General features: G+C 38.6%; 47 protein-coding genes and 1 pseudogene (2 of these 48 cut by a window edge). 28 read left to right on the forward strand and 20 right to left on the reverse strand.

The features are described from left to right. Nucleotides 1–688 carry the beginning of an alkaline phosphatase gene (locus tag BFP75_RS11645; protein WP_099545559.1) on the reverse strand. 1,106 nt of this gene lie to the left of the window's left edge, so only the first 688 of its 1,794 coding nucleotides appear in the window; the start codon lies at nt 686–688; its stop codon lies beyond the left edge, outside the window. A 440-nt stretch (nt 689–1,128) separates the two neighbouring features. Here BFP75_RS11645 and BFP75_RS11650 point away from each other — a divergent pair, with 440 nt between their 5' ends. From BFP75_RS11650 to BFP75_RS11710, 13 genes are all read left to right on the forward strand, one after another. Beyond that, nucleotides 1,129–4,092, forward strand: a complete 2,964-nt coding sequence (locus BFP75_RS11650) for a SusC/RagA family TonB-linked outer membrane protein (RefSeq protein ID WP_240531767.1) — start codon at nt 1,129–1,131, stop codon at nt 4,090–4,092. 195 nt (nt 4,093–4,287) lie between these two features. Next, the gene (locus BFP75_RS11655; protein WP_099545614.1) at nt 4,288–6,042 is read left to right on the forward strand and encodes a RagB/SusD family nutrient uptake outer membrane protein; all 1,755 of its coding nucleotides are present in this window, start codon (nt 4,288–4,290) and stop codon (nt 6,040–6,042) included. A 137-nt stretch (nt 6,043–6,179) separates the two neighbouring features. After that, nucleotides 6,180–8,492, forward strand: a complete 2,313-nt coding sequence (locus tag BFP75_RS11660; RefSeq protein ID WP_240531768.1) for a GH92 family glycosyl hydrolase — start codon at nt 6,180–6,182, stop codon at nt 8,490–8,492. Nucleotides 8,493–8,776: 284 nt separating this feature from the next. Then, nucleotides 8,777–9,796 (forward strand): LacI family DNA-binding transcriptional regulator, encoded by a 1,020-nt coding sequence (locus BFP75_RS11665; RefSeq protein ID WP_099545561.1) that lies wholly within the window; start codon nt 8,777–8,779, stop codon nt 9,794–9,796. Between the two features lie 145 nt (nt 9,797–9,941). Further along, complete coding sequence (locus tag BFP75_RS11670; protein ID WP_099545562.1) at nt 9,942–10,883, forward strand: ketose-bisphosphate aldolase; 942 nt, start codon at nt 9,942–9,944, stop codon at nt 10,881–10,883. Nucleotides 10,884–10,890: 7 nt separating this feature from the next. After that, complete coding sequence (gene iolB / locus BFP75_RS11675; protein ID WP_099545563.1) at nt 10,891–11,766, forward strand: 5-deoxy-glucuronate isomerase; 876 nt, start codon at nt 10,891–10,893, stop codon at nt 11,764–11,766. A 13-nt stretch (nt 11,767–11,779) separates the two neighbouring features. Further along, the gene (gene iolC / locus BFP75_RS11680; RefSeq protein ID WP_099545564.1) at nt 11,780–12,790 is read left to right on the forward strand and encodes a 5-dehydro-2-deoxygluconokinase; all 1,011 of its coding nucleotides are present in this window, start codon (nt 11,780–11,782) and stop codon (nt 12,788–12,790) included. A gap of 11 nt (nt 12,791–12,801) precedes the next feature. Beyond that, entirely contained in the window at nt 12,802–14,661 is a 1,860-nt protein-coding gene (iolD, locus tag BFP75_RS11685) for a 3D-(3,5/4)-trihydroxycyclohexane-1,2-dione acylhydrolase (decyclizing) (protein WP_099545565.1), read from the forward strand. Nucleotides 14,662–14,673: 12 nt separating this feature from the next. After that, nucleotides 14,674–16,272 carry a solute:sodium symporter family transporter gene (locus tag BFP75_RS11690; protein WP_240531770.1) on the forward strand — a complete coding sequence of 533 codons (1,599 nt, stop codon included), beginning with the start codon at nt 14,674–14,676 and terminating at the stop codon, nt 16,270–16,272. A gap of 30 nt (nt 16,273–16,302) precedes the next feature. Next, a complete protein-coding gene (locus BFP75_RS11695; RefSeq protein ID WP_099545566.1) occupies nt 16,303–17,778 on the forward strand; it encodes a CoA-acylating methylmalonate-semialdehyde dehydrogenase in 1,476 nt (491 codons plus the stop codon). A gap of 10 nt (nt 17,779–17,788) precedes the next feature. After that, nucleotides 17,789–18,694, forward strand: a complete 906-nt coding sequence (locus BFP75_RS11700) for a sugar phosphate isomerase/epimerase family protein (protein ID WP_099545617.1) — start codon at nt 17,789–17,791, stop codon at nt 18,692–18,694. A 13-nt stretch (nt 18,695–18,707) separates the two neighbouring features. Next, nucleotides 18,708–19,730: an inositol 2-dehydrogenase gene (iolG, locus tag BFP75_RS11705; RefSeq protein WP_099545567.1), complete on the forward strand. Its 1,023-nt coding sequence runs from the start codon at nt 18,708–18,710 to the stop codon at nt 19,728–19,730. Nucleotides 19,731–19,762: 32 nt separating this feature from the next. After that, nucleotides 19,763–20,629, forward strand: a complete 867-nt coding sequence (locus BFP75_RS11710) for an endonuclease/exonuclease/phosphatase family protein (protein ID WP_206073546.1) — start codon at nt 19,763–19,765, stop codon at nt 20,627–20,629. Nucleotides 20,630–20,773: 144 nt separating this feature from the next. Here BFP75_RS11710 and BFP75_RS22135 read toward each other — a convergent pair whose 3' ends face one another. Both BFP75_RS22135 and BFP75_RS11715 read right to left on the reverse strand, forming a co-directional pair. After that, complete coding sequence (locus BFP75_RS22135) at nt 20,774–20,932, reverse strand: hypothetical protein (protein ID WP_206073547.1); 159 nt, start codon at nt 20,930–20,932, stop codon at nt 20,774–20,776. Next, the gene (locus tag BFP75_RS11715) at nt 20,913–22,844 is read right to left on the reverse strand and encodes a metallophosphoesterase family protein (RefSeq protein ID WP_099545569.1); all 1,932 of its coding nucleotides are present in this window, start codon (nt 22,842–22,844) and stop codon (nt 20,913–20,915) included. Before BFP75_RS11715 ends, BFP75_RS22135 begins: the two co-directional genes overlap by 20 nt. Nucleotides 22,845–23,176: 332 nt before the next feature. Here BFP75_RS11715 and BFP75_RS11720 point away from each other — a divergent pair, with 332 nt between their 5' ends. The 5 genes from BFP75_RS11720 to BFP75_RS11740 all read left to right on the forward strand — a co-directional run bounded on the left by BFP75_RS11720 (nt 23,177) and on the right by BFP75_RS11740 (nt 29,317). Further along, entirely contained in the window at nt 23,177–24,814 is a 1,638-nt protein-coding gene (locus BFP75_RS11720) for a glycoside hydrolase family 28 protein (RefSeq protein ID WP_240531771.1), read from the forward strand. Nucleotides 24,815–25,490: 676 nt separating this feature from the next. Next, nucleotides 25,491–25,739: a hypothetical protein gene (locus BFP75_RS11725; protein ID WP_099545570.1), complete on the forward strand. Its 249-nt coding sequence runs from the start codon at nt 25,491–25,493 to the stop codon at nt 25,737–25,739. 409 nt (nt 25,740–26,148) lie between these two features. Continuing rightward, the gene (locus BFP75_RS11730) at nt 26,149–27,399 is read left to right on the forward strand and encodes a site-specific integrase (protein ID WP_099545571.1); all 1,251 of its coding nucleotides are present in this window, start codon (nt 26,149–26,151) and stop codon (nt 27,397–27,399) included. Then, complete coding sequence (locus BFP75_RS11735) at nt 27,389–28,867, forward strand: hypothetical protein (protein WP_099545572.1); 1,479 nt, start codon at nt 27,389–27,391, stop codon at nt 28,865–28,867. The genes BFP75_RS11730 and BFP75_RS11735 overlap by 11 nt, the downstream gene beginning before the upstream one ends. A 153-nt stretch (nt 28,868–29,020) precedes the next feature. Then, a complete protein-coding gene (locus BFP75_RS11740; RefSeq protein ID WP_099545573.1) occupies nt 29,021–29,317 on the forward strand; it encodes a helix-turn-helix domain-containing protein in 297 nt (98 codons plus the stop codon). 61 nt (nt 29,318–29,378) lie between these two features. Here BFP75_RS11740 and BFP75_RS11745 read toward each other — a convergent pair whose 3' ends face one another. The 11 genes from BFP75_RS11745 to BFP75_RS11795 form a co-directional block, all read right to left on the reverse strand. Next, the gene (locus tag BFP75_RS11745) at nt 29,379–30,470 is read right to left on the reverse strand and encodes a serine hydrolase domain-containing protein (protein WP_099545619.1); all 1,092 of its coding nucleotides are present in this window, start codon (nt 30,468–30,470) and stop codon (nt 29,379–29,381) included. 16 nt (nt 30,471–30,486) lie between these two features. Further along, nucleotides 30,487–31,053 (reverse strand): GNAT family N-acetyltransferase, encoded by a 567-nt coding sequence (locus BFP75_RS11750; RefSeq protein WP_099545574.1) that lies wholly within the window; start codon nt 31,051–31,053, stop codon nt 30,487–30,489. 565 nt (nt 31,054–31,618) lie between these two features. Beyond that, a complete protein-coding gene (locus BFP75_RS11760; protein ID WP_099545576.1) occupies nt 31,619–31,987 on the reverse strand; it encodes a hypothetical protein in 369 nt (122 codons plus the stop codon). After that, nucleotides 31,965–33,467: a hypothetical protein gene (locus tag BFP75_RS11765; RefSeq protein WP_099545577.1), complete on the reverse strand. Its 1,503-nt coding sequence runs from the start codon at nt 33,465–33,467 to the stop codon at nt 31,965–31,967. Before BFP75_RS11765 ends, BFP75_RS11760 begins: the two co-directional genes overlap by 23 nt. Then, nucleotides 33,464–34,303, reverse strand: a complete 840-nt coding sequence (locus BFP75_RS11770; RefSeq protein WP_099545578.1) for an HNH endonuclease — start codon at nt 34,301–34,303, stop codon at nt 33,464–33,466. Before BFP75_RS11770 ends, BFP75_RS11765 begins: the two co-directional genes overlap by 4 nt. Beyond that, nucleotides 34,300–35,388 carry a hypothetical protein gene (locus BFP75_RS11775; protein WP_099545579.1) on the reverse strand — a complete coding sequence of 363 codons (1,089 nt, stop codon included), beginning with the start codon at nt 35,386–35,388 and terminating at the stop codon, nt 34,300–34,302. The genes BFP75_RS11770 and BFP75_RS11775 overlap by 4 nt, the downstream gene beginning before the upstream one ends. Then, nucleotides 35,381–35,929 (reverse strand): ATP-binding protein, encoded by a 549-nt coding sequence (locus BFP75_RS11780; RefSeq protein WP_099545580.1) that lies wholly within the window; start codon nt 35,927–35,929, stop codon nt 35,381–35,383. The genes BFP75_RS11775 and BFP75_RS11780 overlap by 8 nt, the downstream gene beginning before the upstream one ends. 13 nt (nt 35,930–35,942) lie before the next feature. Next, complete coding sequence (locus tag BFP75_RS21840) at nt 35,943–36,119, reverse strand: hypothetical protein (protein ID WP_165776590.1); 177 nt, start codon at nt 36,117–36,119, stop codon at nt 35,943–35,945. A gap of 492 nt (nt 36,120–36,611) precedes the next feature. Then, nucleotides 36,612–37,598, reverse strand: a complete 987-nt coding sequence (locus BFP75_RS11785; RefSeq protein WP_099545581.1) for a hypothetical protein — start codon at nt 37,596–37,598, stop codon at nt 36,612–36,614. Between the two features lie 434 nt (nt 37,599–38,032). Further along, nucleotides 38,033–39,043: a hypothetical protein gene (locus tag BFP75_RS11790; RefSeq protein WP_099545582.1), complete on the reverse strand. Its 1,011-nt coding sequence runs from the start codon at nt 39,041–39,043 to the stop codon at nt 38,033–38,035. Between the two features lie 191 nt (nt 39,044–39,234). Further along, nucleotides 39,235–39,720, reverse strand: coding sequence for a hypothetical protein (locus BFP75_RS11795; RefSeq protein ID WP_099545583.1), 486 nt, complete (start codon nt 39,718–39,720; stop codon nt 39,235–39,237). Nucleotides 39,721–40,103: 383 nt separating this feature from the next. On the opposite strand from BFP75_RS11795, the gene BFP75_RS11800 reads away from it, so the two are divergent. The 5 genes from BFP75_RS11800 (at nt 40,104) to BFP75_RS11820 (ending at nt 44,526) form a co-directional block, all read left to right on the forward strand. Next, a complete protein-coding gene (locus tag BFP75_RS11800; protein ID WP_240531772.1) occupies nt 40,104–40,262 on the forward strand; it encodes a helix-turn-helix domain-containing protein in 159 nt (52 codons plus the stop codon). A 177-nt stretch (nt 40,263–40,439) separates the two neighbouring features. Further along, entirely contained in the window at nt 40,440–40,874 is a 435-nt protein-coding gene (locus tag BFP75_RS11805) for a MarR family winged helix-turn-helix transcriptional regulator (RefSeq protein WP_123803428.1), read from the forward strand. Nucleotides 40,875–40,881: 7 nt separating this feature from the next. Further along, complete coding sequence (locus BFP75_RS11810) at nt 40,882–41,886, forward strand: serine hydrolase domain-containing protein (protein ID WP_099545585.1); 1,005 nt, start codon at nt 40,882–40,884, stop codon at nt 41,884–41,886. Between the two features lie 321 nt (nt 41,887–42,207). Further along, nucleotides 42,208–42,795 carry a helix-turn-helix domain-containing protein gene (locus tag BFP75_RS11815; RefSeq protein ID WP_099545586.1) on the forward strand — a complete coding sequence of 196 codons (588 nt, stop codon included), beginning with the start codon at nt 42,208–42,210 and terminating at the stop codon, nt 42,793–42,795. Between the two features lie 120 nt (nt 42,796–42,915). Then, entirely contained in the window at nt 42,916–44,526 is a 1,611-nt protein-coding gene (locus BFP75_RS11820) for a serine hydrolase (protein WP_099545587.1), read from the forward strand. Nucleotides 44,527–44,797: 271 nt separating this feature from the next. Here BFP75_RS11820 and BFP75_RS11825 read toward each other — a convergent pair whose 3' ends face one another. From BFP75_RS11825 to BFP75_RS11835, 3 genes are read right to left on the reverse strand one after another with little or no spacing between them, the layout of a single operon-like run. Continuing rightward, on the reverse strand, nt 44,798–47,200 hold the full coding sequence (locus BFP75_RS11825; protein ID WP_099545588.1) for an ABC transporter permease: 2,403 nt from the start codon (nt 47,198–47,200) through the stop codon (nt 44,798–44,800). Nucleotides 47,201–47,221: 21 nt separating this feature from the next. Next, entirely contained in the window at nt 47,222–49,675 is a 2,454-nt protein-coding gene (locus BFP75_RS11830) for an ABC transporter permease (protein WP_099545589.1), read from the reverse strand. Nucleotides 49,676–49,698: 23 nt separating this feature from the next. Next, on the reverse strand, nt 49,699–52,062 hold the full coding sequence (locus tag BFP75_RS11835; protein WP_099545590.1) for an ABC transporter permease: 2,364 nt from the start codon (nt 52,060–52,062) through the stop codon (nt 49,699–49,701). Nucleotides 52,063–52,308: 246 nt separating this feature from the next. Between BFP75_RS11835 and BFP75_RS11845 the strand changes: the two are divergent. Beyond that, nucleotides 52,309–52,734, forward strand: a pseudogene (locus tag BFP75_RS11845) (transposase); the annotation flags it as partial. Between the two features lie 13 nt (nt 52,735–52,747). Here BFP75_RS11845 and BFP75_RS11850 read toward each other — a convergent pair. Then, complete coding sequence (locus BFP75_RS11850) at nt 52,748–53,635, reverse strand: polysaccharide deacetylase family protein (RefSeq protein WP_099545592.1); 888 nt, start codon at nt 53,633–53,635, stop codon at nt 52,748–52,750. A gap of 181 nt (nt 53,636–53,816) precedes the next feature. On the opposite strand from BFP75_RS11850, the gene BFP75_RS21845 reads away from it, so the two are divergent. Continuing rightward, nucleotides 53,817–53,960 carry a hypothetical protein gene (locus BFP75_RS21845; RefSeq protein ID WP_165776591.1) on the forward strand — a complete coding sequence of 48 codons (144 nt, stop codon included), beginning with the start codon at nt 53,817–53,819 and terminating at the stop codon, nt 53,958–53,960. A gap of 324 nt (nt 53,961–54,284) precedes the next feature. Then, nucleotides 54,285–54,491, forward strand: a complete 207-nt coding sequence (locus BFP75_RS21500) for a hypothetical protein (protein WP_123803429.1) — start codon at nt 54,285–54,287, stop codon at nt 54,489–54,491. A gap of 193 nt (nt 54,492–54,684) precedes the next feature. Here BFP75_RS21500 and BFP75_RS11855 read toward each other — a convergent pair whose 3' ends face one another. After that, nucleotides 54,685–55,899 (reverse strand): serine hydrolase domain-containing protein, encoded by a 1,215-nt coding sequence (locus BFP75_RS11855; protein ID WP_099545593.1) that lies wholly within the window; start codon nt 55,897–55,899, stop codon nt 54,685–54,687. A gap of 194 nt (nt 55,900–56,093) precedes the next feature. Then, entirely contained in the window at nt 56,094–56,579 is a 486-nt protein-coding gene (locus BFP75_RS11860; RefSeq protein WP_099545594.1) for a hypothetical protein, read from the reverse strand. A gap of 515 nt (nt 56,580–57,094) precedes the next feature. On the opposite strand from BFP75_RS11860, the gene BFP75_RS11870 reads away from it, so the two are divergent. Both BFP75_RS11870 and BFP75_RS11875 read left to right on the forward strand, forming a co-directional pair. Then, nucleotides 57,095–57,451 carry a BfmA/BtgA family mobilization protein gene (locus BFP75_RS11870; protein ID WP_123803431.1) on the forward strand — a complete coding sequence of 119 codons (357 nt, stop codon included), beginning with the start codon at nt 57,095–57,097 and terminating at the stop codon, nt 57,449–57,451. Then, nucleotides 57,448–57,671 carry the 5' end (the start) of a DUF5712 family protein gene (locus tag BFP75_RS11875; RefSeq protein ID WP_099545597.1) on the forward strand. The gene runs 688 nt beyond the window's last position, so only the first 224 of its 912 coding nucleotides appear in the window; the start codon lies at nt 57,448–57,450; its stop codon lies off the right edge, out of view. The genes BFP75_RS11870 and BFP75_RS11875 overlap by 4 nt, the downstream gene beginning before the upstream one ends.

The following is a 57,671-nucleotide window of genomic DNA, read 5'->3' on the forward strand; positions in this document are numbered from 1 at the left end:
CCACTCCAAGATCTACAAATGCCTTCCAGGCGGTTTTGGAATCTGGCGTGGCCCAGAATCGGAAAGGCTTATTGTATGAATGTGCCTTTTGCACTACTTCCTTGATTTTTTCTAAATCATCCTTTGTCAGACGTCCTTTGCCATTCCAATTGGAGAAATTTTTAAAACTGAGACTGATCAGTGCAATTTTGTCCCATATTTTTTTGCTTTCTATATCTTCTAGACTTTGGTAATCAAACTGGATATACTTAGGATAGGTCGTATATTCTTTAATTGGGGGTCTATTGCCCGATATGACAATGGCAATTTTATCGAGGTCAGTAATCATGGGATATTGCTCTAAGACCAACACCAGTTGCCGTAGGGTATTTTTATATTCTGATTTTATATCGATGAGGAGTTGGAGTTTTTTCTGTTCCCCAAAATTAAGGGCCATTGCCTGCATTAATGGGTTTAGGTAAAGATTTTGAAGGGTGCGACCTGGAACAATGTCTTTTTCATCATGGGTTACATATAAGGTATCGTCTTTTAAAAAAACATCGACCTCTATCGAATTAAGCTGGTTGGCATAGGCATCCCAGAACGGAACAGGTTGCGCATAATCATTGTGCGAGTGTATTTTAAAGGATTGTGCAAGTATGTTATGAACGGAAAAAAAGAAAACTAATAAAAGAATAATGTTTTTCATGGTTATTGACCGATTTAGTCGCGTTAAGAAATTTATGCATCCAAATTTAGGAATGCAAAATGCGTTGCGCTACCTACAAATATAGGATTAGCCCGTTGGATTTTTCATTCTTGTAAAATGCAAAGGTTTGCATTCCAAGGCCTTTGTTTAAACCCCTCAAACTTTTGATAAATTTCCCTTGTATTTTCTAAACCAAGTGCCAATTAAAATTGAATAAACTTGATTAAAAACTGGAACAGGGACTGCAATAAAAGTAAATTAATTGCTGTCCGGAAAAGGTTTTAACAAATGGGTAAAAAGAAGGTTATTAAAGTCTTACGTGCAGGTAAAGCAATGCAAACCTTTGCATTCAATTTTGTATTCAAAATTTTCCGGACAATGCATTTTTATTGTTATTTGGTTGTCAAATTCATAAACCTAAATAGCCAAATATGATGAAAATGAAATATTTTTTATTAATGATGATGCTGGGTGTTACCATGATTTCGTGGTCGCAGCGTTCAGTTACAGGTAAAGTAACTGATGAGCAAAACATACCTCTTCCAGGTGCTAATGTCGTGGAAATGGGCACTTCCAATGGCACTACGACAGATTTTGATGGTAACTTTACCATTACGGTCGAGGACTTGGATGCAGTATTGGAAATTTCCTATATTGGGTATAGATCCACTGAGATATCCTTGAACGGACAAACTAATATATCTGTTCAGTTGGTAGAGGATGCCACCCAACTAGAGGACGTAGTGGTCGTTGGTTATGGAGTTCAAAAGAAATCTGATATTACCGGATCCATTGCTTCCGTTAAGAGCGAAAACTTTAATCAAGGGGTTGTCGCAAATCCGGGCCAATTGCTTCAAGGTAAATTGGCCGGTGTAAATGTGACCAATGTTAGTGGGGAGCCCGGAGCCAATCAAAATATTATTATTAGGGGTGTTGGAAGTTTGAGATCGGGCACAACACCACTGTTCGTGATAGATGGTTTTGTCATCAACAATTCGGATACAGGTGTGGCCAATAATCCCCTCAACTTTATAAATCCTCAAGACATTGAGTCCATCGATGTACTAAAGGATGCATCGGCCACGGCTATTTATGGGGCCAGGGCGGCCAATGGGGTAATAGTGATTACAACCAAAAAGGGAAAGGCTGGAAAAACGGAAATGAACCTGAACGTTTCTACAGCCTTTGCAACCATTGCCAATCCCATGGACGTGTTTTCCGCCAGTGAATTTAGGAATCAAGTACCCGCGGTAGGGGGCACGTTATTTGATGGAGGTGCCAATACTGACTGGCAAGATGAACTTACACGTACGGGCATTTCCAAGAATATAAACCTTTCCATGAGCGGTGGCACGGCAGATAAGTTTTCCTATTTCGTCTCTACAGGTTTGGATGATCAGCAGGGTACGCTTAATAACAGTTCCCTTAAACGTTACTCAGGTAGGGTAAACCTAACCCAAAAGGCCTTGGACGGAAAGTTTAACGTAGACTTCAATTTAACGGCCTCCCGTACCTTGAACGAAAGACCGGACACCCAAGGGAATATAGTGGATATGTTGCAGTTGAATCCCACGTTGCCACCGCTTACCAATGGGGAACCCACTTTCTTTATTGAAAGGTTGAATCCTTTGGAACGTAACCGTATCTATTTGGATGAGGCCAATAGCAACAGGATTTTGGCGAATATTATGCCTTCTTTTGAAATTGTTAAGGGTCTTACCTACAAGACGAACTTGGGCATAGATTATATCTCCACCAATAGGGACGTGCAATTTCTTCCTTACCAATTGTTGGAGGGTTTTGAAAATGGCACCTTGGATACAAGGACAACGGTCAATAGCAATACCTTGGTGGAAAACACCCTTACGTATGTATTGAATACCGGCAAGCATGGCCTTACCTTATTGGCAGGGCACTCCTACCAAGAATTTCTGTTCGAGCAAAAACGTTTTGAGATGGAAGGTTTTGCAAATAATGGCATTGAGCCAAGGTATCAGGACCAAATTAGCACAGAAATTTTCCCTACTAGCCAAACGGGCACTGCATATAAAGATGAAATTCAGTCTTTCTTTGGTAGGGTAAACTATACGTATGCGGATAAATACTTATTGACGGCCACCATGAGGGCAGACGGTTCCTCACGCTTTGGTGCGTACAATAAATACGGCTACTTCCCTTCCTTTGCCTTGGGCTGGAATATTGCCAATGAGAGCTTTATGGAGAACAGTACGGTGTTCAATACCTTAAAATTGCGGGCCAGTTGGGGACGTACCGGGAATCAAGATGGTATACCAAGTAAAGTTAGTTTGGCCAGTTTTATAGACTCAAAGGCAGACAATGACACCTATCCAATCAATGGTACGGAAACCACCCTGGATGACTACCCTTTTGGTACCGTGCCCGTAAGGACGGCGTTCCCCGGCTTAAAATGGGAGGTTACCACCCAGACCAATGTAGGTCTTGATTTTGCCCTTTTCCAAAATAGGATAACAGGATCTTTGGATTACTTTTCAAAAGTGGCTAGTGATGTGGTTCTTTTTGCCAATAGGGTGGACCCCATTCAGCCTACTGAAAAAATATGGACCAATATCGAGGAATTGGAAATACAGAACAATGGGTTGGAGCTGGCCTTGGATTATAGGGGCGACTTTAGCTCTGATTTCACCTATAACATTGGAGGAAACATTAGCTACACTGACAATAAGGTCGTAAACTCTCCTTTTGCCGTTTTGACTTCGGGTGCTGCCCAAGGTGCAGGCCAAACGGGTGCCACCATCAATGGTTATATCAACGATGAACCCATAGGTGCCTTTTATATGAAGGAATTTATCGGTATCGGTGATGATGGCCTCAACCAATTTAGGGATGTAGTACCAGATGGACAATCCCTGGATAACGACAGGATTGTGGCGGGCAGTGCGCTTCCAGACCTTATCTATGCCTTTTACCTTAAAATGAACTACAGGAACTTTGATTTAGGGTTTAATTTTAACGGGGTATCCGGCAATAAGATTTACAATCACACCGCCATGTCTTTGTTCAACAAAGGACAGCTTAGTAGAAATTTGAATACCACCCCTTTTGCGGCCGAGTTCCCTTCGGAGAGTCTTAGCAATTCCAATGAGGTCTCAACAAGGTATCTTGAAAATGGCAGTTTCCTCAGACTCAACAATGCTACTTTGGGCTATACCTTGCGTCCTTCGGAAATTGGTTTGGGCGATTTGGTGAACACACTAAGATTTACCGTTACAGGTCAGAATTTATTCGTGATCACGGATTATTCAGGGTTTGACCCTGAGATCAATACCGGAAATACCATAGATGGTATACAGACATTTGGTATCGATAGGTTTACCTATCCTGCGCCCAGAACACTTTTGATCGGATTAAATGTGTCGTTTTAAAAAATATGTGAGTATAGATTGCGCGTTATCCAACCCATTGGAACCAATGGATGTAAACGGCCGTAATTACAGCTTACCAATCATAAAACATTAAATATTAACAGATGAAACACCCGTTCGAATAACATTCAAACACAGAACAATAGTAATTTAGGGTGTTCCTTGTGACCATTGAAAAACAATAAATATAAACACATGAAAAATAGATTTCTAACAATTACAGTGCTTATGATGGCCTTATTGGTATGGAGCTGTACCGATTTGGTCGAGGAAAGGATTGACGAGGCCGAATTTGGCGAACAAGCCGATGTTATTAGCGGATCCATTGCACCTGCCTATGGCTATATGTCTTGGGTATGGCGGCATACCAATTTCTATGGGTTGCAGTTGATACCTTCAGATGAGGCTATTTTACCCTTCAGGGGCGGAACGGACTGGTTCGACGGAGGTAAATATTTAGCTGCCCATGCCCATAATTTTACCCCTAGCAATGATCTTATTCGCGACGGTTGGAACCAACTTACAACAGGAATATCCAGAACCTTGTCCGCCATTGAAGTTTTACGACCCTTGGCAGAGGAGGGCAATGCAGAGGCGGAGGGCGCTTTGCACGAAATGGTGGCATTACGCGCCTATTGGAATATGTTGATGTTGGATAGCTGGGGACTGGTCCTCAAAAAAGAATCCTCGGATGAACTTTCCGAGGTGTTGCGAGGACAGGACGCAGTAGACTATATACAAAGTGAGTTACTTTCGGTGGTAGATGTAATCAACACAAACAGGAGCCCCGGGCGTATAACCCAGTCCGCTGTATGGGGCTTTTTGGCAAGGTTGCACCTCAATGCCGCAGTATATAGGGATCCGTATGGTACGCCCAATTTTACCCAAGAGGATATGAATGCTGTGATACAGTACACGGACAATATCATTAACTCTGGAAGTTTTAGTATCTCCCCAGAATATTTTGACCTCTTCAATGACGACAATAACACGAATCCAGAAGCTATTTTTAACATTGATCAAAGAGGGGTGCTTCGGTTGGAGCACAACAGGTGGGCCTATTGGTCCATTGCAGGCTCAATGTTTGGAAGACCGGAGTTTCCTAGTGCAGATGGTACGGATGGTCCGGCCTTTACCTCTGATTTTATCCAAACGTGGATAGATGCTTACGATGCAGATCCAGCAGAGGTAGATGCACGGTTCTATCAAATGAATACGATTATTCCGGAAGCTCAGTTATTGGATTTTGAAGGGCGGGAAAAAGTGCTTGCTACAGAAACCGAAAATAGTTATTTCTGTATTGAACCTTTGGAATTCGAGATGGACAGGGGCGTTATCCGCGGCATACCGTGGGGACCTAGAAAGGGAGACGACGGGCAATTTTTGACCTGTGAAACCGGAGGCGTACGGATTTATCCTGTGCAACAACGCAAGGGCAATGGACCTGATAGGGATGTGGCCTATGTAGACCATACCCTGGAGATTGACTTCACCAACGAAGGATCTTTTCACAATACAGGTTACCGCTGCGCCAAGTACCAATTTAGCCGTACTTCACCCAATGCCAATAATTTCAGCAGTGTTGATATGGTCTTGATGCGCTTGGCCGAAATTTACCTTATGCGGGCCGAGGCTAAATTGCGCAATGGCGATAACGCTGGTGCCCTGGCCGATGTTAACTTTGTAAGGGCAGGAAGAACGGCAAGACCGGATCAAACACCACCACCACTAGCGGCCATAGATTTGGATATTATGTTCAGGGAACGGGGGTTTGAACTCTATTGGGAAGGTTTTAGAAGAACCGATCAAATTCGTTTTGGTAAGTATGAGGATTCTTGGACAGAGAAGACCGATTCTGATCCAAACAAACGACTGTTCCCCATACCGCAAAGTGCTGTAGATGCGGCATCTGGAATAGATGGTTTCTTAAAACAGAACCAAGGATATTAGATTAATTGTAAGTTTGAGTTAGTTCCTAATAAAGACAGGCAAATAATGCCTGTCTTTATTCATTTCAAAAACATGGTATAACCTGTGGCCATGGTCCAATGAAGATTTTTTTAAATAGATTCCTTACATAATTTTCAATGAAAGAACTTTTTTCAAATACATTTTTTGCCCTTACATGTGTTGCCACAATGATCTTGTTTTCCGCTTGTAAAGAAAATAAACGGCTTGGTGATTCCAATACCTCTTCTAAAAATCCAATAGACTTGGTTTTTCCTCAGTTAGATACAGAAAATAGTCGGTGGTTTTTGTTTTCTTCCGCCTGCCGTCCCTTTGGTATGGTCAATCTTAGTCCAGATACACAAATTGATGGTGCATGGGGAAGTGGATACCGCTATAAAACGGATACCATAAAGGGTTTTAGTCATATTCATGGGTGGCAGTTGTCTGGTTTGTCCGTGATGCCCATTAACTTAAAAAAAGAAAGAGAAAATAATATATTCAAGGATTTTTATTCTCCCTTTTCACATGAAAATGAAACAGTTTCACCGGGATTTCACAAGGTGCAATTGGAACGCTATGGGATTCAGGCGGAACTGACGAGTACCAAAAGGGTAGGTTTGCATCACTACACCTTTCCAAAGGAATCACGACCGGCCGTTCTGTTTAACCTAAACACTCCGTTGGGTCCCTGTGAAAATAGAAATGGTGAACTAAACCAAATTGGTGATCATACTTTGATTGGGCAATTGGAAATGGCACCTACCCACCGCAGACCAAAACCATTTACATTATTTTATTATATCAGTCTGAGCTCCAAAATAGAATCGATTCAGCGAGATACGACCACAGGAAATTATGTGGTATTCACAGACGCCGAACAAAAAAATGTATTGATGAAAGTGGGCCTATCCTATACCTCTATTGAAAATGCCGAAAATAATATGATTGCAGAATTGGATCATTGGGATTTTAATAGGGTAGTTGAGGAATCCAAGAATGAATGGAACAATATGTTGGGTAGAATCAAGGTTGAAGGTGGCACTGAACAGCAGCAAAAACGGTTTTATACAGACTTGTGGCATTCCTTACAGGGCAGAAGAGTTATCAGTGATGTCAATGGGGACTACCCGGATAATACTGGAGACACTTTTAGGCTAGCACAATTGCCACTGGATGCAAAGGGTAGGCCCAGGTTCAATCATTATAATTCAGATTCATTCTGGGGCGCACAATGGACTTTGAACACCCTATGGGGCTTGGTATATCCAGATATCACGGAGGAATTCGTAAACTCACTGATGCAATACTATAAAGATGGAGGTTTGATTCCGCGCGGACCCTCTGGTGGCAATTACACCTATGTGATGACGGGTGCATCAACAACCCCTTTTATAGTAAGTGCGGTGCAAAAGAACATTGTCAAGAATAATTTGGATTCCATTTATGAAGCGCTCAGGAAGAACCATATGCCCGGAGGTATTATGGAAAAGTCTGGTTATGAGCACAATACCTCCCTTGGAGGCGGGCTTAGATATTACTTGGAGAAAGGATATGTGCCGTATCCCATTCCGGAAGGAAAATTTGGAGGGCATCAAGATGGAGCTAGCCTTACCTTGGAATATGCTTATCAAGACTGGACCCTGGCGCAATTTGCCAAAAAGCTGCAAAGGGAAGAGGATTATAAAATTTTTATGAATCGTTCCCAAAACTATAAAAATGTATTTGACGCAGAATCGAGCTGGATGCGGCCTAAAAATGTTGATGGCCAATGGAAAAGTGATTTTGATCCCTATCTTTATGAAAATGGGTTCAATGAGAGCAACGGGTCTCAAGCCACTTGGTTTGTACCCCATGATATTAATGGTCTGGCGCAGTTAATGGGAGGCAAGGAAAAGGCCATTGAGAAGTTGAACGGACAGTTTAAGGCATCGGAAAAACAAGGTTTTACTTCCGGAACCTCTCACGAGGTAGAAATGCATCCTGAGTATAGTCGAATTCCTATAAATTATGGGAACCAACCCTCTATAAACACAGCTTTTGTTTTTAATCATCTCGGCAGGCCCGATCTTACACAATATTGGTCTCGGGAAATCATTGATAAGGTCTTTAGCGGACTTGACCCAAGCACTGGATATAATGGCGATGAGGACCAAGGACTGATGGGGGCATTGTCCGTATTGCTGAAGATGGGTTTGTTTCAAATGAGTGGTGGTACGGAAGCAGATCCCGTTTACGAACTGGGGAGTCCTCTTTTTGATCGAATTACCATATCACTGCATCCTAACTACTATCTAGGCGATAAATTTGTGATTGAAATGGTAAATAATGGCCAAGACCATAAGCAGGTGGAGCAAGTAGCTTTTAACGGGAAAATATTGGACACTATGGCAATTAGACATTCCAGTATTGTCAAAGGGGGTAGGTTGACCTTCAAATTTAAGGAATATTAGTTTTTTCACTTAAATGGGCTTAAGTAAGTTAGGTGCTTAAAATAAGGTTTTGATAATCAATGTTTTGGTGTCAAATATTTTTATGAGGTGTATTTGTCTACAAATTTAAGTTCAGTGTATTTTTGGGCCAAGTGTCCCATCTTTTTATATACTATGAAATGGTGGTTAAATTTTGTATTTTTCAAAGTACTTGGAACATTTTCTTAAGGTTCATTCCTTGGCCAAATTAGAGTAGATATTAAGAGGGGATAAGGAGTAGCATAAAGGAATAAAAATTCTTCAAAATGAAAAAGGGTAGGGTTACCATTACCGATATTGCCCGTGAATTGAACATAGCACCTTCTACCGTTTCAAGGGCTTTAAACGATCATCCAGCCATAAAAAAGGAAACAAAGGAGGCCGTTAAGGAGTTGGCGCAGCTATTGGATTACCAACCTAATTTTCTGGCTTTGAGCTTACTTCGTAAAAAATCCAACACCATAGGTGTAGTCGTACCAGAAATTACAAGTCATTTCTTTTCCGCGATAATTACCGGTATTCAAGATGTTATTGCCAATTCTGAATACAATATAATGATTTGTCTTACGAACGAATCGTTTGAAGAAGAGGCAGTGGTCATTAAAAAACTATTGAAAATGCAGGTTGATGGTGTTTTGGTATCCCCTGCATCTGGGACCAAGGAATTTGATCATTTTAGGGCCCTTCAAAAAAATGGTATTCCTGTTGTGGTCTTTGATAGGGATTGTCCGGGTTTGGAAGCTGATAAAGTCTTGGTTGACGATTATGCAGGAGCCTTTCAGGCGGTGGAATATCTCATAAAATCCGGATGTAAAAAAATAGCCCATTTGGGCGGCCCCCACAATCTTAGTACAACCAAACATAGGCTTCAGGGTTTTTTGGATGCCCTTAAAAGCGGAAATATGTCAATTTGTGAGGAGCATATTGTGCATGTCCAAGGTTTTTCGCACGAAGACGGCCTTGAACCCGCCATGGCGCTATTGAGCTCGTCAAATCCACCGGATGCCATTTTTGCCATGAATGACAATATTGCTATTTCAGCAATGCATGTAGCACGAAAATTGGGCTATAACATACCAGAGGACATATCTATCGTAGGTTTCGACGATGAACCACATTCCTCCTTTTTTAGACCATCACTTTCAACGGTATGGCAGCCGGTATATAGTTTAGGAATGCTATCTGCAAGAATTGTTTTGCAGCGATTAAAAGAAGAAGATGTACAAAGGCCATTTCGTGAAGAAGTTTTCAAGCCTGAACTTGTGATACGGAGTTCGTCCAGATAAATTGGCTTTGGTTTATTAAAATATGAAGAGTTCAAAATATGCAAACCTTTGCACGATCTTTTATATTCCAATACTTTTCAGCATCATTTTTTTTTTGTTTTTTTATGAGTATCGGTTATCGGAATAACAATGGAAGAGATAAAGAATGCCTGTTTTACCAAAAGAGTTATTTAAAAAATGTTATGGTAGATATGCCATTGCAGCCGTTAATGTTTTCACAATGGAACAGGTTCAAGGTCTTTTCCATGCGGGTGAAACGGCAAATGCGCCATTTTTGGTGCAAATTACCCCTGCAGCTAGGGACTATGCACATTCAATCATGTTAGAGGCAATAGTCCATGCGGCATCCAAGATATATCCAAAAGCGGTTTATGCGGTTCATTTAGATCATGGAAACGAGGAACATGCCAAAGATGCCATAACTTCTGGAGGCTATCAATCCATAATGATAGATGCTTCCCACGAAGCTTTTGAGGATAATGTAAAAATTACAAAGCGTATAGTTGAAAAGGCACACGAACACGAAATTTTTGTGGAAGCGGAACTTGGTGTTCTCAGTGGTGTTGAGGATAATCTTTCCATTGATGAAAAGCATGCAAAATATACAAACCCAAGCGAGGTAGAACGCTTTGTCCAGTTGACAAAATGTGATAGCTTGGCCGTTGCCGTTGGTACAAGTCATGGAGCGTATAAGTTTTCTGGAGTCCAAGGTATCCAATTCGATATATTGGAAGAGATACAACGGAGACTCCCGAATTTCCCTATTGTCCTTCATGGGGGTTCAGCAGTCAATGAGGAGGAAGTACAAAGAATAAATAGGGCAGGAGGGCAATTATTGAAGAATGCAACAGGCGTGCCTCCCCAAGAAATTGCTAGAGCCATAAAATATGGGGTCTGTAAAATTAATATTGCTACGGATACACGGCTGTTGTGGACAAGGGTCCATCGGGAATTTTTTAGGGACCATGCCCCGCTTTTTGACCCTGTTATTCCAGGAAAGGAGTACATAAGGGCCTACTCGGATTTTATGGTCCAGAAGTTTGAATTGTTTGGCGCAACCAATAAAGCCAGTGAGTTTATAAATTAATAAGAAAATGAGCAAAGAATCACCACTTTTGGTAAAACCAAAAAAGGATTCCGAGGTTTACCACAGTATTACACCACAATCCGCAAATTGGAAATACCTTTCTTTTGAAGCTCGGAAAATGAACCAAAACGATACTTGGGAACATCATACCAAGGATAATGAAATGGTTATTGTCCTGTTGAGCGGAAATTTTAAAGTAGACAGTGATAAAGGAAGTTGGGAAACCGTAAATGGACGAAGGGATGTCTTTAGTGGTGTTGCACACACTTTGTATTTACCAAAGCATACCGCTTTTACGTTAACGGCAATGGGAGGGGAACTTGATTTTGCATACGGTTGGTGCCAAGCGGAGAAAGACTTTGCACCAAAGTTCGTAACGCCAGAAGAAACTCCTATTGTCATTTTTGGGGGAGATAATGCCACCCGCCAATTCAATGATTTGGTGCCTCCAGGTTTTGGTTGTAATAGTTTGGTCGTACGGGAAGTGTATACCCCCTCTGGTAATTGGAGCTCGTTTCCGGCCCATAAACATGATGAACGTATCTTGGCAGCGGACGGAACTGTTTTAGAGCCCATACAAGAAGAAACCTATTTTTATAAATTTCAGAAACCTGCCGGCTATGCCATACAGCAGGTATATACTAAAGACCGTTCCTTGGATGAAATTGTAAGGCCGCGACACAATGATGTGGTCATGATTCCAAAAGGCTTTCATCCTGTAGTTGCGGAACATGGATTTCACTGTTATTACCTTAATTTCTTGGCCGGTACTGACCAGTGCCTCGCCAACACAACCGATCCGGACCATGAATGGATTTATGACTCATGGACGGCTAAGGATAAAAGACTACCCTTGGTAACAGCAAAAATGAACCAATACTAAAAAAATATGCTCAATGACTAAAAAATATGATGTCATTACTTTTGGGAGGTCTTCCATAGATTTATATTCCCAAAATATTGGATCCGCATTCAATGATATAAAAGGCTTTGACGCTTTTGTGGGTGGATCACCCCTTAACATAGCTGTGGGTTGTGCTAGATTAGGGGTAAAGACAAGCCTATTAACGGCCGTAGGGAACGATAAAGTCGGGGAGTTTATTTTGAATTTTTTAAAAACAGAAGGGGTGAATACCCAATGTATTCCCGTTAAAAATGGCACTAGGAGCAGCGCGGTGGTTTTGGGAATTGAGCCTCCAGACAAATTCCCATTAGTTTATTACAGGGACAATGCTGCCGATAGTTATGTGGATATAGATGATGTGGACCGGGCGCAGATACCGGACTATAAAGTTTTGCTGATCAACGGCACGGCAATGAATATGGAACCCTCTAGAAGCGCTACCTTTTATGCGGTTGAAGTTGCCATTAAAAATGGGGTCGATGTGGTCCTTGATTTAGACTTTAGGGCCGATCAATGGCATGACTACAGGGCTTATGGCGTAACGATGCGGGCCATATTGCCCAAAGTCAAGATTGCCATAGGTACGGAAGAGGAGATTTTGGCGGCCACGATGCAACATACCACCCAAGTTACCATTAAAGACCAACAGATTTCTGCCCCTGAAATCAAAGGGGATATTCATGCATCTATAGAAAGCCTCATGTCCATAGGCATTGAGACCTTAATCGTTAAACGAGGGAAAGAGGGTGCCAGTATTTATCAACAGCAAGGCTTTAGACAGGACGTTCCGGGATTTCCGGTAGAGGTCCTTAATGTTTTGGGCGCGGGAGATGCCTTTGCAAGTGGCTTCCTTTACGGATTGCTACAAGAATGGGATTTATACAAGTCATGTAGAATGGGTAATGCCAGTGGGGCGCACGTGGTTACTCAAAGAGGGTGTGCCAATTTCATGCCCTCATTGGATCAAGTCCAAGATATTATTGAAAGGAATGGAGGATTATAAATTGATTTTTTATGAGGACGATTAGAAAAACAGTAGCACAGGCTACAATTTCGTATTTGAAAAACCAATATGTGGAACGGGATGGGCTTGAGCAACGATTTTTTGCCGGTTGTTTTGGAATTTTGGGTCACGGTAACGTGGCTGGCATAGGTCAGGCGCTACATCAAAACCCAGATTTTCCTCTGTACGTAGCACGTAATGAACAGTCTATGGTACATTCAGCAACGGCATATGCCAAAGTGAAAAATAGGATGCAGGCTTTTGTCTGTACCACATCCATAGGGCCCGGGGCAACCAATATGGTAACCGGTGCCGCTGTTGCCACTATCAATAGGATACCCGTATTGCTTATACCTGGGGATATTTTTGCTACAAGGCACGTTGCCCCAGTATTGCAGCAATTGGAGTCCAATGCAACACAGGATATATCGGTAAACGATTGTTTCAAGCCGGTTTCAAAATATTGGGACCGTATCAACCGTCCTGAACAATTAATAACCGCTTTACCTGAAGTGATGCGTGTGCTCACCTCACAGGCCGAAACGGGAGCGGTTACTTTAAGTATTCCACAGGACGTACAATCCGAGGCCTTTGATTTCCCCGAACATTTGTTTCAGAAAAAAGTATGGCATGTAGGTAGGACCTTGCCAGATCAAACGTTATTAGAGAAGGCGATTGCGCTTATTCAAAATAGTAAAAAGCCTTTAATCGTAGCTGGTGGAGGCACAATTTATAGTGGCGCAAGCCAAGTACTTAAAAAGTTGGTCAACAGAACGGGTATCCCCGTTGCCGAAACTTTTGCAGGGAAAGGCTCCCTTAATTATGACGAACCCCAAAATTTGGGGGCCATGGGTGTTACGGGAACACCGGGTGCCATCGAAATTGCACAGGAAGCTGATGTGGTCATTGGCCTGGGTACGAGATACAGTGATTTTACAACCATTTCCAAATCGGCCTTTCAAAATCCAGAGGTAAGGTTCATCAACATAAACGTTACCGAATTTGATTCTTTTAAACACGGTGCATTGCCCCTTGTAGGGGATGCAAAGGCAATACTCGAGCAAATAGATGATAAACTAGGTGATTTTATGGTAGATGCCGAGTATCAAAAAAAGGTAGTAGAGTTGAACTCAAACTGGGATGGTTTTGTTTCAGAAATATATACAGAAAGAAATGAAGTACCCGCTTTCCAAGGGGAGGTTATAGGTGCGGTAAATTCCTTTTCAAATGCCGAGGATATTATGGTATGTGCCGCAGGAAGCCTGCCTGGTGACTTGCATAAACTTTGGCGTACCAGAAATCCTAAAGGATTCCATTTAGAGTATGGCTATTCTACCATGGGCTATGAAATTGCCGGCGGTTTGGGAGCAAAAATGGCCAGGCCGGATAGTGAAGTGTACGTATTGGTAGGTGATGGCAGTTATCTCATGATGTCCCAAGAAATCGTTACTTCCATTCAAGAAAGACAAAAATTGACCATTATTCTACTGAATAATGATGGGTATTCCAGTATAGGTGGACTTTCCGCCTCTTTGGGCAGTGAGGGCTTCGGAACCTACTACCGATATCGCAATGAGGAAACCAATCAACTGGATGGTAGTCTTTTACCCATTGATTATGCTGCCAATGCATCTAGCATGGGCGCCTATGTCATAAAGGCCAAGAACGTGGAAGAGTTGAAAGCTGCTCTTGAAAAAGCCAAAACCATAGAGCATACTACACTAATATATATTGAAGTAGATCGAAAAAAAGGAGTGCCCGGATTTGCTTGGTGGGATGTAGCCGTAGCCGAAGTTTCTGAAAAGACGGCCGTACAGGAATCTTACAAGACCTATATGGCGAACAAGAAGTCACAAAAGTATTATCTCTAAAAGGAACTTAAAATGGATACCGATCTAATGATTATTCTTGCTTCGTTCATTCTCTTTACCGGAGGCGTTGCCGCATTTACTTGGTATAGCTTGCGCAAAACTAATTTGGGCTCCTCTGAAGGTTATTTTTTGGGTGGTAGAAGTCTTACCGGAGGTGTTATTGCGGGATCCATGTTATTGACCAACATTTCCTCGGAACACCTTATCGGTATGAATGGTAACTCCTATGTAAACGGTTTTATCGTAATTGCTTGGGAGGTTACATCCTCCATTGCGTTGGTTATTGCCGCCATTTTTTTCGTTCCTAAATATCTAAAAATGGGACTGACCACGATTCCTCAATTTTTAGAAAATCGTTTTGATGCCCAAACAAGGACGTTGGTATCTGCAATATTGATTGTTTCTTTTGTGGTAACCCTTTTGCCCATTGTTCTGTATTCTGGGGCCATTGGACTCGAAAGTCTTTTTGGAATCTCTGAAGTATTAGGGATCAGCAAGACAGAGGGTCTTTGGGTAACGGTGGTGGTCATTGGTGCAATAGGTTCCATTTATGCCATTTTTGGGGGTTTAAAGGCAGTTGCCTTTTCAGATACCATTAATGGATTTGGCCTTTTGCTTGGAGGATTGTTAATTCCCATACTCGCCCTCATGGCCATTGGTGATAACAATATTTTTGATGGAATGAGAAAGGTATACGAGTTTGCTCCAGAGAAATTTAATGTAGTAGGTGCACCAGATTCGGTGTTGCCCTTCGAAGTACTTTTTACGGGACTCATAATCAATCAGCTTTATTTCTGGGGCATGAACCAGACGATTATTCAAAGGGCACTTGGTGCTAGGAACTTAAAGGAGGCACAAAAAGGATTACTTTTGACCGGGCTTTTTAAAATATTGATTCCCTTGATCATTGTACTGCCGGGGGTTATTTGTTATTTCTATTTCCAGGATACCTTTTATGACCAACAAGATTCCGTATATCCACAATTGGTAAAAAAGGTACTTCCCGTTTGGTTGATTGGCTTCTTTGCAGCGGTAATTATGGGAGCGGTATTGAGTACCTTCAATTCGGTATTGAATTCTGTAGCTACCTTGTTCAGTGTGGATATCGTAAAAAAGCACTTCAATAAGAATATAGCGGACGCCAAATTGGTAAAGATAGGAAAGGCTACCTCGGCTATTTTGGCTCTAGTAGCCATATTTACCGCGCCAATGGTGGCGAATGCTTCAGATGGGCTGTATCAATTACTCCAAGAGTTGAACGGTATCTTTTTTATACCCATTGCATCTATTCTACTCGCCGGATTTTTTATGAAAAAAGTATCGGCAATGGGCGCAAAGGTGGCCCTCATCTTTGGACTCTTTTTTTATATGTTCATGACTTGGGGATATACGGGTCACGGTATTCATTTTGTGCACCTTTGGGGTATTGAATTTGTGCTAAATGTGGCTATAATGTATAGTGTTTCCTATTTTTTCCCTAAGAAAAATTTATACGAGGTTACGGATGTTGGCGCGGTGAATTTAACAACATGGAAATACACCAAACCCATGTCCATAGCCCTGTGCGTGGTAACGGTATTGATATATGTGTTGCTGGGAAATAGTGGATAAAAAAAAGTTAATCAAAAATCATGTAACGGAATGAACGTTTTAAAAAATTATATCAACGGAAGTTGGCAAGTTAGTGCATCAAAGGAAACAGTAGACGTGGTCAATCCTGCCAATCAAGAAGTCATGGCAAAAGTACCTTATGGTACCGATACTAAAATTGATGTTTCCCAAGCTGTTAGTGCGGCACAAAGTGCCTATTCTGAGTGGCGTAATGTACCTGTGATGAAGCGTGTACAAGTGCTATATAAATTGAAATCGCTATTGGAAGACAATAAGGAAACTTTGGCGAAGATCATTACAGATGAGAGTGGCAAGACCAAAGGTGAATCTTTTGGTGAGATACAAAGGGCCATTGAAAATGTTGAGGTGGCCTGTGGTACACCCATGCTTATGGCAGGCGATGTGATTGAAGACATAGCTACGGGAATAGACGAAATGATGGTTCGGCAACCTTTGGGGGTCGTAGGCTGTATTACTCCTTTTAACTTTCCAAGTATGATCGTATTTTGGTTTTTGCCATATGCCATTGCAACGGGCAACGCCTTTATAGTTAAACCTTCGGAAAAGGTACCCATGACCATGATGAAAATCTTTGAATTTTTGGATCAATTGGATGTTCCCAAAGGATTGATAAGTTTAGTACATGGAGGAAAAGATAGTGTAGATGCCCTTCTAGAACATCCTCAGATAAAAGCGATTAGTTTTGTAGGTAGCACGCCCGTTGCAAGATATATTTACTCCAAAGGGACCGCCAATGGTAAACGAGTGCAAGCGCAGGGTGGGGCTAAAAATCCTGTAATCGTTTTACCGGATGCTGATATTGAGATGTCAAGTACTATTATCGCAGATTCTGTCTATGGATGTGCGGGCCAGCGTTGTTTGGCGGCCTCTACCATCATCACCGTCAATGATGAAAAAAGGGAGATCAAGGAAGCTCTTTTTGAAACCGTCAAATCAAGAACAACCGGTTATGGCTGGCAAGAGAATGTTAACATGGGACCTGTCATTACACCAGAAAGTAAAAGCAGAATTGAGGGTTTGATCCAGATGGGGATAAATGAGGGGGCAAAGGTCTTGTTGGATGGTAGAAATACAAAAGTATCTGGCTTCGAAAAAGGAAATTTTATTGCGCCCACAATTTTAGAAAATGTGGCTTTGGACAAAGAACTGATCCGAACAGAGATATTTGGACCCGTAATGAGCTTAATTTCCATGAAGGATATTGATGAGGCCCTTGCCTTCGTAAATACTGGAAATTATGGGAACATGGCCTGTTTGTTCACGAGCAGCGGGGCATCTGCAAGAAAGTTCAGAAACGAAGCAGATGCCGGAAATATAGGCATCAACATTGGTGTTGCGGCACCAATGGCACAATTTCCTTTTAGCGGATGGAAGGACAGTTTCTTTGGAGACCTACACGGGCAAGGTAAACATGCTATAGAATTTTTTACGCAGACAAAAGTAATTATTGAAAGGTGGCCAAACATTTGGTCCAGGAAGTTTTAAAAAAAGAAGTATGATCAAAATAGCAAATGCGCCTTGTTCATGGGGTGCCCTGGAATTTGATTTGGAGAATAAATCTGAAGCCATCGGCTTTGCCCAGGTTCTGGATGAAATCAAGGAAACGGGGTATACGGGTACTGAACTTGGTGACTGGGGATTCATGCCTACAGACCCAAAAAAGCTCAGAGAAGAAATTCAAAAACGCAACTTGGAGTTGTTAGGGGCCTTTGTGCCTGTGGCTTTGGTCAATAGAGCTGCCCACGAAGAGGGTATAAGGGAAGCCTTAAGAGTCGCTGAACTCATGCACAGTGCTGGGTACGATACCGCTTTTATTGTTTTGGCAGATGATAATGCATCCAATAGCCAGCGCACAAAAAACGCAGGTAGAATCACCCCTGAAATGGGATTAAATACAGCGCAATGGAAAGTTTTTGCCGAAGGTGCCGAAAAGTTGGCCAAAGCTGTAAAAGATACTTTCGGACTCAGAACCGTGTTCCATCATCATTGTGCTGGTTATGTGGAAACGCCAGAGGAAATAGACACCTTTCTTTCCTTAACCAATCCGGAACTAATAGGGCTTTGTTTGGATATGGGGCATTATGCATTTGGTGGGGGAGACCCTTTAAAGGCATTGGACAAGTATGCACAACGAATATGGCATGTGCATTTTAAAGATTTTGATTCCAATGCGGCAAAGCGTTCACAAGAAGTTGGTGGGGACTATTTTGACGCATTAAGTAAAGGCGTGTTCAGTGAGCTAGGCAAGGGCAATGTTAACTTTGAGGGCATTGTGGAGCGTCTTAAGGCCATTGGTTACGATGATTGGATCGTGGTGGAGCAAGATATTCTTCCGGGTATGGGGGCCCCTAAGAAAAGTGCCCAAGCAAACCGCACATATATAAATACGTTGGGATTGTAAAATTATAGCGAAAATGACAAAAATTAGATTAGGTATTGCCGGCTTAGGAAGAATTGGAAAAATCCATTTGGACAATCTCTTACAAATTCCAAATGTTGAGGTAGTGGGTGCTACCGACCCAGACAGTGCTAGCCTGCAATATGCCATTGATAAGGGAATAGCCTATACCAATACAGATTTTGAGGCCATGGTAAATATGGTTCCCTTAGACGCCGTGGTGATTTGTTCACCTACTGACACCCATGCTGATTTTGTTGCGTTTTCCGCCAAAGCGGGAAAGCACATCTTCTGTGAAAAACCCCTGGATCTTTCCCTGAACCGTATAAAGGACGTCCTGGATGTCGTTCAAAAACATAAAGTAAAGCTGATGTTGGGCTTTAATAGAAGGTTTGATAAAGAATTTAGAAAAGTACACGAGCTCGTAAAAAATGGAGCTGTTGGCAATCCGCATTTAGTAAAAATTACCAGTCGCGATCCAGGGGCTCCGCCTGTGAGCTATATAGAAAAGTCAGGTGGGCTGTTTTTGGATATGACCATACATGATTTTGATATGGCACGGTACGTTGTGGAAAAGGAGGTTGCCGAGGTGTACGCCAAAGGGGCCGTTTTGGTAGATCCTGCCATTGGTGAAGTAGGTGATATTGATACGGCCGTGGTTACCCTAACCTATACTGATGGCACCATGGCCGTAATAGACAATAGTAGGGAAGCCTCTTATGGCTATGACCAACGGGTGGAAGTTTTTGGCTCTAAGGGTATGGTGCAATCCAACAATAATTTTCACGATTCGCACAAACTCTATAACAAAGAGGGCATACATGCTGCACTGCCCTTACACTTTTTCCTAGAGCGATATCAAGAGGCCTACAAGACCGAGATGCAAGATTTTATAAAAGGCCTAGAAATTGGAACTCCAATGCCCGTAGACGGCAATGATGGTCTCCAATCCTTAAAAATAGGTTTGGCCGCATTGCAATCTTTAAAGCAGAACCGACCTGTAAAAATTTCCGAGGTAGAACAATCCGCTACGGTCTAAAAACAAGAAAACCCTAATAAGAAAACCTTAGGATGATGCCTAAAAACTTGGTTTGGACATGGTTGTCCGTGTTGATAACCTTTTCCATTAGTACGTCTTTTGCGCAAAAGAAAAAAGTAATCAATGCTATGTCATTTAATATACGATATGACAATCCGGAAGATGGTCCACAAAATTGGCACTACAGGAAAAACAATGTTGTACGGATGATCAATTTTTATGATTTGGACGTCATAGGCATGCAGGAAGTATTGGTTGGCCAACTGAATTTCCTAAAAGAAAACCTTTCACAATATGAAACTATTGGCGTGGGTCGTGAAGACGGGGCCACAAAAGGCGAATACGCTCCCATCTTCTATAGAAAAAATAGGTTTAAGGTTATAAAAAGCGGAACCTTCTGGCTAAGTGAGACACCCAATGAAGTAAGTAAGGGATGGGATGCCGATTTGGAACGAATAGCCACTTGGGCCATTTTCACGGATAAAAAGACCCAGAGGAAATTTATATTCATGAATACCCATTTTGACCATAGGGGTGATGTTGCTAGGATAGAGAGTGCCAAACTTTTGAAGCAAAAGGCAATAGAAATGGGAGGGGACTTATCCCTAATCTTAACGGGCGATTTTAACCTAACCCCAGTATCCGAAGGTATACAGACCTTATTAGAACCGGTAGACAAAATCAATTTACAAAATACAAGTACTTTGGCGGACCTTAGCTATGGCCCAGAATGGACAACCTGTGGTTTTGATAATCGGCCTTTTGTAGAAAGGAAGGTAATAGACTATATTTTTGTTAGAAAGGTAGCCAAAGTGCACCGTTATGCGGTTTTTGCGGAAATGTTGAACAATTTATACTTGTCTGACCACTGCCCCGTTTTCGCACAAATAGAACTCTAGTATATTCTTAAGCCTATTTAAAATTATTTGGGCATCTTCATAATAGGGCACTCAGCTGATCTTATTCCCCCTTGTTTGGGCCACGAAATTGGTCAAGGCAAGTGGTGTTCCAACACAGGGTATGGTGCAACCACCATTCTTCCCTTAGGCAAAGCCTTTTACCAAGGTTTCTATGAGGGGGTTTATGTAGTCTACGGCCTGTTTCTGTTGTGGATAAAACAGTTGTGCCGCTAAGAATAGGATAAGCCATAAATTGCACATGGATTTAGTGGAATGGAAGAAATTAATGAGATCGGTTTTCACAATCGTATAGCGATTTTATTTGGCCTGTTTCTAGATGGATCTCAAAATCTATGGACGGTTCTCCTGCCATAAATTTTTTTAGTATGTACATAAGTTCCACCATATTCCTTTTCATGGGGTCTGAGGTTTCCCCGGCGTCTTCTTTGTTTAAAAATGAATCACAAATGAGTTTATAGTGTTGCAACCGCTCTGGGCCAATATCGTTAAAGGCCAGCTGATCGGCACTGCGAAGTTTATATAGGTCCACTACCAGATCCTCTCCGGACCAGGTTTCAAAAGATGTAAGCAATATAGGTTTGGGTTGTCCCTCTTTTTTTTCAGAGGAATTAAGGAATACCTGTGCTTGACCTGTTTCCCTGATGTTCTTTAATTGCTCCGTTAGGGAACCCGAATTATTTGATTGGGAAAGCAATACCAGTTCTTTGCCCGAGAGATTCTTGAGAAAATTGGCAAAGACTGGAGGCCATTCCGAAGGAAGAAAACGCAACCGCACCAATTCCTTTAGGTGCCAGTTCATAAGGTCTTTGTAGCCTGTAGACTTCAAAACGTCCTTATTCCATAAGGTACTGTCCCCTATGGTCATCAATTGTTGGTATTCTTTTTTATAGAGGTCAAAAAATTCATTGTATCGGGGTACGGAATCAATCACCACTGTTTTTACCTGTATTTTATCCGGGTTAACCATTTTAAGTATTTTGTAAGCGGGCATATAGGCGGCCAAAGAAGGGGTTTGTATGTTAACGAGGGTATTGCCTTTTTTGGAGGTGCTAATACCAGTATCATTTAGGTGCATATGCCCTCCCAAGTGTAGTTGCAGCCCTGCATCCGCAAGAGTGGTGGCCAGTGTAGGGTTAGGAACTCTTTTTAATTGCATCTTACTGCCAACCAATAGGTTGTTAATATGTTGGGTAGCACCATTATTAAAGTCGGACATAGGGTAATGGCTAAAGGCAATTAAGGTTTTATGATGTTTTTTGGCTGAGATAGCTAGCTTTTCAATCCATTCCACAAGATATTTTTTGTGTGTAAGGAGATTGTCCAGACCTTGGCCATTGTTTTTATATTCAATTTGATCAACACTATCGGCATTAGGCATTTCTTTCTGGAGGTAGGTATTTGCATCCAGTGCAAGTAGCCAAATACCTTCTACGGGCTCCACTACATAACTAACATCAGGCAAGGCGGCGTTGTTGTGGGGGATTCTATAGCTTCTTTGTTCAAGTGTGGCCCCTGCTTTTGCGGCATTGAAGGTGTATTCTTCATAAGAATACTTAGAAAATGGGGTGGCCCAGTAGTGGTATTCCTTTTTTGGAAAAAAGCCATGAGCCTTTAAAAGACGAGTTATTTCCCCATAGCCCAAATTTTGGAGGTCTTTGGAGATTACTATGGGCAGTTCCCCAGGTTCACCGTTTTCCACAAAACTAGCGTTAGAGGCAATGGTTTGTGGTTTTCCACACTGACCCAGAAAGTCTCTTTTTCCGTCTTCATGGTCATACGGATAGACAACATCATGATTCCCTGTAATCAGTAAAAAGGTAAGGCCATATTCCTGGGTATATTTGTCCAAAATTTCTTTGAGTCCTCTTATATGCAGGGGCTGGCCATCATCGGAAAAATCACCAGGAAGTAAGACGTATTTAATGTTTCTAGCTACGATGTCTTCCAAGGCCGCCAGAAAAGCGAAATAATTCTCATTGAAAATCCTGGTAGATTGTAATTGAGACTGCATGGTCCTAATAAAGGCGTATTTACCATTTTTAGGATTTACCACCCCACTGTAAGCATTATCTTCCAGTTGGCCATAGACGTTTTGAAGATGGGCATCGGCAATGACGGCTATTTGCGTTTCATTTTTAATTAGTTCCCTGTTTATCGTGCAAGACGACCCTAGTGCACCTAGCACAAACAGCATGGAACAAATATTTTTCTTAAAAAAGTTCACCGTATATTCTAATGAGTTGATGTCCTCCTTCTATTTCATAAAAGTAGCATAAATGATACCGCTGCGCTCTCAAAGTATTGCAAAGGTTTGCATTAACGGTATCACATGTTACCTCGTTTTTCAGCATCTTTGAGTGAATATTGGCCAGATAGGTCAAGGAAAGGTTCAATAGAAACGTTACCCCCAAAAAAGGTATATCGCGAATTTTTCCAAGGAAGGACCTTTATTTATAGCGTTATGAAATGGAGACCATGGAGGCCATGATGTTATTTGATCAAGTGCCATTAAAAAAATAGTGCTTTATGAAAACAACTTTTGAAACCAATAAGGGAATAAAAAGGCTAATGTCCCAAATGAATGATCTTAACATATCACAGCAGGTTATAAGAATGATTTTTCTTTATGTTCTTTGTTTTTATCAACTAGGATACACGCAGAATTTCAAGAACAAGGATATTCACAATATCAAGGACTATGGGGCCAAGGGCAATGGAAACACTTTAAATACCATGGCCATACAGTGTGCTATTGATGCGGCCCATAAGGGAAAAAATGGGGGAAAGGTTATTGTTCCAAAAGGAACATACCTAACCGGAAGCCTTGAATTAAAAAGTAAAGTACATCTTTATCTGGAAGAAGGTGCGGTGCTTTTGGGAAGTACAGACCCTAATGATTACAAGGTATTGGATACGCCGGGAAAACCTTTGTCCCCAAAGGCTGATGATAACTCTTTATTGGCCTTGCTTCTGGCCTATAAAGCGAACAACATTTCTGTAACGGGAAAAGGGACAATCGATGGACAAGGTAGGGCTTTAGCCCTTAACATAGATAGCTTACACCATGCCAAAATACAAATTGATCCCAAGTACAATTATCGTAGAATGCGGCCCAATGAAACCGTAAGACCCAAATTGTTCAATTTTTCAAGTTGTAACGAAGTGCTGGTAGCTGATTTGGAGATTAAGAACGGTGCCTGTTGGGGGCTTACTTTTGAACTGTGCGATGATTTGGCCCTAAACAATCTCAAAATCTTTAACAGGGCCTATTGGAACAATGATGGAATAGATATAACCGATTCCAAGAATGTGCGCATCACTGGTTGTGATGTCAACTCCGCTGATGACGGCATTTGTTTGAAATCGTACTATCCCGGTTATTTCAATGACAATATCCATATTTCGGACTGTACTATTCGCTCTAGTGCCAGTGCCATAAAATTTGGTACAGCTTCGTATGGTGGCTTTAAGAACGTAACCATTGAAAATATCAACATCTATGATACCTTTCGTTCTGCTATTGCCTTGGAGGCCGTAGATGGGGGTGATATTGAAAACATAACCATACGAAATGTAGAAGCCCGGAATACGGGCAATGCCATATTCATTCGTTTGGGACATAGGGACGGGGAACGTCCCGGCACTGTTAAAAACATTCAGATTACAGACATGAAAGTTCAAGTGCCATTTGGCAGACCGGATATTAACTATGATATGCGCGGACCTGAAGTAGACTTTTTTCATAATACCTTTCCATCTTCCATAACAGGCCTTACCAACAACAAGGTTGAAAATGTGCGCTTGGAACGGATTGAAATCACCTATCCTGGAAGAGCTTCAAAAGGTATGGCCTATGTGCCCTTGAGTAGATTAGATCAAGTGCCGGAAAAGGAAAAGGACTACCCTGAATTCCATATGTTCGGGGAGTTGCCATCTTGGGCGTTTTATGTACGTCATGTCAAAGGAATTTCTTTTAAGGACATCAATTTGGTTTTGGATGATAAGGACTATAGGCCTGCCTTTATATTTGATGATGTGGAGATTTTGAAATTGGAGAATGTGGCACTTCAGACTTCTTCAAAGAACGAAATTATTCTCTACAGAACGAAGGATGTGGCATTGGACAGCGAATTAAAAGCGATATCAGAGCATATAGATCGGTAAGGTCATAAAATGTTTTTTCAATATTTCGGTCGAAAATGAAATGCGTTTCAAATTGAGTTATAAGATAAAATAAGCCGCAAGTAATCAGATTAAAACAACGATTCAGTTTTGGGTTATTTTTTTGGTTTTCAGTTTTAAGTGAATATAAATCGATTAATATGGTTATTCTCTTAGCCAAGTCCTTACCATCTGTAATTAATGGGGCAGGTCGTAATTTGGGATTTGGGATGATTTTGATCATTCCATAAATTTTTTTTCCAATGAAATGTGTGGTATAGTGCTGTTGTGATAAGCTCTCCATATTTCGATTTCCCTAATCGTCTGCATGGTAAATGAACCATTTGGTGTTCGTTCGTTCCTGTACGAAACCTTGAGGTTGTCTATAATTGTATAATTGATAGTTTTTTTGGCTTGGAGACGTCCAGTTATATCTTGTTCCAATTTATTCCGACTTTGTATTATTCAACCTAGGCAGTTCCAAGATACCAAGGCTATCATGTTTTTTCTTCCAATCAAAAAATATTGCCTTACCGATACCCATTTTACCCGACATTTCTTGGACACGGATGCCGTACTCAAACAGTTTTATAGAAAATACAATTTGAGGTTTCGAATGCTTTGGTCATATTGAAAGCAAATACTTTTTTAAAATTGAACATGTGTTCGCCCGTTTTCTTTGACTAAAACTGTTCTGTTTAGTGAGAGGCAAATAAAAAGCTCCATAAAGAATGTAAAATCAATTCGTAGTTTTATAATAGGCGATGAGAATCTAAACCTCTTGACCTATGACACCTTAATTAATGAAAATCAAGTGGTAATAGACGATAAACCAAGATTGACCAAAGAATATAAGGCCAGACAAAGGGAAGTGAAAATGACATTGGAGAACAGCGGCATATATGTTCAAACCATAAAGAATAGGTAAAACTGGTTCTTCGTTATGCTTGTAACCTCGTTATATTATGGGTTAGGTAATCTGGAAACTAAAAGGGCAATACAGTATATGGTGTTCCCCGACGGGATTGAGTATGACTTCAAAACAAGCTTGTTCAAACTTTTCGGGTCAACGAAATATTTGCTGAAATCTCCTCATTATCAAAGGGTTTTGAAGAAACAAAAAACGGGAATTTTCACTTAATTTGTGAAAAATCCCGTTTAGTGACCTCGACAGGAGTACTTATAATTTAAAATTTAATTAAGCCCTCTTTACCGTCTATATACTGGTACTATTGCGTTCATAGAATTGGAGTGAATCTCTTTTTTTTGTAATTTACTCCTGATTTTGCCCCCCTTTTTGCCCCCTCTTTTATCTACTTATATTCAATTGAAAAAAGATGCAACTAACATTTCATTTAAGAAAGGATAAAGCCAATAAAGCTGGACAGATGCCCGTTCGTATGGTTTTGACTTTTAACGGAGAACGTATAAGAGTCAATATGAAGGGAATAAGGGTCCTACAAAAGGATTGGAAGGAAAGAGAGCAAAGGGTTAAAGCCAATGGGAAGCGAGAACCTTATAACTACCATATCGAATACAACAAGCAACTTGACGAACTTGATACAAAGGTCAAGAAGCTATTCAGATATATGATGTTGAACGCTATCCATCCTTCCAAGGATTATGTGACAAATAAATTAAGTTTTGATTCTGAAATAAACCTTTCTCACGAATTTTTTCCGTCATTCCATGAATTTATTCAAAAAGGGAAAAATGTAAAGACGGACGGTACACTACGTAGATATGGAACGGCTTTGAATTTTTATAAAGATTTTTCGGAATTTACGGGGTATGAGTTAACCTTTGATAAAATCAATTTAGATTTTTTCGAAAAATTTAGGGATTACGCATTTGAGGAAAGACAAACGCTAAATAATTATTTTTCAAAGTTGATATCTGTACTGAAAACCTTTATGAATTGGTCACATGAGCGAGGTTATCACGAGAATCTATTGTATAAAAAGTTCAAAGCCCCTGAGCAGGAAATTGAGGTGGTGTATCTTACAATGGATGAACTTATGAGATTGTATCAATACGAATTTCACAATCGAAGACTGGAGCATACAAGGGATACGTATTGTTTTGGGTGTTTTACAGGCTTACGCTATTCGGATTTAAGTCAGTTGAGCGTGTCCCATATTCACGAGGATTATCTTCTAATGAACATTAAGAAAACAAAAACTATAGCGCATAAAATACCATTAAATCGTTTCGCTAAGGAGATTCTGGATAAATACAAAGACACCGTTTATGAGCCTCTACCCATTATTTCGGATGTCCGATTCAATTTGCATTTAAAAGAATGTTGTCGATTTGCAAAAATCAACGAGCCCACGTCGATCACAAGATTTATAGGAAAAAAACGTTTGGATAAGACATTACCCAAGTGGAAGCTTATAACGAGTCATACGGCGCGTAAGACCTTTGTTACAAATAGTCTGGTGCTGGGCATGAAAGAAATGGTGGTTAGGAATATTACGGGCCATCGAAAAGAGGAAAGTTTTAGGCGTTATGTCAAAATAGCTGAGGATTTAAAGAAAAGTGAGATGGACAACACCTGGGGCAAGGTGGAAATAAATGAATCATAGCCTAAATATAGAAGAATCCTTCGATTCGATTATTCTGTTTTTCTTCAGTGATTTCCAGACCAAAGAATTCAAGGAGTTCACCAGAATAAAGATTAAAAATCTTAGTCCCTATCAGTACTATCATTTATTAGGATGGTTATTGGAGAATATCAAGGACGATATCCTATTGGCCAACTTGGACATAATATTTGATTTTTCTGCCCTGAAACCCAAAAAATACCTCCCAACTGAACCTAGGGAGGTCGGCGTTTACAATGAACCAGTAGAGGGACAGTTACTGCCCGACAGATTCGGAAAGGATTGCATAAAATTCTTCCGAATGGGTTATGGAACCATCAAATTTTTGCAGGACGAGGTGGACTCCATGGATTCGTTTGGTCGATTTTTGTTTCATTATAGGGCCAAGGGATGTCTAATCGAACCTGAAGTCGATTATGAACGTTTGTTGCATTTGATGTCCCTGGAGGAACGGCTTTGCTTTCCTGTCTACGACTTTCCCAATGAGAATTCGCTTCCCTTCTATGGTCATGCCATCAATTACCTTCGTGTGAAGGTAGAAAGGGAAGTAAACTCCTTAAAACTGTCTTTGGATGAATGTCTTTGTAAGGTAGGGGAAAAAATTAAAAAGATGTTTTTGGGCAAATCGAAACAGTCCCTTCCGATGGCATTTATGACAAGGGAAGTAATGGTGTTGCCTTTAATGGTGGGTTTCGAGCAATGGAAAAGATTGGTCTTGGACTCGCTTCATGACAAAAAGTATTTTCCACTTTTAAAGGCCAGGATATTGTTTTTGTTGGACGAACTTCAACAACTAATCAAGGACCGGTATTTTCAGGATTTCACTTCCCTTTACAAGAAAAGGGCACTCATTGTCGAGGATAAGGAAACAGGCATTAGGACATTGAAGTCGCTATCACCTCCATTGGTCAATTCCTATGAATATAGAAAATGGTTGAAAAACCTCAAATTATCGGATTTGAACAAGGAGGTAAAAATAGAAAAAGAGGAATCATACCCATATCAAATCATAATTTCAAAAAATGGGTCGCAATTAAAGTTGAAAAAGGCCTTACTCGAATTTTTTTCATATATAAAGTTAAGAATCGACGAAGAAAGGGATAGGGCTTTAGAGAGTTTCATATATCGTAGCTTTTCCTATGAGTATGATGATAAAACGGATTATTCCAAACGAACAGTGAACAACTTTGGATACAAACCAATGACGTTTATTCCGTCGGAACATGCCAAGGACTTTACGAAATTATTGCTCTACCTATCCGATAAGAATTATTTGGTAAGCAACAAGACCCGGATTATCCGTACGCTTGATGATGATATCCATGAAAAAAATGGCAAGGATGGCTTTAGTTACAGTTCCTTGATACGAATCCCAAGTGCTGAACACCATCTATTTCCCGATGATATCATTAGAAGACGGGTTCGTTCCATCCTAAGGATTGACAATTAATTGCACCATCAAAAATTGGATTATGCTCAAGTATCCCTGTATGTTGGACGTTTGAAAGGATTAATGCACTGATTCTTTTAGTGCAACCAAGTTTTTCCAATTTGTCCCCAATTTAGGTATCCGGCTTTTTCATCCGGCTTAAATACACTACATATGGGAAATGTACTTTTTTACACGCACACAAAGGAAGATTTGAAGAGAACCGTAAAAATGGTCCTGGAAGAACTTCGCAAAACGGAATTGATTAATGAGACGTCCATTAATCCTGAGGACGATAGACTCACCCAACAGGAAGCGGCCAAATTCTTGGGCATCTCAGTTACCTCATTGATTAGCTGGAAAAAGAAAAAAATAGTGCCCTATTATCAAATAGGCCGTGCTATTTTCTTTTCCAAAAAGGAGTTATTGGATTTGGCTCGAAAAAATGCTTTTATTAGGAGATCTAGATAAAGAATTCACGAAACAAGAATCTGTGGTTTCATTTATCAACTCAGTTCTTTGTTATGCCACGTTATTTTTCGACCCGTTTTTCCGCTATCAATTCTTTAAAGAAATTAGTCACGGCTGAAGCACCTGTTTTTCCATCATCGTCAATATTGGATAAAATCACAACGGTATAGTTGTCTTTCATGAAATCCATAAGTTCCCCTCGAACACCATACCAACCTCCGCTATGCCCTTGAATGGTTTGGTTATAACGCAAATCGATGTCTATACCATATCCCAAATTTGTATTATAGCCTTTTACTTTGGGCTCGAACATTAATTCGGCAGTTGATTTTTTTAATAATTTACCGTTTCTCAGGGCTTTCGAGAATTTAAATAAATCTTCGGCCGTAGAATAATGGAATCCTGCTGGCGATGCTTTTGAAAGGTAATATTCGTTTCTTTTTGGAAATTCGCTTTCTCCAAAAAAAGTCGTGTATCCACTAGCTTTGTTTTGTATGACGGAATCGATTTCCAACTCCCCCGTATTTTCCATTTCTGCTGGTTTGAAAATGTTTTGTCTCACATAGTCATAATAATTCTGTCCGCTAACTTTTTCAATAATAAGACCTAGAATCACAAAACCAGATGCACTATAATCGTATTTTGTGCCTGGATTAGACAATAAGGTGTCATTAGCAAACAAAGGGACAAAATCTGATATATTCTTGTATTTCGATTTTTCCTCTTGCAAGAAGTCGCCCACATAAAAGTTGTTATTTCCAGATGTATGCGTCAAAAGTTGGTGTATTGTTACGGAATCCCTGACGAGCTTATTAGGATAATCAGGTAAATATTCACCTATAGAATTCTTTAGTCCAACTTTATCATTTTCGTAAAGTTGTAAGGTTGCTACCGCTGTTATCATTTTAGTAATGGAAGCGATATTAAACTTTGTGTCCACTTTGTTGGGAATTCCATATTCTATACTGGCAAGACCAAAAGCTCTCTTCTCAATTATTGTATCATTATTTGCAACTAAAATTGTTCCTGAAAAATTATTGGGGCTTAAATTGTCCAGAAAATTCTTTATTTCGATGTCTTTTGACTGTCCAAAAGAATTAGTTATAAATAGCAGAAGCACTATCGCTGTAGGAATTGATATTTTGGTTTTCATCTTTTTATAGTATTGTTTATGGCTTTTTCCATTCTTCTTTAAGAATACTATAAACATAAGTTCCTTTACTTTCCCCATATGATTGGATGTTGTAATTTCTTAATAGCCCTTCTTTAACGGCTCCAATTTTTTCTATCGCCTTTTGAGATTTTATATTTTTTATGTCTATTTTAAATTCAACTCTTCTTAGTTTTAACTTGTCAAAGCAATAATCTAAAAGTAGCCCTTTACATAGTTTATTAATACCAGTTCCTTGAAATTTTTTACCAATCCATGTCCAACCTATCTCTAATCTTTTGTTAGGAAAGCTAATATTTCCAAACATTGTGATTCCAATTGGATTATCATTTTCTTTACTTGTAATTAATAGCGGATATATTTCTTTTTCTTTTTTTGAATTTAGACAAAAGTCAAAGTAATCCATTAAATCATTTCTGTTTTTTACCCTTGCCCCAAACTCTCCGAGTTCCGTGTTGTAGCTTATAGATTCTATTTTTTCAATATCATTAATGGATAAAGGGCGCAATAAAATTGACTCGTTTTCAAGAATCAATTCAGATGAGAAAAATGTTCCTAAGTTCATATTGTTTTTTTGAAGGCTAGATGTTTTTCATAATGCGGCATAACGCCGCGCTATGTGGAGTTCGGCGAATTTTAAGGAAATATAGTGAAAACCATAAACGATGATTCGGTTATATATCTAGTTTGGAATATTTTTAACCTTGTTATGTTTGTAGATATGGCCACGCTTTGGCTGTCTATTGAGGTATCCACAGTATTAGGAGTAAAATAGGTCGACCAGATTCTATAAAGCGTCCTAAAATGTCCAGTAGCTGAGCCGTAGCTGCGTTTTTGGCAAAAATGGTTTCCATATCCTTCGACCGATGTAATCTGGAAAAGAGCAGCGATGATTTACGAATCCCAAGGCGCGGGAATTGGAGCCTTTGGCGAGAATGTAGCGACTTGGGTTCACCTATAGGTGAATCGACTTGAACGGTAAGTATAAGAGCAGTAGCGGATTTCAAGATAATTCCCTGTCTGCCACTACAAAAATTTATTAAATGCACAGAATTTCCATTTATTATTTCACCCGCTATTGCTCTTATACAATGATGATTGCTGTCCTCTTTTGATTTTTTTGGTTTGTCCTACAAATACACATAAGACTGTGGCGGAACAACATTATAATTGTCTTGCAAGAGTAATGGATGTTTGTATCTTTTTGTTTTCTTAATTTTTATAGCGTGCGCAATTTCTCTGTCTGAAAAGTATTCGTAGAAAAAATCCTCTGAAATACCCGAATATTTTTTGGTTTGACTCCAAATGTCGCCTGGGTCAGAGCTAAGAATGTCATCAATTTCAAATTCTCCGATAACCCTTTGAACTGGTGAAGAAGCGTAAACAACAACTGTCTTTATATTCGGTTTTTTGAAAATGACCTTGCGAAACTCATATTTTTTTTCGCCATCAAATATTTTGAAAGCAAACTCTGGTTTAATCGATAATAAAACTCTCATCACTTTTTGTTGCTTTTAAAATGACATTAAATTGTTCTTTATTAATTGGTTTAAATCCCCTTGGAGCATCATTAATTCCACTTAAAACTTGTAAGTCGATTAGTTCTTTCATATTTATTCTATGTGGGAAAGAATAAACAAATAAAAACCTTACCACAAACGGTTTAGTTTTGGAGTACTTCCATATTGCCCGCAATTGATCTTCAGGAAAGACACTACTTTTTCTGCAATACAAAATAAATTCGGTTTCATTTGAAAAATCATATTTTATTTCTTGAACAACCCCAATAGTTGAAACAACACTTTTATAATACCCACCGGTCATATAGAATATAATGTTGTTACCTACTTTCGGGTGAGGAGTTAAGGCTCTCGAAACATAAACTTTATTAATGGCGTTTCGATGTGGAAAATCCTCAATGAAATCTTTTGGGGATTCCGTATTGAGAATTGAATCTGGTAATAATTCTGTATGATAATCAGGATAAATTGGCACGATAAAGCAGTCCTGGCTTTTAGAGATAAAAGGATAAGTAAGTTTTAAATTATTCTTGTCAAATTTCCTACTAAAATCTCTAACATAAACAAGTTCCTCATTTTTATTACCCCACAAAACAAAACCCCATTGTTCAAATAGGTCAATTAATCTTCGCTGTTCATCCCTCTTGTCATAAATTGTAACATATATTTCCTCAACTTCGTTTTTTAATGCGTTGTCAAAAATTATTTTCATAAATCGCTCTCCTAAGCGAAATCCATTATTGATGACCTTAAAGGTTCCAACTTTCAATCTCTTTTTTGGATTAAAGGAAGGACTGACATCTAAATACTTTTCATCCTGATCCTCGACCTTTAGATATAAAAATGATAGCAGTAATCCATTATTAGAGTTTACAGTAATATATGCTTCCTCATCATATTTTTTAATAAACCATTTGTCAAAACCTATATAATCTTCCTTGAGACTTGAAAAAAAATCATCTTCAAGATTTATCCTGCCAAATTTTAATTTTTGAACATTTAGAACTTTGTAATTCACTAAATCTGGATGCTCTGCAAAGGTTTTTTCAAGAAATGAATCTATTGTAAATACCTTGTCTGATATGCCCAATTCAATCGCCTTCTTGCGAATTTTTTTATCCTCTGTTATGAGTATATCTACTCTGCCAACAAATACTTCATTTAACAGTTGGGTGTCAATTAAATCATTTTCATTTACATCGATTTTTTCTGAAACAGCTTTTAATTCAGGCTGTAATGGTGAAGGAATTTCTATTCGTTCATAGCTATCCAATTTGATTTGAAAAGTATCAACCATTTGTTGATTTTTATACTTTTCAATTTCTGATACAGTTAACGTATGGACGCATTTTGTATATTTAGCTCTTTCAAGCCAACGATATAAAATACCTACATCTTGATTTATAACTCTTGATGCTTCTCTATGAATAATAATATTTGTGTCCAAAAGGGCTTTCACAGGTTAATGTTATTATGAAATTCGGACTTTTCCATTTGTAAAATGGATCTATTGTTATTTTCGGAAAGCCAAGTAATATATCCCTTTAATCCGGCATTTGTTAGATTAATAGTATATTCAATTCCCATAATACCTAAAATAAAGTATAGATTGTCCACTTGATACATTTCGTTGCCTAATAATGATGTGCCAGGTATTAAAAAATCATATTCATTTAATTTTTCCATGAATTTATTCGAATCATCACAATACTCGACTTGATTTTCACTGTCAATTCTTCTGATGTGATATGGCCATATTGCATATCCTTTGCCAAATCTTGCGAAATTTCTAAGCTCATCTAAACCATTATTCTGTACAAAGTCCTCTTGCCAATTTTCAATTGAGGAAACTCGTTGAGCCAAGGCTTCAAGGGCAATTAAACCAAGGAATTTGGACACGTAAACATTATTCTGTGGTGGTTCCGGGATAAATGGTACATAAAGTTCCTTACTGTTAAGTATAGAATCTAAAGTGTTTTCATCATTATAGATTACTTCAATTAATTTATCGCTTTTAGATGAAAAGTTGATTTCGATAATATCTTTATTCTTAGTGAACCCACTAACAGGAGGTATTTTTCCTTTTTTGTTTTCAATCATTATCCTGCCCCTTAAAGATTTAAAATAGGGCATCTCTAAAACTGTTTTTTCGATTTTACTTCCGAAATAGGAATTACAATTATCACAAACCACTCCTTTCGGTAGTATGTTATTTTTGTTTCCCAAACTTTCAGGTATAATATGCTCTACTGATTTAGAGTTGGTGCTGTCATTCTTACAAAAAATACATCTCATTTTTCGTATCCAATTTTAGTTAATACCCACAACCAGCCCTTTTCCAATTGGGAAATAATCAAGGGTAAAGTGAAATATATTAGAGTAACCACAGCAATTCCCAATGCAATAAAAATCTCAGAAGGTAAAACAGCCCAAACTTGTAAAAGTGAAACTTCAGGGACAAATGTTTTTCTATATGCAGGGATGAATAACAGCACACCACAAACAATGTTGATTAGTATAGCTAAAGCAAATTGTCCTGGTCCAATTCTTTCCATTGTATAAATAGAAAAGAATGAAAAAGATTCAGCCGTCTTCTTTTTGTCAAATTCATCTACTTCTTTCTTGTTAAAGACCACAATAAGTTCATCTTTTTTTACTCGTTTGTCGCCTAAGTATTTGTTAAATGATTCATATTCCAAAGTTCTTACATTTTTTAATGAGCCATTATCAAAAAAAACTATGTCATACTTGTTTGGCAATATATTAAATGAAAAGCAATATCGTATTTTACAAAAGAACTTGTCACTGAAATAATCAATTTTGTTAGAAGGAAGATTTCTACGTTCGTTTATTTTTATATCATAAATAATCGTTGATTTACTTATGCCTTTTTTTCTCATTGAGATAAAAGGTGAATCTGGTTTAATCCAAAACCTAAAGTAAATGTTTGGTTTTTCAACTTGTTGATACTCTCTATAATTTTTAAGATTTAAAGAAACAGAAACGGTTTTATCATCATTTATTTCTAATGTTACAGGAAGGACGCAAAGCTCATTTCTCCCACTAAAAGTATGAATTACGCCAAGTTTATTTGTGCTGTTTTTTAAGTATTTAGTATTGTTTATTGAGTCATTAAAAATAAATCTGCTGTTTTCAGCATTACTAAGTTTTTCGTACAAATCATTTGTCTCACATTTCTTTGACACCCATGGGATATATAACCGTATTGTCATTATATCCTCCACAATTGATTCTTTATTTATTTCAAAACCAAACTCAACCAATGAACTATCATTGCTAAATTCCCAAGAACACATATGAAACCTCTCTATGAGAATAGTGTTTTTCTTATCGGTATATATGAAGAATGAATTATCCATTTTGATTGTAAATTTTACTTAAGTGATTGGATAAATTCATAGCAACATTACTTTTTTCAATATATAAGGGAATCTTTAGCGCTACCGATATCTCCTTTGCATAATCCAATTCACTGTTTTGTAGTTGTTCTAAAAGTTCAAAATCATAGTTTTTATTATCTCTCAAGGCAAGTCTTGTTTTAATCTCTGTAATATCTCCTAAAATGAGACCAAGCGCTTTAGGATTTATCTGCTTAAAAACATCCATTGAAATCTTTTCGACCTCAGCTTTTTCATTTAACAAACAAAAATGTCCGTCTAGCAAATAATATTGTTCTTTTTGGATGGCATTAGTCAATCCTGCAATTAATCGGTTTTGAGTGAAATGAATGTCTTTGACTTTTTTGTTTTTAGCATCATCACTTATGTCTTCCCATTTTAAAAGTTCACTAGCTGACAAGTATTTCATATTCAGTACACGGCAAATATGTTGGCAAATTGTACTTTTACCAACTCCATGTATACCTCCAATGAAGGCTATTCTCCTTTCCGTTTTGTTCACTGTTTTTTCGTTTTTAGGTGTCCTGTTCGCATTGCCACCAACGCCGCGCTATGTCCAGTCCGGCGAATTTTATGGAAATATAGTGAAAACCTGTAACGATGGTGCGGTTATCTGGCAGGTTTCGGATATTGTTAACCGTATCATCTTTTGTCGATAAGGCCATGCAATGGCCTTCTATCGTGGTTTTCACCTTATTGGGAATAAAATTTGTCGACCATCCACGATAGCTATCGGGAACATATAGCGTCCTAATATGTCGAGTAGTTGAGCCGTAGCGGCGGCCCTGGCAAGGATGTCCCTTATCCTACGGCCAATGTAATCTGGCATAGCGCGGCGATGATGTCGACTAGCTTTTGGTGCGGAGATTGCGCCAGCAATGCGACAAAAGTACGCCGCAGGCGTATTCGACATCATAATGGCCTGCTAAACGCAGTTCGGTGATTTCTACGGAAATATAGCGAAATCGGATAACAATACCGCAAGAAGGGTTCTTCCGCTTTGTCTTGGGGTGTTGTTTGCCAAGTAGGCCACAATGTTGCCGTAGCGGTATTGGGAGTATAAATTGCCGTACCAAATTGCTTTTAGCTTATGTTATGACATCGTTTTGGCTCGATGCCCGGGTAAAGCTGTTTGGAAGACAATGTCATGTGAGATTTGCTATAGCCGATGTCGTGCATAGGTTTTATATTTCCCATTTTTCCAATCCAATAGAAAATCCCAATGGATACATTACATCTCCCCATTTGAAATCTGAATATATTTTTCTTTCTTGAGCTTCATTAAATTGAACTACAATTACTTCAACGCCAACGTCTTTATATTCTTTCAATTTGTTTTCGTACGTTACATCATCTGCAACTAAAATTATATTATCGTTATTGATTAATCTTTCCATCTGTTCAAGAATATCAAATGAAACTATTTCTCCTGATTTAGTCACAAAAATATTTACTAAATTATCCTTTTGGGTTTTAAAATTTAATTTACAATCAAAATTTATGTGTTCTTCTAGCGAAAAGTGTTCACTTGTTATTAAAAGACAGTTTATAGTTTTTGATTTTGTCTTAAATCTATCGTAACTATCTAAAATGTTTTTTACAACTGTTTTAATATCTGGTTTAATGAAGTCCTTTCCTGGCCATATTTTAGAATATGTATTGATAGTGCATTTAATTGCTTTTTCTAAAAATATTCCATCAATTAGAATTGTTGTATAGTTTTTTATTTCAGAGCGAGTTAAAACAGTTCTTAATTCTTGAGATTTTGAACTATTGAATACTTTATCAGTAAAATAACTTTCTTTTGTTTTGGCAATGTTAAAAGACAAGGTGTATTCATTTTTAGTATTTAAAGTCCATTTTACAATTTCATTTGGAAAAAATATAAAAAGATTTTCCGTTTTATATTCATCCACAGTATAAATGAATAGTATGAATCTTTCATTTACATATTCTTTTGGAATTTTTACATTTGTTGATTGTTTAGTTATCGTTCTACCTTTAGACTGAATGTTAAGTAACCTTGTTTTCTTTGCTTTTAAATTTTCTATTAAAGTTAGGTCGCTTCCGTTTTTATCATAAGAAGGTTCTTGATAATTAAATTCAAATTTCGAAAGTTGAGATTTCAAGTAATTTTCCGCTTGTTTTTCTATTGGTTTATTATCTTTCATTTTCGTTTTTCAACTTATGCACAACGTCCTCCTAAATGCAGTGACGTTCTGGGTTTTGAATTATGTGAATTTATTCACAAATAATTTGAAAGACAATAGGAAAGTTGCCAAATTGCCTTAAGGTGCAGTTGGGTCGGGTTTTTGGTGTTTTCGATTGTGGGGGCGTAGGTTTCCGGTCCCGACCGCATTGGCAATTTGGTTTAGCGGGGCGTTGGGCCGTGATGCCCATGGGGCGGTAATTGGAGCCTTTGGCGACAATGTAGCAACGTGGGTTCACCTTTAGGTGATTTGTACATCATCGGTCTCGTATAAGAATAGTAGCGGATTTTCACCAACTAACTTTTTAGTTAAACACAGGCCTTTTTTTATATTTACTCACTTTCGTTTTAGCGATTAAACCGCTATTATTTTTATAAAATGTTGCCAGTAGTACTTTATTTTCTAATTCTATTCCAAATGAAATTTTCGGTGTATTCCGCAATCTGTTTTTGAGAATATTTTAATACTGTTGAATCATCATTTCCAACAAGTCCTTGGATATATTCTCGTTTTATTTGGATTGGTGGAAATCCGTAAAACATTCTCTGCCATATTAGTTCAAAAGATTTTTCTAAAAAGCTCAATGACTGTTTTACTTTTTCTGTTGTAATTATATTGTTTAATAATTCTTTTCTATTGACATTCGAAAGAATTTTTAGTGTAAAAACTTCCTCTTCCAAATTCACACATTGAGCAAAATCGGCTTTATCATTTAATCCGTAAAACTCTTTGTAATTTATAGAATCACTATCTTCAAAAAACTGAACAACAAAATCATTCATAAAAATGATATTCGGATTTCTGTCACTTGTCGAACCAACATAATTTTCAGTAAAAGCTATATCTCCTCCTAAAGTTTCCAAATATGTAATGGCTAAAGGAAAGTGATTGATGTTTTCTGTTTGTCCGTTTAAAATTATTAGACGTAGTTCTTCTTGTACTTCTGGATTTAATTTAAATATCTCTTCACAAATTGAATTTCTCCAAATTTGTATGTAGAAAAACATTCTTATTAATGAAGCCTCTTCGAAAGTTAGATGACTAACTCCAGAAAGGTCCGCATTCCGTAATTTTGGAATAATATCATTAGAAAATTGTGATTCAAATTCCGTAAATGATTTTTCACATACACTGCAAAAAACGTAATCTACAGAAAATGGTATTTGTCGAGCGTTTTCAAGTTCCTCCTCTGTTGGTGCTCTGCCTAATGCTCTTTCTAAATTTACTTCGTCTATTCTCTGAAAATTAAACTCAACAAAAGGATTGCCATTTGATATGTCAAAATAATATCCGCGCTCTCTTTCATTCGTTCCACCAATATTTAGACATTTTCTTATTACACCATCAGATAAATAATGTGTATTTTTCTTATTAGCTTCTCTTTTTTGACATAAAGCACAATTCATATGGGTTAGTTTTTTCGTATTACTGGCAACAATTGTGTAACTTACCTAGGTAAATATATTACTATTTTAGAAAGACTAATCTAATGGCTTTTTAAGCAAGGCCTCGATTTTGATGCTAAAAAAAGTCAGAAAATAGATGATAAAAAAAAAGACCTCCGAGGAAGTCTTTTCTTTACAAGGTTTAGATTAAACTATTCCTGGATTGTCAATGCCCTAAAGGAACCATTGCTGATTACGATACTCTTGGTAGCGTCATCTCCAGATATGACCGTAGCCGAAAATGTACCTTCCACATACTCAGCTGTTTTTTGGGTGATAACGATGCTACCCTCCTCGGCAAAATCAAAGTCGTATCCCAAAGCATCCGCAGTAAAGGCGATGGTATAATCTGCGGCGAAATCATCAGTTATTGCATGCGTACCCTCTTCGTACGTTTTGGGTACCCATACACTAATTTGCATATCACCTGGATCCATGAGTGAAGACCCGTTATTGCCATTAAAAGTTATGTTGCTGCCTTCAGCCGTAATAATATCGGAGAAATTATAATTCGTGCCCTCGGCTGTAAATTTGATAAAAGTGTCCGAAGTGCCGCCTTCATCATTGTCATCTTTACTACAGGATATAAATGTGGCTGCCGCAATAAATAATAAGAGGCTAAATTTTAAAATTTTCATGTTTTTTAGTTTTTAATTATTGTGATAGAAATGTCTAACGTAGGGGAATTCTTATTATTTCAAATTTTAACTTTTAAAAGGTTAAAGCGGTTTTATATCATTTAAAAAAGGAATTTCGGTCTTCACTATAATTTGATGAAAAAGAAAGATAGCAAGCGGGAACCATGCATTGAATTAGTTCCCGCTTTTTCCAAATTATGCCAAATTGATTATCCAGTTCTTAATCTGTACCAAATACATTATATGGGAAATGTATTTTATAAACACGTGCGAAGGAAAACTTTAAATGAACCGTAAAAATGGTTTTGGAAGAACTTTGAAAAACGGAATTAATAAATGAGTCGTCTATCAATCCTGAGAACGATAGGCTCACCCAACAGGAAGTGGCCAAATTCTTGGGTATCTCCGTGACCGCATTGATCAGTTGGAAGAAGAAAAAAATTGTGCCCGATTTTCAAATAGGACGTGCCATTTTTTTCTCCAAAAAGGAGTTGTTGGATTTGGCTAGAAAAAATGCTTTTATCTGTAGATTTAGACATTAGTTCCAGTAATTATTTATTGGTAGTCCTGTAAGTGATGAAATTTTAGAAATCGCGCATTGTCATGTTCCCCCACTCTGTCCAAACAATCTTTTATAAAAGGAGAAAATAATATACAAAAGTATGTAATATTTTATATTTTTGATATATCAAATATATGTACATCAAATAAAAATACTTATGAATCTAAAAGCGCCAACTGATATAGTCATTTATTCTATAGAAAAAGCAATCAAATCATATAGAAAAATGGCCCAAGCAAACATTCGCAAGGTTGAAAGAAATATAACAATAGACCAAGTGCTCCTTCTCATTCTTTTGAAGAACGGCCCTGATTTAACACAAGTTGAAATGGCAGAAATGTTGTTTAAAGATTATGCCTCGATTACAAGAATGATTGAACTTATGGTAAAGAATGATTACTTGACCAGAAATGAAAACCAAGAGGATAGGAGACGAAAGGAATTGATTGTCTCTAAAAAGGGAGAAAATATAATTACAAAACTCTTTCCGATAATTGAAGAAAATAGAAATACAGCTCTCAAAGGTTTAAGTCAATCCGAAATTGATCTGTTGGATTTGCTTTTAAAAAAAATAATAACTAACTGTAATTGAAACGAAAATGAAATACCTATACCTATTTGTAATGATTACTTCCTTATTCACAAGTTGTCAAGATAAAGCAAATAAAATTGTAGAAAATAAAGAAGACTCTAAAATCGTAGAAATAGGAAATTACCTAGAGAAAAAAGCTGCGAAAGATAGTTTACATGGTGTCGTACTAATTGGAAAAAACAATGAAATCCTATTGCATGAAGCCTATGGATATGTTGACTTGGATTCGATAGAAAAACATTCCCTTGATAGTCAAATAGGCTTGGCATCCCTTGGCAAAATGTTCACGGCTATTTCAATCATGCAACTTGAATCCAAAGGAAAACTTGATTTGAATGATTTGGCAAGCAAATATTTAGATGATATTGAAAATAAGGCAATCAATGATAGTGTAAAAATCAAGCATTTGCTTTCACATACCAGTGGTTTGGGAGATTATTTTGATGAACTGGGAGTTGGTAACGACGATAAGGAGAATGACTTGGACTATATCTACTCCGTAGTAAAGAATGATACGTTCGTAAGTCCTGTTGGTAAAAAGTTCAGCTATAGTAATTCGGGGTATATACTTCTAGGTAAGATAATGGAAAAAATTACAGGAACTACCTATAGTGACTATGTACAAAGGAATATCCTCGATAAATTCCAAATGACCCATACAAAAATTGGACTGTCCGATGGAGGGGGTTCAACAACTGCTGATGATTTGTGGAAATTTAGTGAGGCTCTTAGAAATCGAAAACTTGTTGAAAAAAGGATTTTTGATATGATGATACAAAAACAGTCTGAGGCCGACTACGGTTATGGCTTTAAGCTAAAGGATTTACATGGCAGCAAAATTTATGGTCATACAGGAGGATTTTTTCTGTATGGTCAAAAAATTGGAGTAGCTTCTGGATTTGATATTATCGATGATGAGTATACGGTCATCATTCTAACCAACCGAAATCCAAGTTTAGGAGGAGCAGATGTTCGAAATTACTTACTCGATAAGCTTTCAGGAATAAAATAGATAGTCTGGAATTACATAATAACGATGAAGGATAAGTGGTCAATAGGAAATAGCAATTTCATTAATTCGCAATATAAGGTATCCATTTTGCTATTGTTTTTATTGTCCGTGGTTAAAATTGAGTAGTGTGTGGTCAAATTTAGGAATACTCTTGTTTGGTAGTTTTCAAATTTATGAAAGTCCTACCTTAGCTGTTGAATAGCGATATTTTACTTGGCCGGCTGGACTACAATAAAAAATCATATTTTTAAGGAACGAAATTGAGGAGATTATGTAATCCCCGATTTTTATAAAAAATTAAAAATAGACCAGCAACAAATTTTGAAGAACGAGGCTAAATTAAAGGAGTTTAGAAATGTCAAGGGCTTTACACAGGAAGAACTAGCAAGCAACTCCAATGTTTCAATTAGAACGATTCAAAGAATTGAAAAAGGTCTCTCCAAGGGAAGCCCCCATACCCTAAAAGAATTGGCAAAAGCCCTTGAAATCAATGATTGGAAATTGTTGTTGGAAGATACCCCGTCACTTAAATCCCAAAGTCCCAATCTTGATAAAAGAAGTATTGGTGCAAAGAGGATGAATTTAGCTTCCCTTGCCGTTGTTGTAATTCCATTCAGCAATTTTATTCTGCCTTTGATTCTCTTTCTCAAAGCAAAGAGTAAAGGAGACGGCAACATGAAAAAGATTTTAAGTTTTCAAATTCTGTGGTCGTTCTTCACCATTTTATTACTGGTATTGATGCCACTTTTATCACACTTGATTTTTGACCTCGTTAAACCTCAAATAATCTCCATACTGGTTTCGACTTACTTTCTTTTGGTGGCCGCTAATGTTTTCCTCATTTTAATTACTGCAAGTCAATTAAACAAAAAAGAGGAAATTCTAACCTTTGTGCCAAATATCCTTTAGTTATAAAAGGCATAAAAATGTCATAGGATTGGCATAAGACAAAACCTTATTTAAAGAGACTGTTTTTAGACTTTTGAAATGCAGAACTGCCAAAGGGCAGGCTAAAATAAATTCAAATCTATGAAAACAGTAAAACGAGCAATAACGCTTGTCTTTTCCTTAGTCATGGCCAGTTGTGCTTTAAGTCAAGATAGCGATTCGGAAAAACTAGTTGAACTTTTTAACTTCTATGAAAAACAGGGCCTGTTCAATGGCTCCGTATTGGTTTCAAAAAACGGGGATATCCTTTTGAACAAAGGGTGTGGATATCAAGATGCGAACAAGGAAATTCACAATACTTCAAAAAGCATTTTTCAAACATATTCTATTACAAAAGCCTTTACATCAACGGTGATATTAAGATTGGTAGAAGAAAATAGACTATCATTATCGGACAAGCTTTCGAAATTTTATCCTGATTTTCCAAATGGAGATGATATTTCAATCGAAAATCTTTTGACCCACACTTCTGGCATTTATGACTACACCAAGGGAAATGATATGCCAGACCAAACCGAGGAATCCTTTGTGGAATTTGAAAGAACGAAACCTTTGGATTTTCCTGTTGGAACAGCATGGAGTTACTCCAATTCGGGTTATTATTTTCTTGGCTACATAATTCAAAGGGTAACAGGTATGCCCTATGAGCAAGCAGTTGCTAAATACATACTTGACCCATTGGATATGCGACAAAGCGGATTCGCCTTTAAGGGTCTGACGAATGAAAACAAGGCTGTTGGTTATAAGGTGCTTACCGATAGGAAACAAATTGAATCTATAATCTATGACCCGCCAGCGCCTTTTGCGGCGGGAGGTTTATATTCAACAGTCGAAGATCTATATAAGTTCTATCAGGGAATGAAGCAAAATAAGGTATTGAAAGAAGGTACATTGAGCAAAGCGTATACCCCTTTTAAAAACAATTACGGCTATGGTTGGGTTATCGACACTATGTTTGACAAAAAATCGGTTGGGCATAGTGGAGCGGGTGCAGGTTTTAGAAGCAACTTTTTACAGTTACCTGAAGACGATATTTGTATTGTACTATTGTCTAATTGCGAAGAAGATTTGAAAAATATTACTAACGGTATCCTGAATGTTTTATATAATCAACCGTATAAAATTCCAATGGAGAGTGGGGTTAAAAGTAAGACGCTTCAAAAATATAAGGGAACATACCGAGTCAATGACGATTTTATTATTTATGTAAGTCTTGATAACAATAAACTAGTGGCACAGCCTAATGGACAACCCAAAAGTATATTGTATCCAGAAAATGAAAATTCATTCTATGTTCAGGAGATAAACGGCTATATCCATTTTGAGGAGAACGGGCAAAATCAAATTGACACTTTACTAATAGATAACCAAGGGCGGACAATTAAGGCAAAGAAAATAAATCCTAATTGGGGCATTGTCGGAAGTGCAAGTGTGAATGGTTGGGAAGGAAAGGACATTGAACTTACGAAAATAAGTGAAAATGGGATTTGGGCAATTTCAAATTTGAAACTAAATGACGGTGAATTCAAATTTCGTTTCAACAATGATTGGACTTTGAATCTGGGAGAATATGATAACAAGATATTGATTTTGGATGGGGATAATATCAAAGTTAAGAAAGGAGTTTACAACATAATTCTGGATTTGACGGATCATGAAAACCCAAAATATAAAATTTCAAAAGCTGAATGATTTTATATTCTATGCTGAACTTTTAAAATCAGGACTAACTTGAAATGAACAAGCTTAATCTAACCCAATTGTAGGTTTTTCTTAGTTGTCGTTTATGTATGTTTAAAGGACGTAGTCCTTTTGTTTGGCTAAGTATGGTTACACCTTAATTTTTAGCCAACTTGACCTCGGTAGAGACGCTGATTTTAATATAATAGTTGTCTCCAAAAGATTTCATTTTGGGCTACTTAAAGTAGTTTGAATAAGATTGTACCGAGTACAAGAGTATTGATTATTCCGTCCTCAAACTTTTTACGGGTTTGGTGCTTGCAATCCGCATTAGTTGAAAACTACAGGTTATTATTGCGATCATTACTGTCAATAAACCACCGCTCAGAAAAACCCAAACTGATATTTGTGTGCGATACGCAAAATTTTCAAGCCATAAATGGCCAAAATAATACACAAAAGGCGCTGCGATAACAAATGCCACCAGTATAAGTACTAAAAAGTCCTTTGTGAAGTAAGAAAGTATCTGTACCATATTGGCTCCAAGTACCTTTCTAATACCGATCTCCTTTTTCTTACGGACAATCATAAAGGACATCAGGCCGAAAAGGCCCATGCAACCAATACTTATAGCCAGCAAAGACAGTATGGTAAAACTCCTGAAAATTAATTGTTCAATAACATATTCTTTTTTGATGGAATCATCCACAAAATTGAAGCTGTAAATAGAGTTGGGAAACGTATTCTCCCAAACGTTCTTTATCTCGGCAATGGCACTCGAACTGTTCTTGTTGATTTTTATAAAAGCTTGGTTACGAAAAAACGACCAGTTCATAATAATGCATGGGGATATTTCTATTTGCAAAGAATTGTTGTGAAAATCCTTGACCACACCGACAATAGTTGCCACCCCTTCGTTTGTTCGGATTTTTTTACCAATTGCTTCTTGTGGGTTCCAGCCAAAGGAATTCAGCAAGGTTTCGTTAACGATAAATTCGTCAAAAGCTTCTTTGTTCTCGATAAAGCTTCTTCCTGCCAGCAATTGCAACTTATAAAGTTCTAGATAATGTGGGTCACCAACTTTAATTTCTGCATCCAAGGCTTCTTCTTCAGATTGTTCCGGGAGACGGAAACTTGTTCCCAATTGGAGGCCGTTGACCGCCATTGGAGGGCCAGAAGCAATGGTAACATCGTAAATGTTACTGTTCTGTAGAAGTGATTGTCTAAAAACATCCAGTTTTTCAGGATTAGGTACCGGAGTCATAACAACTGCATCAGAAGAGAACCCCAAAGGTTCGTTTTTGAAATAATCCATCTGTAATGCCACAACAATTGCTGCAATTACAAAAAGCTGAACAATTACAAATTGAAATGTCACCAAGGTTTTACGCGAGGTTAGCGCTCCCTTTTTAGTGGGTTGAATCCTGTCTGTCAGTGCCTTTATTGGATTGAATGCGGACAGTACTAGGGCCGGATAAAAAGCTGCCAATAAAATGGTTGCAAAGCCGATAAACAAAATAAGGCCGATATGATCTATCCCTAACGAAAGTCGTAAATCCAGCATCGACAAACTATTGTTGAGTTCAACCAACAACATATGAAGCATTAGAATAGAAATCGCCAAAGTCCAAAGAATTACCATCCCATTTTCAAACATGAACTGTAACACCAATTCTATTCGTTTGCTTCCCAGGACTTTTCGTATACCTACCTCTTTTGACCGGGAAGTTGACTGTGCAGTCAATAAATTGACAAAGTTCACGATAGCGATTATAAGAATAAACAACCCTACTATTGAAAGGGTGTAAAGTATATTGGATGGCATGGTATAGCCGCCAATATTACTTCCATAGCGTGTTTCATTATGTATCTTGGTGATAGGTTGAAAAAGATAAGAAATACGTTTGTCCTCTTCAGGTTTCAAATATTTTTTCTTCCAAGTGGCAATTTTGGTTTCTAGGGGTTTTACCAAATCGTCGTTGGGTAGTACCACGAATGTGGTTCCCTGATGATTGCCTGACCAGTTTGATGTAAAATCCTGGTTCTTTGCTCTAAAAAATTCATACGGGATCAATATGTTAAAATGTTGGTTCGAATTTCCCGGCACATCTTTGATTACTCCCGTGACCGTAAGCGCTTCGGTGCCCTTTAGTAATATTGTTTTACCTAAAACAGAATAGTGATCACTGACTATTTCCCCAAAGAATTTTTTAGCTATATGTTCTGTTACGACTATGGAATTCATCTCATCAAGTGCTGTATCAGGATTTCCTGCAATCCATTCAAAATCGAACGTTTTTGGATAGTATGGGTCTACATATAAAACCTGTGGCTCTTCAAATCGCTTGGTTTCAGCACCCTCATCAATACTAAATTCTTCGCTTATAGGACCCTGCGTTTGGGTAACAGACTCTATTTCCGCGAAATCGTTCCGTAAAGCTTCCGCCAATGGGTAAGGAGTAATGTTCCAGTATAAAGTTTGGTCGGGCAACTTGTTTTGTTGCACCACTCTGTATATCCTATCCGCTTTTGAATGATGTGAGTCAAAGGTTGATTCGTACCTCACAAAAATCAAAATAGCCATGCAGGCACTGATCCCTATTGAAAGCCCAATGATGTTTATAGAAGAACTCAGTTTGTTCTTTATGAGATTTCTCCAAGCGATTTTCAAATAATTTTTAAACATAGTTCTCGTTTTTGAATGACTCTATTCAGTTCGTAAACTTTTTACGGGATTCATTAAGGCAGCTTTAATACTTCTGAAACTTATAGTGACAAAGGCAATGCATACGGTAATCAGTGCCGCAAGTGCAAAGACCCACCATTCAACCTCAATTCTATAGGTGAAATCTTGGAGCCATTTGTTCATTAAATAATATCCCACAGGAAATGCAATGACCATGGCCACTATGACCAGCTTTATAAAATCCTTGGCGAGCATGCCCACAATTTGTGGTACTGAAGAACCCAATACCTTCCGGATTCCTATTTCCTTGAAACGCTGTTGGGCAGTAAAGGTCACAAGTCCAAACAATCCCAGACAGGCCACAAATATGGTCAGAAAAGCAAAAATTCGAAGGATGGCGTTCATATTCTGTTCCTTAAGGTAGGTTTCATTATAGAGCTCATCCAAGAATGCATATCCAAAAGATTCACCCGAACCATAAGAGTTCCATTTACTTTCCAAACTTGCAATCAGGTTTTTCATATCGGAATTCTTTGCCCGAACAATGAGTCCGTAATACGGATCGTATTTCATCAACATAGGTTCTATTGGTTCATGTAATGAACGAGCGTTAAAATCTTTCACCACACCAATAATCCACAATGTTTTGGTAGCACCTTCATTATTTGTGGATTCGACTAGCGTTTGCCCCACAGGATTTCCCTTAAGTCCAAACGTTTTTACCGCCGTTTGGTTGATAAGAATTTTGTCTTCTTCGTTCCCAAATTCCTTGGAAAAATTCCGGCCTTCCACAATATCCATTCCTAGGGTCGGAATATATTCCTCATCTACATAGAAGGCCCTAACCCTTAATTTTTGGGAACTTTCATTCCCCGAAGAGATTAAAACCCTACTCTGATTGGTAGGCCCTGCTGGCACAAATGCCGATGTCGTACTATTTATGACCTTAGGGTCATTTTTTAATTCTTCTTTAAAGGCATCAAAATTGTTGCCCAATAGTCCGGCATCCCGGATAACCAATAAACCTTCACGATTATATCCCACATCCTTATTTTGAATGTAATTCATCTGTTGGCTCACCACTAATGAGGCGATGATCAAGGAAGCCGAAATAGCGAATTGAAAAACGACCAAACCACTACGAATACCCTTGCTGCTGACTGTGGTAAACTTATTTTTCAACGCTTGAATCGGCCTGAAGCCCGACATGAAGAATGCGGGATAGCCCCCGGACAACAGAGTGATTGCCATCGTTAATATACCTATAGCAACTACGAATTGTGGAGTTACTATTTGACCAAAAGTAAAAGCCTTATTTGCCAATTGATTGAAATAGGGGAGTGAAATCGCAAATAACAGGACTGCAACCGTCATTGCAAGCAGCGTAGCAACAAAAGATTCCGTCAGAAATTGAAAAATCAATTGACGCTTTTCAGAGCCCAAGACCTTTCGCATGCCAATTTCCTTAACTCTTTTGGAAGCCCCGGCGGTGGATAGGTTCATAAAATTGATACAAGCGATCAACAACATAAAAATGGCTATGGCGGCGAACATATACACCGTATCAATATCGCCTCCTTCTTCATACTCTTGGGAGACATCAGAATAAAGATGAATTTTGGTAAGAGGTTGCAGATAAAGCCCTATTTTATTGCCACTCTCAAAGAATTTCTGAAAACTCATACCCATAGCGGTTTCCAACTGCGAACCCATGTATTTTTCCGTAATGGTGGGTAATTTTGATTCCACTTGGGAAATATTGGCGCCCTTAGCCAATACTAAATAGGTGCGGTAGCTACCACTAAGCCAACTTTGATTAGAGGCATCCTTGTTTCCAAGCATTGATGCAACCAGGTCAAAATGGAAATGGGAATTTGCGGGCATCTCTGCAATTATTCCCGATACTGTGTAGAGTCCACTGTTATCAACGTAACCAGAATCGCTGTAGATTCCGATGTCTTTAATATCAATTGTCTTGTTCAAAGGGTCTTCGTTACCAAAATAGGCTTTTGCCTGCTCTTGGGTCAGGACTACCGAGTTAGGCTTGCTCAGTACCGTTTTGGCATCGCCTTTAAGCAGAGGAAATGTAAATACTTCAAAGAAATTTGGATCCACTAAGGCCATTTTGCCTTTTCGCAAAGTTTTCCCTTCATAAACGACCTTGGCCCTATCGGCCAACTTAAAAATACGGGTAGAGGCCAATACTTCCGGTACTTCTTGAGTAAGTGTTTGCCCTACAGGGGGCATAACGCCCGATTCCTTGATAATTTCATCTCCCATTTTGCCATTTAGTACAACCCGTGCTATTTGGTCCGATTTTTCATGAAAGCGGTCATACGAGAGCTCATCTATAACATAAAGTGCAATGGTGAGGCAAGCTCCTATTCCTAAGGAAAGTCCAATAATGTTTATTGAAAATAATCCCCTATTTTTTAAGATGGTCCTCCAAGCGATTTTTAAATGGTTCTTTAACATGATTCTCGTTTTTTGATTGATTATTATTCCGTACGCAAACTCTTTACAGGGTTGGTCCTTGCTACCTTTAAAGTGTGATAACTAACCGTCATTAGGGCAATCCACAAAACCATAAGACCGGAGATGATGAACATCCACCAACTAATGTCGATATGGAAGGCAAAACCTTGAATCCAATCGTCCAAACCATACCAAGAGACTGGCGTTGCGATTAAAAGCGCGATCAATATAAGCTTGACAAAATCCTTTGACATCATGTTGAACAGCCCGGTCACCGACGCTCCCAGAACCTTTCGCATTGCTATTTCTTTGCTTCGTTGGTTGACGGTAAAAGCAGCCAGCCCGAATAATCCAAGACAGGAAATTAATATGGCCAACGTGGCGAAAATACCACCCAGCTTTTCGACCTTTTGTTCGTCATCATAGACTTTTTCAAGAGTTTCATTCAAAAAATGATATCTAAAGGGCAAGCTGCTGAATTGCGTGTGCAATTGTTCTAGATTCGCAATAACCTCCTTTGTTTTGTTAGCTTCCGTTTTTATATAGAAAAACTCAGTTCCTGATGGCCTGCACCTTATTATCATCGGGTCGATGGTATTGTGCAAAGAAGCAAAATGAAAATCCTTGGCAACCCCAATAATTTTTCCGCCTTCATCTCCCCAAAAACTTAATGCTTTTCCAACCGGATTTTCAAGTTCCATAACTTTTGCTGCTGCCTCATTGATAATGTAATTAAGGCTGTCCGTTGAAAAGGCTGGTGAAAAATACCTGCCTTTGACTAAGTTTATCCGCATCATCTCCAAAAAATTGTAATCCACATCAATAATTGCAAACCCGGGACTCGTCTCGGGGTTTTTGCCTTCCCATACCGGGTCTCCCGTTCTTCCCATGTTATCTATGAATTCCGCATTGGATGCACTTACCTCCATAATACCTGGGTATTTTGCCAATTCTGCTTTAAGTGACTGTGCATGTTTGTAGGTTTCGGTATCCATAGGCATATAAATCACATTCTCCTTGTCAAGACCAAGATTCTTATTCTGGATATATTTTAGTTGCAGGTAGACCACAAACGTACCAACAACCATAACCATACAAAGAAAGAATTGCGTTATTACCAACCCTTTTCTCAAAGCAGCCTGACCTAGACTGCCTTTAATTTTTCCTTTTAAGGCCTTAACTGGATTAAAAGATGATAGAAATAATGCGGGATAAATTCCTGAAAATGCCGCTGTAATTAAAACAAGAGCGAATAATGTCGTATAAAGTAATGGATCCGAAAAGTCAATAGAAATATTCTTTGAGGCAATTTCATTGAACATCGGCATCGAAATCTTAGATAAAACTACTGCCACTATGACCGCTGTCAAAACTAGCACCACTGATTCCATAAAAAATTGAACGGATAATGAACCTTTGTTCGCTCCCATTACTTTTTTTATTCCCACCTCTTTGGACCTTCTCGCCGACCAAGCCGTTGTAAGGTTGATAAAATTGAAGCAAGCTATAAGCAAGGTAAAGGCCGCGATGATCAGAAATAATTTCACGTAATCGATTCTGCCCCCAACAACCTTCCCGTTTTCAAATTTTGAATAGAGGTATCGGTCTTGGAAAGGTTGTAGGAATAAATTGAACCAATCGGCATCGGCCATTTTTTCTGGCAAATCGGCTATTTTTATGTTTATCTCGCCCAACGGAACATCATCTTTAAGCAATACATAGGTTGTGAGCCAAGAATTGCCCCAACTATCATAATGTGTATTAAAGGGAAGATAATTATCTATTGGGAGGACAGCATCGAATTGGAGAGACGAATGTTCAGGAATGTTATCAAATACTCCTGTTATGGTAAACGCAACTTTATTTACATCAACGATCAGATCTATGGTCTTACCCACGGTATTGCCTTCCGGAAAATAATTATCAGCCAATTCTTGTGAGATGACTATGCTATTCAAATCAGAGAGGCAGCTTTCAGAATTTCCTTCTTTTAGAGGTAAGGAAAAAATATTAAAAAAATCTGGGTCAGTAGCAGCTATTTCTATCTGAACCGGTTCATCCGAAATTTTCACCTCCCACTCATGAGGTCCCGCTAATCTGGTCATTTCTTCAAATTCAGGAAATTGGTTCACCAGGGCATCACCAATGGGATATGCGGTATTCTCCATTGTCTGGAGTTCGCCGCTTTGGCCAATATTATTCTGCAACAACTGATAGATTTTAGTACCTTTTTCATGAAATGCATCTTGTTTAAATTCATCCATGACCCAAAGCACGATCATAAAGCTGCACCAAACACCTAGCGATAAACCGATAATATTGATTAAGGCGAATCCTTTTCTTTTGTTCAGATTTCTGAACGCTATTTTTAAGTTGTTCTTGAACATGATTCTCCTTTTTACTGATGAATTATTCTGTCCGCAAACTTCTTTCGAAATTGACGAAAAGGGCTTTGTTGGTATAAAGACAAGGTGGAATTTCTATACCTATATTTATGCCAAGAATACAACTATCTATAAATCAATATATTATATAGTATCAATTTTTAAAAAAGTATCCAAGTTGTAAAATAACTTGACGGTTGATGTCCAATAATTTTACGCCCATATAGAGCGATAGCTTAATAATTAGGTAATCTGGTCAAGCAGACCCAGCAAAAACAGCTTTCCGATTAGAAGAGCATACCTGGGCTGGAGGACAGGACCGTCGCGTTGTTGATCATATTGACGGAGGGCTTTACCAAGTTCGAGAATGCGGGCCAATTGTGCAACTATGCAGGTATTACCCCGACCATACGACGTTCCGGGAGCAGTGTAAGGGGCAGGAGCAGGATAAGTAAGGTAGGCAACAGGAAATTGCGAAATCTGTTGTTCCTATGTGCCTTTTCGGCATGCAAGCACAACAAGGGGTGCCGGGAAATCTATGAACGCATAACCGCCAAGGGGAAAAGCAAGAAACTTGCATTGATCGCTGTTTCGAACAAGTTGTTGAAACAGGCATTTGCGATTGCCAAATCCGGGCTGCCCTACGATGAGAATTATGTATCGAAATTGAACTAAAAGAACTTGTTTTTTAACTCAGTTCTTTGTTATGCACTGTTCTTTCTCCATTTCTTATGTCATTCCAAGTAATTAATTCGATATCTGACTCTTCGAGTTTAGCAATATTTTCTCGACTAGTAAAGCTGTCAAAATCGATTTGTCTCCATTCAGAACCGAAATTGGGATGGTTTATGGTTATTCCTTTCATTTCATTATCATCAAATGCAGGATGAATTAAAATAATGTTTAAACCACTTACTAAATTTTCAAAAACCTTTGAGTAATAATCACTTAACTTGCCAGATTCAAAATATTCAAAAACTCCGAAATGTACTTTTTCAATAATCAGGTCTCCATTTTTGATAGTGTGGTCAGGGTTTAGTCCTACCATCTCCATCAACTGTCCGCTTATCATTATCGGTAGGTTATATTTTTTGCCTAAATCTCTATATATTTCGAAAAACTTTGGACTTGCTCCAATACTATACATGTGTGAATCAAGGTGTGTAGGTTTTAATCCGAATTTGATTGCTTTTTCAATTTGTGCCTGAAGCTCCTTTCTAACATCGTCTGAAGAGGCATTTTTCCTAAGTTCCTCTCTTTTTTTATAGAAATGGCCATTCTCATCCACCAAACTTGGTACTTGTTTAATTGGTAACACAGGTCCGAATCTGTAATTTTCCCACTCGCAGGTTAGCGTTAAGTGAATTCCATTATCAAATTGGGGATTGTTCTTAGCGAATACTGCCATTTCATAAAACCATGGACAGGGAACCATTATGCTATATGAGTTCACAATTCCTTTCTCCAGCGATTGAATCGTAGCCATGTTTTCCGAATGAGAAAGTCCAGCATCGTCGGCATGTATTATCAATAATTTGGTTTTTTCCGGGAATCCCAATTTTTGTGCTAAGTTCATTGCCAATTTGGTCTAGTACAATTTAAGAGTTGGTTTGATTTTTCAGAATAGTGCATAACGCAGGTCTATGTGTAGCCACGTTGCGGATTTTAAATTTACGCAACTTGTTGGGATAAATTTATAAATACGTGTTTAACGTGGACAGGTTGCATATAGCTGTTGATATGTACAGTTTTCCTCGATGGCACCTAAAGGTGATATATGGCCTGGTTTCTCTCATCCTACGGATTATGCAAACTGGCATAGCCCTGCGATGATGTACAATTCCCAAGGGGCGGGAATTGGAGCCTTTGGCGACAATGTAGCAACTTGGGTTCACCTTTAGGTGAATTGTACATCATCGTTTAGTATATGAAAAGTAGGCGATTACGAAGCACAAAACTTTCGGATGAGCATAAATTTTGATACGAGCCAAAAGCCTTGAATTTAGCACTATTTCGCCTATTTTTTATATACATTGTGTGTGCCCAGCATGGGCATCTTTATCATATCCAAGATATGGTATTAATCTAGAGGGTGCAAATCCCTTATGGGCAGGGGTGACGCCTTGAACCATTAGTAAGCCGCAAGGTTGCCAGTTGCGAAGCTGGGACTGAAGGAAGCGGGACTACAAAACTCGGTACTGACGAACAGGAACCGTATATGAGGCATGTATGCACGGGTAAGCAAGCACATCATTGTAACGCCCCAAGAACACCAAAGGTGCATCTATGTAGATACGGCAGGGATCGGGGGAAAGAAGATGTTCTTACCTGGGGAGGTCTCCAAAGCTACGTGTAGCTACATGGAGAAGTCAGCAGAGGCCGTAGTACTTACGGGAAACGAGCCATTGGAGAAATGGAGGTCTCACGGGTAAGGAAGAGCCGAACGTAAATTGGTCCCCAATGCGGAACGGAATCGCGAGATAGCCCTCTGCAACGAGGACAGGTAAATGAAATTGAACCCATCAATCTACGAACCGCCGTATACGAGACCCGTACGTACGGTGGTGTGAGAGGCGCACTCCGTCAGTCAATGGCGGAGCCGTCTACTCGATTACCCACAGGCTTTCAATTTATTTTTGTTTCGTATTCCCCTAATAATTCCCATATTTTGTCCAAAGTCGGTCTAACTTCTTCGTCAAAATCCGTGTCCGTGTTTATGGTTACTATTTTGCCTTTCAAGTTATCTGGGTTGAAGTACATATATACCATAAGTCCCGCATCATAGCCATTATAGCCGATTCCCCTTTTCGAGTAATCCATAAAAATTCCCACGTTGGCATTTACTCCTTTTGGAAGTTGGTCGGGGATTAATTGTTTTTTAAAAAGTTCCTTGTAGCTTTTGTTTGTCAAGATTTTTCCTTTTCCAGAATAGCCATTTATAATCTCAGACAATAATTTGCCCAAATCAGCACTCGAAGTTATCAGTCCAGTTGATGGAAAACCGATTGTCGTATAATCCGCCATTATTTGTTCATTGGTTGCATACAAGGTCGAACGATTTTTTGCGTTTATATTTTCTATTGTCCAACCTGAAGAATCCATTTTTAATGGTTCAAGAATATACTTTTCCGTGAATTCTTGATATGACATTCCCGTGGCATTTTCAATTATTACAGCACAAAGTGTAGACCCAATGTTTGAATAATCGAATTTTTGGTTGGGTTTGTTTGTCGAATAGCTATCGCCGTTGTTCAGTTTCCCATCTTTTGAAAGCAATTCTTTCATAAACTCGGCAATAGAAATTTTACTTTTAGGCTCGTTAAAATACTTTGGAATTGCCGTTCCTTTATTGTGTTCTTTCTCCAAAAGCAGATAATCGTTTTCCCAAAAAATATCGGAATCGGTAATTGAAGAAGTATGAATTGTCAGCTGTCTAATAGTAATTTCCGTTTCGGGAAAATTGGGATTGACAACTTCGAAAGGTAAATGATTGTTTATTGGGTCGTCAAGATTAAGATAACCCATTTCCTGCGCTTTTAACAGTGAAATTCCAATTAACGTCTTGGAAATCGAAGCAACATATTGGATTGTCTTTGTATTATATTCTTTTTTGGATTCCTTGTCGGAAAACCCAAATCCTTTGTTGTATAAAATACCCGTTGTATCAACAATTGCAACAGAAAACCCCACAACTTTTTCTTGGTTGTTTATTTCCTTGATTTGTGATGTCAAAGAATCCGTGATTGCTGGATTTTTCTTTTTAGAATCTTTTCGCTCATTTTTCTGTCCACACGCAAGAATTGAAATCAGAAGTAAAATATAAGTGGTTTGTTTTATCATTAAGTTCGTTTTTTTGTCCAGCTTGTGGGTAACAATTGTATAAACTTACCTAGGTGCGTTTATATCCATTTTACAATTACTAATCTAATGGATTTTTAAGAAAGGCCTCGATTTTTAAGATAAAAAGAGTCAGTATATAGATGATAAAAAAAAGACCTCCGAGGAAGTCTTTTCTTTACGAGGTTTAGATTAAACTATTCCTGGATTGTCAATGCCCTAAAAGAACCATTGCTGATTGCGATACTCTTGGTGGCGTCATCTCCAGATACGACCGTAGCAGAAAATGTACCTTCCACATAGTCCGCCGTTTTTTTGGTGATAACAATGCTACCCTGTTCGGCAAAATCAAAGTCGTATCCCAAAGCATCCGCAGTAAAGGCGATGGTATAATCTGCGGCGAAATCATCAGTTATTGCATGCGTACCCTCTTCGTACGTTTTGGGTACCCATACACTAATTTGCATATCACCTGGATCCATGAGTGAAGACCCGTTATTGCCATTAAAGGTTATGTTGCTGCCTTCAGCCGTAATAATATCGGAGAAATTATAATTCGTGCCCTCGGCTGTAAATTTGATAAAAGTGTCCGAAGTGCCGCCTTCATCATTGTCATCTTTACTACAGGATGTAAATGTGGCTGCCGCAATAAATAATAAGAGGCTAAATTTTAAAATTTTCATGTTTTTTAGTTTTTAATTATTGTGATAGAAATGTCTAACGTAGGGGAATTCTTATTATTTCAAATTTTAACTTTTAAAAGGTTAAAGCGGTTTTATATCATTTAAAAAAGAATTTCATTCATCTCTTTAATTAGATAAATAATGAAAGGTGTAATACCTATCATTTTTTTCTATTTCTTTCCCTACCCACAAAATTCCTTTTTAGTCAACGAGTATCTTTCCAAAAAGAAAGATAGCAAGCGGGAACCATGCGTTGCAGTGGTTCCCGCTTGCGCCTGCGGCGGGCCAGCGCAGGCTATGCCTGCTTTAAGAGGTAATTCGTGATTATACCGCTTTATAATTATCTTATAACGAACGGTGCAACTGGTTGATTTTCAAGATGGAATACTATAAAAGCCTTGCACCCGACCTAATTATCTTCAACTTTTAAATAATTCTGATAACCAGTTAATTAGATAGGTCAATATGCACCGGGTGCTCTGGTGCACGGGATTCAGAGTTCCAAAAAATGACATTTGGGAAAAGGAACCGACATGCGGAAGAAGAGTATCATCATCAGCGAAAGAAGCCATATGGAACTCAAAAAACTGGCCCAGGAGCATAATAGGAACATTGGAAAATTTACCGAGGAAATGATATTGTATTTCCAAAAAACCGGAACCGACCCCCAAGCGATAAAAGGCAAGAACGCCAGCGAGATGATCAAGGTCATCGATAGGCGTATCGTTTCCTTTTTCAAGACCCAGGAATCGGAAATCCTATATCCCATTCAAGCACAATTGAACAAGAACGGGGAACGTACCGACTTTCTTTTCAAAAAGCTTATCGAAGAACTGAACAAGATTTTTGAACGTATAAAATTGGGGGGATGATGCCTGTAAGTATCATCCATACCACTTCCGTGGACAACAAGGGCAGTTGCTCCAAATACGGACACTACCTGAACAAGGAAAATGAGGTTTTGAAGAAGGAGGGTCAGGGGCATCGGCAACAGTTTTTCTTCGACCAGGAACAAAACAGGCTCACGACCATTAGGGCCATTGATAGGGTAGACCGGAATAGCAGAAATAAGGGGCTGGCCAAAAAACAGGA

Source organism: Maribacter sp. 4G9, from assembly GCF_002742265.1.
GTDB lineage: Bacteria > Bacteroidota > Bacteroidia > Flavobacteriales > Flavobacteriaceae > Maribacter.

Coding starts and splice junctions, on each gene's coding strand:
- BFP75_RS11740 (WP_099545573.1), top strand. CDS start 29,021: ATGGGAAATGTACTTTTTTACACGCACACAAAGGAAGATTTGAAGAGA.
- BFP75_RS11835 (WP_099545590.1), bottom strand. CDS start 52,062: ATGTTCAAGAACAACTTAAAAATAGCGTTCAGAAATCTGAACAAAAGA.
- BFP75_RS11670 (WP_099545562.1), top strand. CDS start 9,942: ATGCCTGTTTTACCAAAAGAGTTATTTAAAAAATGTTATGGTAGATAT.
- BFP75_RS11660 (WP_240531768.1), top strand. CDS start 6,180: ATGAAAGAACTTTTTTCAAATACATTTTTTGCCCTTACATGTGTTGCC.
- BFP75_RS11790 (WP_099545582.1), bottom strand. CDS start 39,043: ATGAATTGTGCTTTATGTCAAAAAAGAGAAGCTAATAAGAAAAATACA.
- BFP75_RS11820 (WP_099545587.1), top strand. CDS start 42,916: ATGAAAACAGTAAAACGAGCAATAACGCTTGTCTTTTCCTTAGTCATG.
- BFP75_RS11860 (WP_099545594.1), bottom strand. CDS start 56,579: ATGAAAATTTTAAAATTTAGCCTCTTATTATTTATTGCGGCAGCCACA.
- BFP75_RS11710 (WP_206073546.1), top strand. CDS start 19,763: ATGATGCCTAAAAACTTGGTTTGGACATGGTTGTCCGTGTTGATAACC.
- BFP75_RS11700 (WP_099545617.1), top strand. CDS start 17,789: ATGATCAAAATAGCAAATGCGCCTTGTTCATGGGGTGCCCTGGAATTT.
- BFP75_RS11750 (WP_099545574.1), bottom strand. CDS start 31,053: ATGAACTTAGGAACATTTTTCTCATCTGAATTGATTCTTGAAAACGAG.
- iolB (WP_099545563.1), top strand. CDS start 10,891: ATGAGCAAAGAATCACCACTTTTGGTAAAACCAAAAAAGGATTCCGAG.
- BFP75_RS11730 (WP_099545571.1), top strand. CDS start 26,149: ATGCAACTAACATTTCATTTAAGAAAGGATAAAGCCAATAAAGCTGGA.
- BFP75_RS21500 (WP_123803429.1), top strand. CDS start 54,285: ATGTATGCACGGGTAAGCAAGCACATCATTGTAACGCCCCAAGAACAC.
- BFP75_RS21845 (WP_165776591.1), top strand. CDS start 53,817: ATGGCACCTAAAGGTGATATATGGCCTGGTTTCTCTCATCCTACGGAT.
- BFP75_RS11655 (WP_099545614.1), top strand. CDS start 4,288: ATGAAAAATAGATTTCTAACAATTACAGTGCTTATGATGGCCTTATTG.
- iolD (WP_099545565.1), top strand. CDS start 12,802: ATGAGGACGATTAGAAAAACAGTAGCACAGGCTACAATTTCGTATTTG.
- BFP75_RS11825 (WP_099545588.1), bottom strand. CDS start 47,200: ATGTTTAAAAATTATTTGAAAATCGCTTGGAGAAATCTCATAAAGAAC.
- BFP75_RS11720 (WP_240531771.1), top strand. CDS start 23,177: ATGAAAACAACTTTTGAAACCAATAAGGGAATAAAAAGGCTAATGTCC.
- BFP75_RS11850 (WP_099545592.1), bottom strand. CDS start 53,635: ATGAACTTAGCACAAAAATTGGGATTCCCGGAAAAAACCAAATTATTG.
- BFP75_RS11795 (WP_099545583.1), bottom strand. CDS start 39,720: ATGAAAATTTTAAAATTTAGCCTCTTATTATTTATTGCGGCAGCCACA.
- BFP75_RS11690 (WP_240531770.1), top strand. CDS start 14,674: ATGGATACCGATCTAATGATTATTCTTGCTTCGTTCATTCTCTTTACC.
- BFP75_RS11770 (WP_099545578.1), bottom strand. CDS start 34,303: ATGAGATGTATTTTTTGTAAGAATGACAGCACCAACTCTAAATCAGTA.
- BFP75_RS11715 (WP_099545569.1), bottom strand. CDS start 22,844: ATGCTGTTTGTGCTAGGTGCACTAGGGTCGTCTTGCACGATAAACAGG.
- BFP75_RS11805 (WP_123803428.1), top strand. CDS start 40,440: ATGAATCTAAAAGCGCCAACTGATATAGTCATTTATTCTATAGAAAAA.
- BFP75_RS11665 (WP_099545561.1), top strand. CDS start 8,777: ATGAAAAAGGGTAGGGTTACCATTACCGATATTGCCCGTGAATTGAAC.
- iolC (WP_099545564.1), top strand. CDS start 11,780: ATGACTAAAAAATATGATGTCATTACTTTTGGGAGGTCTTCCATAGAT.
- BFP75_RS11735 (WP_099545572.1), top strand. CDS start 27,389: ATGAATCATAGCCTAAATATAGAAGAATCCTTCGATTCGATTATTCTG.
- BFP75_RS11785 (WP_099545581.1), bottom strand. CDS start 37,598: ATGAAAGATAATAAACCAATAGAAAAACAAGCGGAAAATTACTTGAAA.
- BFP75_RS11775 (WP_099545579.1), bottom strand. CDS start 35,388: ATGGATAATTCATTCTTCATATATACCGATAAGAAAAACACTATTCTC.
- BFP75_RS11695 (WP_099545566.1), top strand. CDS start 16,303: ATGAACGTTTTAAAAAATTATATCAACGGAAGTTGGCAAGTTAGTGCA.
- BFP75_RS11760 (WP_099545576.1), bottom strand. CDS start 31,987: ATGAGAGTTTTATTATCGATTAAACCAGAGTTTGCTTTCAAAATATTT.
- BFP75_RS11810 (WP_099545585.1), top strand. CDS start 40,882: ATGAAATACCTATACCTATTTGTAATGATTACTTCCTTATTCACAAGT.
- BFP75_RS11855 (WP_099545593.1), bottom strand. CDS start 55,899: ATGATAAAACAAACCACTTATATTTTACTTCTGATTTCAATTCTTGCG.
- BFP75_RS11830 (WP_099545589.1), bottom strand. CDS start 49,675: ATGTTAAAGAACCATTTAAAAATCGCTTGGAGGACCATCTTAAAAAAT.
- BFP75_RS11650 (WP_240531767.1), top strand. CDS start 1,129: ATGAAATATTTTTTATTAATGATGATGCTGGGTGTTACCATGATTTCG.
- iolG (WP_099545567.1), top strand. CDS start 18,708: ATGACAAAAATTAGATTAGGTATTGCCGGCTTAGGAAGAATTGGAAAA.
- BFP75_RS11745 (WP_099545619.1), bottom strand. CDS start 30,470: ATGAAAACCAAAATATCAATTCCTACAGCGATAGTGCTTCTGCTATTT.